At 56.9% G+C, this 49357-nt stretch carries 46 protein-coding genes and 1 pseudogene (1 of these 47 only partly in view); 18 read left to right on the forward strand and 29 right to left on the reverse strand.

Annotation, left to right across the window (positions count from 1 at the left end; genetic code table 11):
* The 3 genes in view from ACR0AA_RS05440 to ACR0AA_RS05450 are tightly spaced (at most 23 nt apart) and all read right to left on the reverse strand, a layout consistent with a single transcriptional unit that may run on beyond the window.
* Window positions 1-492, reverse strand: the start of a protein-coding gene (locus tag ACR0AA_RS05440; RefSeq protein WP_480662017.1) for an ACP S-malonyltransferase. The gene continues 543 nt to the left of window position 1, outside the view; only the first 492 of its 1035 coding nucleotides appear in the window; its start codon is at window positions 490-492; the stop codon falls past the left edge of the window.
* Window positions 489-2681 carry a dehydrogenase E1 component subunit alpha/beta gene (locus ACR0AA_RS05445; protein ID WP_480662015.1) on the reverse strand — a complete coding sequence of 731 codons (2193 nt, stop codon included), beginning with the start codon at window positions 2679-2681 and terminating at the stop codon, window positions 489-491. Before ACR0AA_RS05445 ends, ACR0AA_RS05440 begins: the two co-directional genes overlap by 4 nt.
* Window positions 2682-2704: 23 nt before the next feature.
* Entirely contained in the window at window positions 2705-3871 is a 1167-nt protein-coding gene (locus tag ACR0AA_RS05450) for a pyridoxal phosphate-dependent aminotransferase (RefSeq protein ID WP_480662013.1), read from the reverse strand.
* Between the two features lie 96 nt (window positions 3872-3967).
* Here ACR0AA_RS05450 and ACR0AA_RS05455 point away from each other — a divergent pair, with 96 nt between their 5' ends.
* The gene (locus ACR0AA_RS05455) at window positions 3968-4858 is read left to right on the forward strand and encodes a LysR substrate-binding domain-containing protein (RefSeq protein ID WP_480662011.1); all 891 of its coding nucleotides are present in this window, start codon (window positions 3968-3970) and stop codon (window positions 4856-4858) included.
* Between the two features lie 166 nt (window positions 4859-5024).
* On the opposite strand, the gene ACR0AA_RS05460 is transcribed toward ACR0AA_RS05455, so the two are convergent.
* Both ACR0AA_RS05460 and ACR0AA_RS05465 read right to left on the reverse strand, forming a co-directional pair.
* A complete protein-coding gene (locus ACR0AA_RS05460) occupies window positions 5025-6182 on the reverse strand; it encodes an acyl-CoA dehydrogenase family protein (protein ID WP_480662009.1) in 1158 nt (385 codons plus the stop codon).
* Between the two features lie 123 nt (window positions 6183-6305).
* Window positions 6306-6872 carry a TetR/AcrR family transcriptional regulator gene (locus ACR0AA_RS05465; RefSeq protein WP_480662007.1) on the reverse strand — a complete coding sequence of 189 codons (567 nt, stop codon included), beginning with the start codon at window positions 6870-6872 and terminating at the stop codon, window positions 6306-6308.
* 302 nt (window positions 6873-7174) lie between these two features.
* Here ACR0AA_RS05465 and ACR0AA_RS05470 point away from each other — a divergent pair, with 302 nt between their 5' ends.
* The 6 genes from ACR0AA_RS05470 to ACR0AA_RS05495 all read left to right on the forward strand — a co-directional run bounded on the left by ACR0AA_RS05470 (window position 7175) and on the right by ACR0AA_RS05495 (window position 15494).
* Window positions 7175-7639 (forward strand): nuclear transport factor 2 family protein, encoded by a 465-nt coding sequence (locus ACR0AA_RS05470; protein WP_480662005.1) that lies wholly within the window; start codon window positions 7175-7177, stop codon window positions 7637-7639.
* A gap of 11 nt (window positions 7640-7650) precedes the next feature.
* The gene (locus ACR0AA_RS05475; protein ID WP_480755608.1) at window positions 7651-8271 is read left to right on the forward strand and encodes a pyridoxamine 5'-phosphate oxidase family protein; all 621 of its coding nucleotides are present in this window, start codon (window positions 7651-7653) and stop codon (window positions 8269-8271) included.
* Window positions 8272-8580: 309 nt separating this feature from the next.
* Window positions 8581-11061, forward strand: coding sequence for a heavy metal translocating P-type ATPase (locus tag ACR0AA_RS05480; protein ID WP_480755609.1), 2481 nt, complete (start codon window positions 8581-8583; stop codon window positions 11059-11061).
* Window positions 11058-11447 (forward strand): Cu(I)-responsive transcriptional regulator, encoded by a 390-nt coding sequence (gene cueR / locus ACR0AA_RS05485; RefSeq protein WP_480661999.1) that lies wholly within the window; start codon window positions 11058-11060, stop codon window positions 11445-11447. Before ACR0AA_RS05480 ends, cueR begins: the two co-directional genes overlap by 4 nt.
* Window positions 11448-11544: 97 nt before the next feature.
* Window positions 11545-12417: an NAD(P)-dependent oxidoreductase gene (locus tag ACR0AA_RS05490; protein WP_480661997.1), complete on the forward strand. Its 873-nt coding sequence runs from the start codon at window positions 11545-11547 to the stop codon at window positions 12415-12417.
* 11 nt (window positions 12418-12428) lie between these two features.
* Window positions 12429-15494 (forward strand): aminotransferase class III-fold pyridoxal phosphate-dependent enzyme, encoded by a 3066-nt coding sequence (locus tag ACR0AA_RS05495; RefSeq protein WP_480661995.1) that lies wholly within the window; start codon window positions 12429-12431, stop codon window positions 15492-15494.
* A gap of 52 nt (window positions 15495-15546) precedes the next feature.
* On the opposite strand, the gene ACR0AA_RS05500 is transcribed toward ACR0AA_RS05495, so the two are convergent.
* On the reverse strand, window positions 15547-16023 hold the full coding sequence (locus ACR0AA_RS05500) for a hypothetical protein (protein ID WP_480661993.1): 477 nt from the start codon (window positions 16021-16023) through the stop codon (window positions 15547-15549).
* Complete coding sequence (gene hemP, locus ACR0AA_RS05505; protein WP_239342994.1) at window positions 16020-16187, reverse strand: hemin uptake protein HemP; 168 nt, start codon at window positions 16185-16187, stop codon at window positions 16020-16022. The genes ACR0AA_RS05500 and hemP overlap by 4 nt, the downstream gene beginning before the upstream one ends.
* 225 nt (window positions 16188-16412) lie before the next feature.
* Between hemP and gph the strand changes: the two genes are divergently transcribed.
* Complete coding sequence (gene gph / locus ACR0AA_RS05510) at window positions 16413-17087, forward strand: phosphoglycolate phosphatase (protein ID WP_480755610.1); 675 nt, start codon at window positions 16413-16415, stop codon at window positions 17085-17087.
* Window positions 17088-17445: 358 nt separating this feature from the next.
* Here gph and ACR0AA_RS05515 read toward each other — a convergent pair whose 3' ends face one another.
* The 9 genes from ACR0AA_RS05515 to ACR0AA_RS05555 all read right to left on the reverse strand — a co-directional run bounded on the left by ACR0AA_RS05515 (window position 17446) and on the right by ACR0AA_RS05555 (window position 26499).
* Entirely contained in the window at window positions 17446-18201 is a 756-nt protein-coding gene (locus ACR0AA_RS05515; RefSeq protein WP_480755611.1) for an ABC transporter ATP-binding protein, read from the reverse strand.
* Window positions 18202-18210: 9 nt separating this feature from the next.
* The gene (locus ACR0AA_RS05520) at window positions 18211-18966 is read right to left on the reverse strand and encodes an ABC transporter ATP-binding protein (RefSeq protein ID WP_480661987.1); all 756 of its coding nucleotides are present in this window, start codon (window positions 18964-18966) and stop codon (window positions 18211-18213) included.
* 11 nt (window positions 18967-18977) lie between these two features.
* The gene (locus ACR0AA_RS05525; protein ID WP_480661985.1) at window positions 18978-20183 is read right to left on the reverse strand and encodes a branched-chain amino acid ABC transporter permease; all 1206 of its coding nucleotides are present in this window, start codon (window positions 20181-20183) and stop codon (window positions 18978-18980) included.
* A gap of 3 nt (window positions 20184-20186) precedes the next feature.
* Window positions 20187-21218, reverse strand: a complete 1032-nt coding sequence (locus ACR0AA_RS05530) for a branched-chain amino acid ABC transporter permease (RefSeq protein ID WP_480755612.1) — start codon at window positions 21216-21218, stop codon at window positions 20187-20189.
* Window positions 21219-21331: 113 nt separating this feature from the next.
* Window positions 21332-22678, reverse strand: a complete 1347-nt coding sequence (locus ACR0AA_RS05535) for a substrate-binding protein (protein ID WP_239343006.1) — start codon at window positions 22676-22678, stop codon at window positions 21332-21334.
* Between the two features lie 439 nt (window positions 22679-23117).
* Window positions 23118-24296: a carbohydrate porin gene (locus ACR0AA_RS05540; protein ID WP_480755613.1), complete on the reverse strand. Its 1179-nt coding sequence runs from the start codon at window positions 24294-24296 to the stop codon at window positions 23118-23120.
* Window positions 24293-25057 carry a DUF3299 domain-containing protein gene (locus ACR0AA_RS05545; RefSeq protein WP_480755614.1) on the reverse strand — a complete coding sequence of 255 codons (765 nt, stop codon included), beginning with the start codon at window positions 25055-25057 and terminating at the stop codon, window positions 24293-24295. Before ACR0AA_RS05545 ends, ACR0AA_RS05540 begins: the two co-directional genes overlap by 4 nt.
* Window positions 25058-25102: 45 nt before the next feature.
* Window positions 25103-25732: an amidohydrolase family protein gene (locus ACR0AA_RS05550; protein ID WP_480755615.1), complete on the reverse strand. Its 630-nt coding sequence runs from the start codon at window positions 25730-25732 to the stop codon at window positions 25103-25105.
* Window positions 25732-26499: an amidohydrolase family protein gene (locus ACR0AA_RS05555; RefSeq protein ID WP_480755616.1), complete on the reverse strand. Its 768-nt coding sequence runs from the start codon at window positions 26497-26499 to the stop codon at window positions 25732-25734. Before ACR0AA_RS05555 ends, ACR0AA_RS05550 begins: the two co-directional genes overlap by 1 nt.
* 143 nt (window positions 26500-26642) lie before the next feature.
* Between ACR0AA_RS05555 and ACR0AA_RS05560 the strand changes: the two genes are divergently transcribed.
* Window positions 26643-27665 carry an AraC family transcriptional regulator gene (locus tag ACR0AA_RS05560; RefSeq protein WP_480755617.1) on the forward strand — a complete coding sequence of 341 codons (1023 nt, stop codon included), beginning with the start codon at window positions 26643-26645 and terminating at the stop codon, window positions 27663-27665.
* Window positions 27666-28179: 514 nt separating this feature from the next.
* On the opposite strand, the gene ACR0AA_RS05565 is transcribed toward ACR0AA_RS05560, so the two are convergent.
* From ACR0AA_RS05565 to ACR0AA_RS05620, 12 genes and pseudogenes are all read right to left on the reverse strand, one after another.
* Entirely contained in the window at window positions 28180-28746 is a 567-nt protein-coding gene (locus ACR0AA_RS05565) for a hypothetical protein (protein ID WP_480661974.1), read from the reverse strand.
* Between the two features lie 128 nt (window positions 28747-28874).
* Window positions 28875-29882, reverse strand: coding sequence for a DUF2955 domain-containing protein (locus tag ACR0AA_RS05570; protein ID WP_480661972.1), 1008 nt, complete (start codon window positions 29880-29882; stop codon window positions 28875-28877).
* On the reverse strand, window positions 29872-30936 hold the full coding sequence (locus ACR0AA_RS05575; protein WP_480661970.1) for an HlyD family secretion protein: 1065 nt from the start codon (window positions 30934-30936) through the stop codon (window positions 29872-29874). Before ACR0AA_RS05575 ends, ACR0AA_RS05570 begins: the two co-directional genes overlap by 11 nt.
* Window positions 30933-32012 carry an AI-2E family transporter gene (locus ACR0AA_RS05580; RefSeq protein WP_480755618.1) on the reverse strand — a complete coding sequence of 360 codons (1080 nt, stop codon included), beginning with the start codon at window positions 32010-32012 and terminating at the stop codon, window positions 30933-30935. Before ACR0AA_RS05580 ends, ACR0AA_RS05575 begins: the two co-directional genes overlap by 4 nt.
* Window positions 32013-32191: 179 nt before the next feature.
* Window positions 32192-32461 carry a potassium channel family protein gene (locus ACR0AA_RS05585; RefSeq protein ID WP_480661966.1) on the reverse strand — a complete coding sequence of 90 codons (270 nt, stop codon included), beginning with the start codon at window positions 32459-32461 and terminating at the stop codon, window positions 32192-32194.
* 283 nt (window positions 32462-32744) lie between these two features.
* Entirely contained in the window at window positions 32745-33158 is a 414-nt protein-coding gene (locus tag ACR0AA_RS05590; RefSeq protein ID WP_480661964.1) for a hypothetical protein, read from the reverse strand.
* Between the two features lie 18 nt (window positions 33159-33176).
* A pseudogene (locus ACR0AA_RS05595) lies at window positions 33177-33308 on the reverse strand (phytanoyl-CoA dioxygenase family protein); the annotation flags it as partial.
* A gap of 12 nt (window positions 33309-33320) precedes the next feature.
* Window positions 33321-33671, reverse strand: coding sequence for a phytanoyl-CoA dioxygenase family protein (locus tag ACR0AA_RS05600; protein ID WP_480661962.1), 351 nt, complete (start codon window positions 33669-33671; stop codon window positions 33321-33323).
* A gap of 229 nt (window positions 33672-33900) precedes the next feature.
* Window positions 33901-34680: an IclR family transcriptional regulator gene (locus ACR0AA_RS05605; RefSeq protein WP_480661960.1), complete on the reverse strand. Its 780-nt coding sequence runs from the start codon at window positions 34678-34680 to the stop codon at window positions 33901-33903.
* Window positions 34681-34691: 11 nt separating this feature from the next.
* Window positions 34692-36050, reverse strand: a complete 1359-nt coding sequence (locus ACR0AA_RS05610; RefSeq protein WP_480661958.1) for a TRAP transporter large permease — start codon at window positions 36048-36050, stop codon at window positions 34692-34694.
* Window positions 36050-36715: a TRAP transporter small permease gene (locus tag ACR0AA_RS05615; protein ID WP_170467697.1), complete on the reverse strand. Its 666-nt coding sequence runs from the start codon at window positions 36713-36715 to the stop codon at window positions 36050-36052. Before ACR0AA_RS05615 ends, ACR0AA_RS05610 begins: the two co-directional genes overlap by 1 nt.
* 66 nt (window positions 36716-36781) lie before the next feature.
* Window positions 36782-38020, reverse strand: coding sequence for a TRAP transporter substrate-binding protein (locus ACR0AA_RS05620; RefSeq protein WP_480661956.1), 1239 nt, complete (start codon window positions 38018-38020; stop codon window positions 36782-36784).
* Between the two features lie 109 nt (window positions 38021-38129).
* On the opposite strand from ACR0AA_RS05620, the gene ACR0AA_RS05625 reads away from it, so the two are divergent.
* A complete protein-coding gene (locus ACR0AA_RS05625) occupies window positions 38130-39725 on the forward strand; it encodes a GMC family oxidoreductase (RefSeq protein ID WP_480661954.1) in 1596 nt (531 codons plus the stop codon).
* A 287-nt stretch (window positions 39726-40012) separates the two neighbouring features.
* Here the strand turns inward: ACR0AA_RS05625 and xylB are convergent, their stop codons facing one another.
* Window positions 40013-41449 carry a xylulokinase gene (xylB, locus tag ACR0AA_RS05630; protein ID WP_480755619.1) on the reverse strand — a complete coding sequence of 479 codons (1437 nt, stop codon included), beginning with the start codon at window positions 41447-41449 and terminating at the stop codon, window positions 40013-40015.
* Window positions 41450-41568: 119 nt separating this feature from the next.
* Between xylB and ACR0AA_RS05635 the strand changes: the two genes are divergently transcribed.
* The 8 genes from ACR0AA_RS05635 to ACR0AA_RS05670 all read left to right on the forward strand — a co-directional run.
* Window positions 41569-42594 (forward strand): LacI family DNA-binding transcriptional regulator, encoded by a 1026-nt coding sequence (locus tag ACR0AA_RS05635; protein ID WP_480661950.1) that lies wholly within the window; start codon window positions 41569-41571, stop codon window positions 42592-42594.
* A gap of 94 nt (window positions 42595-42688) precedes the next feature.
* Entirely contained in the window at window positions 42689-43993 is a 1305-nt protein-coding gene (locus ACR0AA_RS05640) for an ABC transporter substrate-binding protein (RefSeq protein WP_480661948.1), read from the forward strand.
* Between the two features lie 106 nt (window positions 43994-44099).
* Window positions 44100-44966 (forward strand): carbohydrate ABC transporter permease, encoded by an 867-nt coding sequence (locus ACR0AA_RS05645; RefSeq protein WP_480431073.1) that lies wholly within the window; start codon window positions 44100-44102, stop codon window positions 44964-44966.
* A gap of 12 nt (window positions 44967-44978) precedes the next feature.
* Window positions 44979-45809: a carbohydrate ABC transporter permease gene (locus ACR0AA_RS05650; protein WP_480661946.1), complete on the forward strand. Its 831-nt coding sequence runs from the start codon at window positions 44979-44981 to the stop codon at window positions 45807-45809.
* Window positions 45810-45821: 12 nt separating this feature from the next.
* Window positions 45822-46826, forward strand: a complete 1005-nt coding sequence (locus ACR0AA_RS05655) for an ABC transporter ATP-binding protein (protein ID WP_480661944.1) — start codon at window positions 45822-45824, stop codon at window positions 46824-46826.
* The gene (locus ACR0AA_RS05660; RefSeq protein ID WP_480755620.1) at window positions 46823-47596 is read left to right on the forward strand and encodes an L-iditol 2-dehydrogenase; all 774 of its coding nucleotides are present in this window, start codon (window positions 46823-46825) and stop codon (window positions 47594-47596) included. The genes ACR0AA_RS05655 and ACR0AA_RS05660 overlap by 4 nt, the downstream gene beginning before the upstream one ends.
* Window positions 47596-49107, forward strand: coding sequence for a mannitol dehydrogenase family protein (locus ACR0AA_RS05665; RefSeq protein WP_480755621.1), 1512 nt, complete (start codon window positions 47596-47598; stop codon window positions 49105-49107). The genes ACR0AA_RS05660 and ACR0AA_RS05665 overlap by 1 nt, the downstream gene beginning before the upstream one ends.
* Window positions 49108-49257: 150 nt before the next feature.
* Window positions 49258-49357, forward strand: a 100-nt coding sequence (locus ACR0AA_RS05670; RefSeq protein WP_480755624.1) for a transposase, incomplete at its 3' end; no start/stop codon positions are given.

Below are 49357 nucleotides of genomic sequence, written 5' to 3' on the forward strand. Positions count from 1 at the left end.
CATCGCATTGATCCCCCGTACATCCGACAGCAGGTCAGCTTTGCGGGCAGCGTCGTCAGCCCAGTCGTCACCAACAAAGGGGTAAACCAACTGACCACCGATCAGGTGATCCTGCATCAGCGTGCCCATCGTGTTTACAACTCGGAATCCGTCCTTTGGAGACAGTGCTCCGGCAGCGGCCAGCGCAATATACCAACCCATCGAGTTTCCGGTGACCGCGACCACCTCGATATCGTCCGCAAGCGCCTGCGCGTCCGCCAGCGAGGCGGCATAGATCAAGGGTGAGGCGACATCTCCGCGGGAATACTTGGAGACTGTGTAACGTGCCGCGCCGTCCAGCGCGGTCACTGCATCCTGCCCGACCTCGGCGCGGATTGCATCAAAGTCTCGGAACAACTCCATCCGATCCGCATGGTGGCGGTGCAGATATCCCAGTTCCGGTTTGTTGTAAGTGCCCCGACCAGGGCATATGACGACTGCAGTGCGGGTCATGCGCGGCCTCCGGTCAGTTTGAGCGCAGCTGTGACAATTCCATCCTTTGACGGCAACGGTGCGGCATAGGCGGGGCCAGTGGCGATAAAGCAGTCTTCGGCCACAACGCGCGCCGTCGGGATATCCCCGTTGTCTTCGTTGAAGAAGGTCATCAAAGCCTCGGACTGGCTTCCTGTGCGGCGGCATTCGTCAACGATCAGGATGTGCTTGCAACCCTTGGTGGCTTCGCGCAACGCAACTACGGGCAGCGGGGAAAGCCAGCGCATATCGATGATCCGGGGCTTTAGACCGGCGGCCGCCAGTTCAGGCAAAGCCTGTTTGGACAGGTAGTGCCCGTTGCCATAGGTAACGATGGCCAGATCTGTGCCGTTGCCGTGCACGCCGACTTCACCTAGCGCGATGCGCTGATCTGGCGATGGATAAGTGGTCATCCACCCGGCGTCCTGCGCTTCATGCAGATCGCGCATCGGGTAAAGCGCGATGGGTTCGAGGAAGACTACCACCCGCTGCTCTTCGCGCGCTAGGCGCACGCATTCGCGCAGCATCTGCGCCGCGTCAGCACCTGTGGACGGGCAGGCTATGATCACACCGGGAATATCCCGCAGAACAGCCAGCGAATTGTCGTTGTGGAAGTGGCCACCAAAGCCTTTCTGGTATCCAAGCCCGGCTATCCGCAGGACCATCGGGTTGGTGAACTGCCCGTTCGAGAAAAACGGCAAAGTCGCAGCTTCGCCCCTGATCTGGTCCTCGGCATTGTGCAGATAGGCAAGGAATTGGATTTCGGGGATCGGAATAAACCCGTTGTGCCCCATGCCGATAGCCAGCCCCAGAATGGACTGCTCGTCCAGCAGAGTGTCAATCACCCGATCCGGGCCAAAACGTTGCTGCAGCTTCTGGGTCACGCCGTAAACGCCGCCTTTGCGACCGACATCTTCGCCCATGCAGACGATCTCTCCATGTTCCAGCATCAGATCGGTCAGCGCCCAATTGATCAGGCGGCTCATGGGTTGTGGATCATCCATCGCACGCATGTCTCCGCCAAAGGCCTTGGCGCGCGTTTCGGCGCTGGGACCGTTGGTGGGTTTGCAGGTTCGTTTTGGCGGGATCAGGCTGGCCATCACTTCGGATGCATTGGCCAGATGCGGCCGGGCTGCGGCCTCGGCAGCGATCCGGTCGGTCCGATCACACGTGTCCTGATAGATTTTCAGCGCCTGATCCGGAGTCAGCGCCTCCGCCTGATCCAACAGGCGCACGGTGTGCAGCAGCGGATCGTTGGCCTCATCCGCCTCAACCTCGGACTTGGAAAGGTAGGTGGTCGGCACATCTGCCCCAGCATGGCCATAAAGGCGAACGGTTTTCAGGTGCAGGAACGCCGGTTTGCGGCGGGTCCGGGCATATTCGGCTGCCTCCTTTGCCACTGCGTAGGTGTCATAGATGTCCAGACCATTGGCCTGAAAGTACCTGATCCCCGGTCGATGCTCCATCGACGCTTGTATCCAGCCTTTCGGTGTCTTGACCGAGATGCCAATTCCGTTGTCCTCACACACGAACAACAGCGGCAAGGGTGTCGATTGCACGCTAGTCCAGCCTGCCGTGTTGATCGCGCCCTGCGCAGTAGAATGGTTGGCCGAGGCATCGCCGAAGGAACACATTGCGATCCCATCCTCGGGCAGCTCGCGGTGTTCCGGGGCATGCCGTCGCGCCGCACCCAGTGAATAGGCCGCGCCTACCGCCTTGGGCAAGTGACTGGCGATGGTCGAGGTCTGGGGCGGAATCGTCAGTGCCTTGGACCCCAGCACCTTATGCCGGCCGCCCGACGTCGGGTCTTCTTTCGAGCAGGCAAAGCTGAGCAACATATCCCACGCAATCTGCTGGCCCGGCACCTGTTCTGCCCGTGCTATCTGAAATGCCGCGTCCCGGTAGTGAAGAAAGGCGATATCTGTCGGACGCAGGGCGTGGGCGATGGCCGCCATCCCCTCGTGCCCCGAAGAGCCGATGGTGTAGAACCCCTGCCCGGCTTTCTGCATCGCGCGGCTGGTCCGGTCCAACGCACGGCTGAGAACCTGCGACCGAAACAGCGACACGGCGTCCGTATTGCTCAGTCCAGATTGAGGGTTAGCCCCTTCGGGAAAGTCGCGCTTGGCGACCCGTGTCAGGAAATTCTCGTGAACGATCTGGGCGCGGTCCATTGGATAATCCCGGTCTCCTTTGATTACAGTTTGGCGGTGGCGTCCGCGATACGGCGCACCCCTTCTTGCAGGCTTTCAGTGGCATAGGCAAAAGAAAGGCGCAGATGTCCAGGCATCCCGAACGCGCGCCCGGGCACAAGCGCCACACCCGCCTCATCAAGCAGATAGCGGCAGAATTCGTGATCTACGGGCATTTTCTCAGGCGTTTTGGGAAAGACATAGAACGCACCGTCTGGAACAGCACATTCCAGCCCCGCGGCATTCAGCCCCTCGGCAACAAGATCCCGACGCGCCTGCATCGCGTGGCGACGTTCCTTCAGAACCTCCTGCGGACCGGTTATCGCCTCCAAAGCAGCCGCTTGCGCGATTGAACACGCACCAGAGGTGATTTGTCCCTGCACCGCGATCATCGCCTTGATCAATGCGGCGGGCCCGATGCCCCACCCAATACGCCAGCCCGTCATGGAATAGGCCTTGGATACGCCGTTCACGATCAAGGTTCGGTCCGCCAACTCGGGGACGGCCTGCACAAACGGTGTGAACGGGACGTAAGAAAGGTGCCGGTAAATCTCGTCTGAAATCACCCAAACCTTCGGGTGCTTTTGCAAGACCGCACCCAGCGTCCGCAGTTCCGCCTGCGTGTAGACTGCCCCGGTGGGATTCGACGGCGTATTCAGCAGCAGCCACCGCGTGCGCGGGGTAATCGCGGCCTCCAGTTGTTCCGGCGTCAGTTTAAAACCCTGCGAGGCCGGGCAGCTCAGCACAACAGGAACTCCACCTGCCAGCCTGACCATATCCGCATAGCTTGTCCAGAACGGCGCGGCCGTAATCACCTCATCGCCGGGGTTCAGAGTCGCCACCATCGCGCCTGACAGAACCTGCTTGGCACCTGTCGACACGATCACGTTTTCTGACTGCACGTGAGCCTGGGATGCAATAGCCGCGCGGAGCGTCTGCGTTCCAGCCGTTGCAGGGTAACGCGTCTGGCCCTCAATCGCCGCGCGGTGGGCAGCCTCAACTACATGCGGTGGCGTCGGAAAATCGGGTTCCCCCGTGCTGAGCGCAATCACATCCACGCCTTGCGCGCGAAGACGAGCTGCCTGTTCCGATATCCTGACGATTTCCGATAGCTCAATCCCTTTCAGCCGTTCCGAAGGCTGAAACTCTTCAATGCTGCTCACAAGTGTCATCGGTCACATCCGAACTGTTGGGGTCTATGTCTGTATCGGGCTGGCAGGCGGCAATTGCCAGTGATATTCCGTGTGAAAGGTATGAGGATTAGTCATATGATAGCGCCACGTCGGTTCCTGCCCTCAATCCCCTCACTGCTGGCCCTTGAAGCAGTTGACCGCCTCGGTAGTGCCTCGGCGGCAGCGGAAGAATTGTCGCTAACCCAAAGTGCGATCAGCCGGCAGCTCAAGTCCATGGAGGAACAGCTGGGTGTCGCGCTTATTCAACGCAACCAAATGAGATTGCACCTGACACCGGCAGCAAAAGACTATGTTCAGGTCGCCCGCACGGCGTTGAACCAACTGGCGCAGGCATCCCTAAAGTTAAAGGCCAACCCAACCGGCGGATCGCTGAACCTGTCGATCCTGCCCGCATTTGGAATGCACTGGCTGGCCCCGCGACTGCAAGACTTTGCGCGCCGCCATCCGGAAGTGACCGTGAACCTGAGCACGTGCCTCAAGCCGTTCGATTTCGAGGCTGAGCACTTTGACGCCGCCATTCACTTTGGTCAGAAGGATTGGGCGGGGGTGAACTACCTTTCGATCATGCGCGAAGGCGTACTACCGGTATGCGCGCCGGACCTTCTGCCCGCTGAGCGGCAGGATTTGAGCTGGCTGATGAAAGCGCCCCTCCTGCACCTGGAAACCAGACCAGATGCGTGGGAACGATGGTTTGCCGCTCAGGGGCACGACGCATCGGGGATGCGCGGAATGCTTTTTGACCAATTCTCGACCATGGTACAGGCTACTATCCACGGCTTGGGCGTGGCGCTTCTGCCCAGCTATCTCATCGAAGAAGACCTGAAAACCGGCAGGCTGGTTCCGGCCTGGGAAGGGCCACGCGTTAGCCTTGGAGAGTTCTTTTTGGTCTGGCCAACCGCGCGACCGGAATCCGAGCCGCTGAAATCATTTCGATTGTGGCTCCAAGACCAAGTCGGGCAAACCTGACGGCAATCCCAATACCAGCCCCTCACCCTGCGCGGCCTTCGGCCGTGCGTCCTGCGGACGGCGGGAAGTGCCAGGCAGGCGCGGGCTGCGCCCGCGTCTGCCTGGCCCAACGGAAGGAGACGTTTTGCAAAAAACGTTGACGACGGGCGGGAGATCCGTCGGTGCCTTATTTGTCCAGAGAACGGGCGATCAGTTCCTTCATGATTTCGTTGGTGCCCCCATAGATCATTTGGACGCGCGCATCCGCATAGAGGCGGGCGATCGGGTATTCCATCATGAACCCGTAGCCACCGAACAGCTGAAGACACTCGTGCATGATCTCGTTCTGCACTTCGGATCCCCAGTATTTCACCATCGAGGCTTTCGCCGCATCCAAAGTACCCGCCTGTAGCTGAGCGATGCAATCGTTGACGAAGCTGCGCAGAACTTCGGCCTTGGTCTTGCACTCGGCCAGTTTGAAACGCGTGTTCTGGAAATCCATCACACGTTGACCAAAGGCCTTGCGTTCCTGCGTGTAACGCACGGTCTCGGATATCGCGAAATCGATCGCACCCAGAGCCATGATGCCGATTGTCAGACGCTCCCACGGCAACTGCTTCATCATCTGATAGAAGCCTTGGCCTTCCTCCGGGCCGAGCAGGTTGGTCATGGGTACTTTGACATCTTCAAAGAACAGTTCGGCCGTGTCATTGGCTTTCATGCCGAGTTTCTTGAGGTTGCGCCCGCGGCGGAATCCTTCCGCTCCCTCGGTTTCGACGGCGATCAGGGACACGCCCTTGGACCCCATCGTTTTGTCGGTCTTGGCAGCCACCAGAATTAGGTCTGCAGACTGCCCGTTGGTGATGAAGATCTTGGACCCGTTCAGACGATAGGAATTCCCATCTTTGTCTGCCGTCGTGCGAATGGACTGCACGTCAGATCCGGTCCCCGGTTCGGTCATGGCCAACGCGCCAACCAGTTCTCCTGATGCCAGACGGGGTAACCACTTCTGTTTCTGGTCCTCGCTACCATAGGCGGTCAAGTAGTGGACAACGATCGATTGAATCCCAAAACCCCAGCCCGAGTCCCCACGCGCGGATTGCTCGTACAGCGTGACCGCGTCGAAACCGATCCCACCGCCTACGCCGCCATATTCCTCAGGGATTGCGCCAGCCATCAGCCCCATGTCGCCGGCCTTGTTCCAGAACTCGCGGTCGACCACGCCATTCTCGTTCCAACGCTCGATATTGGGCACAAGCTCGTCGTCCATGAACCGGTTCGCCATTTCGGCGAACATCTGGTGTTCCTCGGTGACCCAATTGGCTGTGGAGGTGAAAAGCGACATGTAGGTTTCTCCCGACTCAGATTTCGGTCAGGGTAACTTTGGACACCCCGCAAACCAACCCATCCAACGGATTGCAACGCAACGTCTTTTCCGCCCGGATTCCAGATTTTGCAGGCTGTAACCTTACCGAGCCAAGGCGTTTTCCACCAAAATCCGCGCCGCTGCCTTGGCGTCTTGCGCTGGATCACAACTTTTGACCAGAACCGCGGTGACGATCGCGCCCTCTTGCAACAACAACAACTGGCACCCCAGTGTATTGGGGTCACGCGCGCCCGCCTTACGAGCCAAATCGGTGAAAAACTCCAGCAGCACTCGCTTGTGTTCAGCCGCCTGCGCATGGATCGGGTGATCCTTGTCCTGGTATTCGGCTCCGGCCTTAATGAACATGCAACCGCGAAAGCCGTCCTCCTCAAACCATTCGCCAAGCGCATCAAAACTGGCAATCAGCTGCTCGGCCGGGGAATCCGCAAGCTCTTCGACCCGGCGAAGAAACCAGTTGCGGAAATTCTCATCTCGCAGACGCAAGGCGGCCAAGATTAGTTCTTCCTTGGTACGAAAGTGCTTGTACATCGACGTTTTGGACACGCCTGTCTCAGCCACCAGCTTGTCCATACCGGTGGCGTGAAACCCGTCACGATAAAAGACCTGCAGAGCCTTTCGGACCAGCTCGTCACGTTTGTTTGGGCGCATTTTCTGGCTCCTACGCGTACTGATCGGTACATAATGTGCTTTAGCGGCTTCTGCAACACTGTCGGCTCAACCTTTTGTTTTTGCTGTACCATCCGAAGATCCATCAACTGAGAGGCCAAATATCTTCAGTTTGGCACTTGAAAAAGTTTACCGTTCAGTACACATATGTGCAAAGATGTACCGATCAGTAAACCCCGGAGCAATCATATGCGACGCCGCGCCAGACCCTTTCCATCTCAGTACGTCCCCTTGCTTTTGACCATCGCCCTGATTGCAGCCTCATTGACGTGAAAGACCCGCAAATGAACCGCCCTCCTCTGCCCCCATTCACGCTGGAAACCGCAACACAGAAAGTGCGCATGGCGGAAAACGCCTGGAATAGCCGCAACGCGGATGTCGTGACCCCGGCCTATACCGACGACAGTCAGTGGCGAAATCGGGCCGAATTTCTGAGCGGGCACGAAGACATCCACGCATTTCTGACACGCAAATGGCGCAAGGAACTGGACTATCGGCTCATCAAGGAGTTGTGGGCCCATTCAGGTGACCGCATCGCGGTACGTTATGCCTATGAATGGCGCGACGACAGCGGTCAGTGGTTCCGATCCTATGGCAACGAAAACTGGAAGTTTGCCGAAGACGGCCGAATGGCTGAACGGCACGCGTCATTGAACGACTTGCCGATATCCGAAGACGAACGCCTGTTTTTCTGGCCCCAAGGCCCCCGCCCCGACGACCACCCCGGCTTGTCCGAACTGGGACTTTGAAAGGACATCTCATGCCCCGCGCCTTTTCCGAACTGACATTCACCCCCACCGTTCGCGCGCATCAGGAACGGATGGGATCGGCCAATACCTACGCCAAATTCATTGAGGGAGGCCCGCAGCAGGGTCATGAAATCGGTGAAGCCGAAAAGGCGTTTATCCAAGCGCGGGACGGGTTTTACCAATCTACCGTTTCTGAGACCGGCTGGCCCTATGTTCAGTATCGCGGTGGCCCGGTAGGCTTTCTCAAGGTTCTGGGGCCGAAAACAATCGGGTACGCCGATTTTTCAGGCAACAAACAATACATCTCGCGCGGGAATTTGGACGGAAATGACCGGATCGCGATGATCCTGATGGATTACGCCAATCAGCGTCGTCTGAAAATTCTGGGCCGGGTCGAGTTCACAGAAGGTGAGACCGCCGCGGCCAGTCTTTACCCTGAAGGCGCCGAAGCCCCAGCCGAACGCGCCGTCATCATCCGGGTCGAGGGGTTGGACTGGAATTGCCCGCGCCACATCACACCTCGCTTTACCGAAGCGGAACTGCGCCCCCATCTCAACACGCTGGGACAGCAATTGGCCCAACTTCAGGCTGAAAACGAAAAGTTAAAGCAAGAGCTGGCAAGACTGTCCTGATCCCACCCGGCCGGTGACGGATGAACAGTTGTGAACAAGGATATTCTCAATGAAGCGTTCCACTTTGAGTGTCGCCAGCTATATCCTCATCGGCTTTGCGCTTACGATAACTGCCTTTACGCTTGGTTTTTTCGCCTCACCCCAAGCGGTTAGAACTTCACCCACTGTCCACAACGTACTGTTGCTGGAAAAACTTGCGAACAGATGACAGCCTCTAAGGGTACTTTAAAGAAAACTCACGATGCCCCTTGACCTTCCCGTGACTGGAACCCCCATTTGAAGGGCAGAAGACACATTAGGGTGAGTCGAATGACTGGGCCGATCACAACTCAATTGAAAATTTCGGGCATGTCCTGTGCGTCCTGTGTGGGACGGGTGGAAACTGCGTTGCGCTCCGTTCCCGGAGTGGCCGATGCATCGGTCAATTTCGCGACGGAAACTGCGCAGGTTACGCATGCGGGGTCGGTTAACGCGCTGACCGACGCCCTGATCAACGCGGGGTATCCGGCAGCAAGCAAGCAGACGACCCTGAAAATCGGTGGGATGAACTGCGCTTCGTGTGTGGCGAAGATCGAAAAGGCGCTGACCGCGGACCCCGCTGTCATCGATGCCAAGGTCAACCTTGCCACCGAAAGCGCAGTTGTTACGTTTATCGACGGTGCGACGGATCCCCAGAAGCTGGCGGAATTGTCCAATCAGGCTGGATACCCGGCGCGTGTGGCAAGCGGCGTTGCCGAAGATCAAGCGGATCATGCCAAAACCGAAGAGGCGCATGCCCTGACACGCGCGACGATCTTTGCTGCAGTTCTTGCCCTGCCTGTATTCATTCTGGAAATGGGCGGGCACATGATCCCGGCCTTCCACCACTGGGTTCATGCCACGATCGGCACGCAAACCAGCTATCTGATCCAATTCGCGCTGACCTCGGTCATTCTGTTTGGCCCTGGGCGCGTGTTTTACCTCAAGGGCATTCCTTCTCTGTTGCGTGGTTCGCCGGACATGAACGCTCTGGTCGCGCTGGGGACCGGAGCGGCTTACTTATTTTCGCTGATCGCAACTTTTGCGCCGCAGGTCCTGCCGCAAGGAAGCGCCAATGTGTATTACGAGGCTGCATCGGTCATTGTCGTCCTCATCCTTTTGGGCCGCGTCATGGAGGCGCGCGCCAAAGGCCGGACCGGAGCCGCAATTCGCAAACTGGTCGGACTACAGCCGAAAACGGCGCGGGTCGAGCAGGACGGCACATTCATTGACCGCCCGATCGCCGACATTGTTGTGGGAGATGTTCTGCAAATCCGCCCGGGTGAGCGCGTTCCGGTAGATGCCGAGGTGCTGGATGGTACGTCTTATGTAGATGAAAGCATGATCACCGGGGAGCCTGTGCCGGTTGGCAAGTCGCCCTCGGATCAGGTTGTTGGCGGCACCGTGAACGGCACTGGCGCGTTGCGTATCCGTGCGACACGCGTTGGGGCAGACACGGTTCTGGCCCAGGTCATTCATATGGTCGAACAGGCGCAAGGAGCAAAGCTGCCGATCCAGGGACTGGTCGACCGGATAACCGCAAAGTTCGTCCCAACTGTGATTTTCGTGGCCTTGCTGACTATCGCTATATGGCTGATCTTTGGCCCGGATCCGGCTTTGCCGCTGGCACTGGTCACCGGCGTCTCGGTCCTGATTATTGCCTGCCCCTGTGCCATGGGTTTGGCCACGCCGACTTCGATCATGGTGGGGACCGGCCGCGCAGCAGAGTTGGGAGTGCTGTTCCGCAAAGGCGATGCCTTGCAGCAATTGCAGCAGGCTCAGGTTGTTGCGCTGGACAAGACCGGAACGCTGACTCTGGGACGACCAGAATTGGAGCACGTGACTACGACAAACGGGTTTGACCACAACGATGTTCTACGTCTGGCTGCGGCGGTTGAGTCTCGCTCGGAGCATCCAATTGCCACGGCAATCACTCGCGCGGGGCCGACAGAGCTGCCAGAGTTATCGGATTTTGAATCCCTGACCGGATTGGGCGTTCGCGCCGTTGTCGAGGGACGCAAAGTCCTGATCGGGTCGCCCCGCTTGATGGAACAAAAAGGCGTCGACCTGACAGATCTGTCTGCCGATGCCGACCAACGCGCAGCCGAAGGCGCAACCCCATTGTTCGTCGCAATCGATGGACAAGCCGCAGCGATGCTAGCAGTCTCCGATCCGATCAAACCCGGCACGGAACAGGCGCTGGAACGCTTGCACGCAATGGGACTGGCGCTGGCAATGGTAACTGGTGACAATGCCCGCACGGCGCAGGCTCTGGCCGACAAGCTGGGCATCGACCATGTCACGGCAGAGGTGCTGCCGGATGGCAAGCTGGCTGCGATCAATGATTTGCGCGAACAGTTTGGTACGCTTGCCTTTGTCGGGGATGGCATAAACGACGCCCCGGCGTTGGCGGCAGCGGATGTCGGTATCGCAATCGGGACCGGAACCGACGTGGCAATTGAGACCGCTGATGTGGTGCTGATGTCCGGCGATTTGCGCGGTGTGGCCAATGCCGTCGAAATCAGCCGCAGGACCATGCGCAACATCAAGCAGAACCTCGGCTGGGCCTTTGGCTATAACATTCTGCTGATCCCTGTTGCCGCCGGTGTTCTCTACCCCTTCAGTGGACATCTTCTGTCCCCGGCCCTCGCCGCCGGTGCAATGGCCCTGTCCAGCGTCTTTGTCGTCTCGAATGCGCTGCGCCTGCGCCGCGTTCGGGCCACCTTGCCGGAGGGCACGGACGGCCACTCAACCCAAATGGTGACGTCATGAATATCGGAGATGTGGCAATTCAGACCGGCCTGCCGGCTAAGACGATCCGGTATTATGAAGATATCGGATTGGTCAAACCCCTGCGCGATGACAATGGGTACCGCAGGTTCCGCAGCCAGGATGTGCACAAGCTGAACTTTCTGGGTCGGGCACGCGCGCTGGGGTTTACCATCGAAGATTGCCGCACCCTGATGGCGCTTTACGAGGATGAAACCCGCGCCAGCGCCGATGTCAAAAAGGTGGCACGCGCGCATATGGCCCAAATCGAAGCCAAGATTGCCGATCTCAATGCGATGCGAGACACGCTTGGCCACCTTATTGACGCCTGTGCGGGAGATGACCGGCCCGATTGCCCGATCCTGCAGGATTTAGGCGGCAAGGCGTGACGCGGGGTTGCCCTTTGGGCGCAGCTTTGCTTTGTCTCTGCTAAACATTCCGGCCTGCTGAACCAGACGGGCGCCGGACAGCAGAGAGGATCACCAAATGGCAAATATTGCTTTCCTGGGCCTGGGCGTCATGGGCTATCCCATGGCTGGCCATCTAAAAGCCGCGGGTCACGACGTCACTGTCTACAACCGCACCGCGGCCAAGGCCGAAGCCTGGGTTGCCGAACACGGTGGCGCAATGGCGACCACGCCGCGCGAGGCTGCCAAGGGGGCAGAGTTCGTCATGGCATGTGTTGGGAATGACGACGACCTGCGCATGGTCTGCACCGGCGAAGATGGCGCTTTCCACGGCATGTCCGACGGCGCGATTTTTGTCGATCACACGACTGTTTCCGCCAAAGTGACCAGTGAGCTTTATGAGGCTGGCAAGGCTGCAGGTACCGCGTTTGTGGATGCACCGATTTCGGGTGGACAGGCAGGGGCAGAGAACGGCGTTTTGTCGATCATGTGCGGCGGAGATCAGGCGGCCTATGACGCAGCTGAACCGGTGATGCAGGTCTACTCAAAAATCTGCCGCCGTATCGGTGACAGCGGCGCCGGTCAGATGACCAAGATGTGCAACCAGATTGCTATTGCCGGTCTGGTTCAGGGCCTCAGTGAAGCGCTGCACTTTGCCGAGAAAGCGGGGCTGGACGGGCGTTCCGTCGTCGAAGTGATCAGTCAGGGCGCGGCAGGCAGCTGGCAGATGGCGAACCGGTACGAAACCATGCTGGACGACCATTTCGACCACGGGTTTGCGGTAGACTGGATGCGCAAGGATCTGGGCATCTGTCTGGATACGGCCAATGAAACCGGCGCCTCGCTTCCGGTCACTGCGCTGGTCGACCAGTTCTACAAGGACGTTCAGAAACTGGGCGGCGGGCGCTGGGATACATCTGCACTGTTCAAACGTCTTCGCGCACAGGACTAAGGTTCGCACACATGGCTGAATTGACGGATTTCTGGGCTCGTTCCCTGCGCACCCACTGGGGGCTTGAGGCCAAATTGACCCGGCTGGACGGCGAATATGACCTCAACTTTCTGGTCAAGGCCACCAATGGTCAGGACTATGTGCTCAAGGTGATGCGCGCAGGCTGCGAAGCCGAGTTCATCGACCTGCAGGTCAAGGCGCTGGAACACATCGCCGCCGAAGCACCCGGGCTGCCCTTTCCCGGTGTAATCGCGGATATCAGTGGCGCGCTTCTGCCCGAAATCGCGGATCAGGACGGCCAACTCCGGCTGGCTTGGCTGCTCGAATGCCTGCCGGGCCAATGCTATGCCAAGGCCGCGCCAAAATCCGAAGAACTAATCATGAAGCTGGGCCGCGTTCTGGGCGCAACCGACCGGGCATTGGAGCGGTTTGCCCACAATGGATTGCACCGCCCGGATTTCAAATGGGACCTCACGCAGGCGGACTGGATCGCGGACAAGCTGGACGCCATCGTCGATCCAGCGCGGCAGTCCCTGTTGACAGAGATCTGCACGGATTTCGATGCGATCTCGGACCGTCTGGCTGGCCTGCCAAAACAGGCAATCCACAATGACGCCAACGACTATAACATCCTGGTCGAGGGCGAGTTGGGGCAGCGCCAGACTGTCTCGGGTCTGATTGACTTGGGCGATATGTGCGCTGCTCCGCGCATCTGTGATCTGGCGATTGCCGCCGCATACATCGTTCTGGACCATCCAAAACCCGAACGCGCGCTGACGGCGCTGGTCCGCGGTTATCATGCCGCCAACCGGTTGCGTGCTGACGAGGTTGATCTGATCTGGCCGCTGCTGCGGATGCGTCTCGCGGTGTCCGTGGTGAACTCGACCCTGATGGCCGCCGAAAATCCGGATGATTCTTACGTGACAATCAGCCAGGCACCCGCATGGCGGTTCCTTGAGGGCGATGCGGTCAATGGCGGCCTGATGTCCGCTCGGTTGCGCGCGGCCTGCGGACTACCGGTGACGGACGGAGCGGAACGCATCCACGCCTATCTGTCCGAACATCGCGGTCAGTTCGCCGAGATGTTTGGTCAGGACCTGAGCGACGTTCCGATGGGATCACTGTCAGTCGAGAACTCGACCTGGCCTCAGAACCCGTTCCACATGCCGCTGGACGAAGCCGCGCGCGTCGGTGGGGAGTTTGGGGAAGGCTTCTGGCTGGGCTATTACAACGAACCCCGCCTGATCTATGCCGAGCCTGCGTTCCGCAAGGGGCCGTGGAAGGCCTCTGACCGGCGGACGGTGCATTTGGCTGTGGATGTATTCGCACCGGCGGGGAGCATCCTGCATGCGCCAATGAGCGGCCGGGTCGAGGCGGTCGAAAACCGGGACGCGCATCTGGACTATGGCGGCGTGGTAATCCTGCACCACGAAACACCCGAAGGCGATCCGTTTTATACGCTGTACGGCCATCTGGACCCCGAAGTCTGCGACAGGCTTAAACCCGGCGATCCTGTAGCGCAGGGCGCAGCCTTCGCGCGGCTGGGGGATGCCACGCAAAACGGCGGCTGGGCCCCGCATGTGCACTTCCAACTGGCTCTGACAACTGACGGCATGCAGAACGACTGGCCCGGTGTCGGTGGCCCGGATGAGATGGAGTTGTGGCACGCCGTCTGCCCGAACCCTGCGGCCCTTCTGAACCTGCCGGACGACAAGGTGTTCTATCGCCCGACCGACAAGCAGGCGATCCTGCAAGGGCGGCACGACCATTTCGGCGGGAACCTGAGTCTGACTTATGACGACCCGGTCATGTTGGTCCGCGGCTGGAAACATCACCTGTTCGACGAATGGGGTCGCCCTTACCTGGACGCCTATAACAACGTCCCGCATGTAGGCCATGCGCATCCGCGCATACAAGCCGTGGCAGCGGATCAGTTGAAGCGGATGAACTCGAACACCCGCTACCTTCATCCGGCGCAAACAGCGTTTGCCGACAAGATCCTGTCCAAGCTGCCCGATCGTTTCGAGGTCTGCTTCTTTGTAAACTCGGGCACCGAGGCAAACGAACTGGCGCTGCGGCTGGCCCGGGCTCATACCGGAGCCAAGGGCATTGTGACGCCGGATCATGGCTATCACGGAAATACGAACGCAGCCGTGGCGATCTCGGCTTACAAGTTCAACAAGCCGGGCGGGATCGGTCAGGCCGATTGGGTTGAACTGGTTGAAGTCGCCGACGACTATCGCGGTTCGTTCCAGCGCGACGATCCTGATCGGGCGCAGAAGTTCGCCGATCTGGTTGATCCGGCTATTGCCGCGCTACAGGACAAGGGCCAAGGGCTGGCCGGGTTCATTGCCGAAACCTTCCCATCCGTGGGCGGCCAGATCATTCCGCCCAAAGGATATCTGCCTGCCGTCTATGAGAAAATCCGCGCCGCAGGCGGTGTTTGCATTGCGGATGAAGTGCAGACCGGCCTCGGTCGCCTAGGTGATTACTATTTCGGCTTTGAGCATCAGGGCGCGCTGCCGGATATCGTGGTCATGGGCAAGCCAATCGGCAACGGCCATCCGCTGGGCGTGCTGGTCACAACCAAAGCCATCGCGGAGAGCTTCAACAACGGGATCGAGTTCTTCTCGACCTTCGGCGGCTCGACCCTGTCCTGTCGGATCGGCAAAGAGGTCCTGGACATCGTCGATGATGAGGGTTTGCAGGACAATGCCCGCATCATGGGTGCGCGGTTGATGGATGGGTTGCGTCAGATCGAAGCCGACTTTGCATGCGTCGGAGACGTGCGCGGCATGGGCCTTTTCCTGGGCGTGGAACTGATCAACCCGGATGAGTCCGAGGGCACCGAGATCTGCAAATACGTCAAGAACCGGATGCGGGACCACCGCATATTGATCGGCAGTGAAGGTCCAAAGGACAACATCCTGAAAATTCGCCCGCCTTTGACTATCGAAGCCGAAGATGTCGACATGATCCTATGGGCCCTGCGGGATGTGCTTTCCGAGGTCGGCGACTTTACCCCTGCCCCGATTTGCGATCACGATCATCACCACGCAGGCTGCGGGTGCTGCTGAAATGACAAAACCCCGGTTCGAAGGAACCGGGGTTTTGAAGCCTGCTGGCTGCCTAGTGCAGCACGGCAGAGGGGGATTGATGCCCGGTCGTTGGCAAAGGCACCGAAGCGGTCATGCGGCGCAACACCATGCCAAGCTCTTCTGACAACGACGCCAGAGCGGGGGCGTAATCAGGCCGCACGATCAGCGATGCCATCATCATGGCGTCTTCGCGCGCGCCTTCTGAGGCTGCAGCGATCATTTGCGCAAAGCAATTCTCATCCGCGCCAAGGCAGGAACAGCCCAGTCCGTGCCGGATCAAAGGGCGGCGGCCATGATTGGCGCAAAGCCCGCACAGACGATCCAGCGTCAGCATCGCTGCACATCCCTGCTCTAGGCCCAACGCGATTTCAAAGTCGCTGGCCGCGTCCGACCGGGCCTGAGTGCTTTCGTTCCACAAACGCAGGTACATCACAGCGCCGGCTTCGATCGGGCTGAGGTCGGACAATCGCCCGACAGTCGCCCCGCCGCGTGAGGGTCGCGTGCTCATTTCGTCAGGATGAGCTTACCTGCGCGCGTGATACGCAGGGTGTAGAGTTGGTCGCCCAATTCGATATGAGCCAGGTTGCCGCCTTTGGTCAGGTCTTCAGCCTTGTGGGACGGTAGCATGGACACCGCGTAGGATTGGCTGGGATTCGGGTTCTGCACGTTCATCAGGACAACTCCAGTGGGTTCTCGGGCGAAAGGCCTTAATCTGCTTGCGTTTTCGACGATCTGGCTAGCCCGAATTGGGTTGGCTGAGGGGGCCTTGGCGTTAATCTGATTAAATTACTCAGGTATGTCAAGCCCTCTTCCTGCAACACCCCCGAACCGCGTGATTGCGCCGGGAAATCAAGCGCGTTAGGTCTGGCTCATGATCACCTACCTACGAGGAACGCAATGACGGCAACCATCATGTTCGATCTGGACGGAACCCTTGTAGACAGCCTTCCGGATATCGCTGCAGCCGCGAACAGGACACTGCTGGATATCGGCATCGCCCCCTTGCCGGAAAGCACGATCAAACAGTTTGTCGGCAATGGCCTACCAAAGCTTGTCGAACGCGTGATCCGTCATCATGACCTGCCGATTGAGCGCCACGGGGAACTGACCAAGCTGACCCTGGCCCATTACTCAGCCGCGTCCAGCGACAAAACGATTCCCTACCCCGGCGTTCCGCAGGCGCTGACTCAGCTGCGCGAAATGGGCTGCGTTCTTGGCATTTGCACAAACAAACCCGAGGCCCCGGCACGGCACGTTTTGGAGGCGCTGGACCTGTCGCACTACTTCGATGCGGTGATTGGCGGTGATACGCTGGCCAAACGCAAGCCCGACCCGGCGCATCTGGAGGCCAGTTTCCAAGCGGTCACGCCTTCCGGACCACGCCTGTTTGTTGGAGACAGCGAAGTGGATGCCGAAACAGCACAGCGAGCAAATGTTCCTTTCCTGCTGTTTTCCGAGGGCTATCGAAAAACACCGATCAAAGAAATTCCGCACATGTTCACCTATTATGACACGCGAAATCTGCCTGCACTTGTCATCCAGGCCGTGCAGAGATTGGTATCGGAACCCTGAGGGCCTTCGGGACGATCAAACTGTTAAGAGGGGGCCGGTTATTGAGGGGCCGGCCGAGGGGGTAAGTAGCCAGCCCCTCATCGGGGAAAAGTGGTATTGTCCGCGGTAATTCCTTGGATGATTCAAAGTTAACGAACCGCCTCGATTTTAGGAATTGGGGGTTTCCCGTAGACCTAGCGAACCAATTGAAATTGGGTTCATTTTTTTTACTTTTTTTGAAATTTCAGCGGAAAATCTGCCAACCGGATCGGATAGCCGAGGAACTTCGGGAGCCTACAGATGAAAAAACGGGGTGGAAAATCCACCCCGCATATCTGCATTCCAGAACTGCGCCTTCGATCGACCTCCCGATCGGGTATCAGATCGCCAGATACTCTTCGCGCAGCTGCGCGTTATCCAGCACTTCGCTGGCCGAGCCGTCGAATACGATACTCCCGGTATCAAGGATGATCGCGCGATCGGCCAGTTCAAGCGCGCGAACGGCGTTCTGCTCGACGATAATGGTTGTCATGCCCTGCTGCTTGACGTGAATCAGCGTCTTTTCGATCTCGTCCACAATCACCGGCGCCAAGCCCTCATAAGGTTCATCCAGCAACAGCACCTTGATATCCCGCGCCAGCGCACGGGCAATCGACAGCATCTGCTGTTCGCCGCCTGAAAGCGTCACGCCCTCCTGCTTGCGGCGATCGCCCAGTCTTGGGAACAACTCATATATCCGCTCAAGCGACCAGCCGACCGGCGGCGCTATCTGAGCGAGCTGCAGGTTTTCCTCGACGGTCAGACCGGGAATGATCCGCCGGTCCTCGGGCACCAGCCCCAACCCTGCGGCAGCGGCCTCATAGCTCGTCATTTTGTGCAGCGGCTGGTGATCCAACCAAATCTCGCCATGGCGCACCTCGGGCTCCGCGACGCGGGCAATGGACCGCAGAGTCGATGTTTTGCCCGCCCCGTTGCGGCCTAGCAGGGCAAGAATTTCGCCTTCGTGCACGTTAAAGCTGACGCCCTGCACGATGTAGCTTTCGCCGTAGTAGGAATGCATATCCCACACTGACAGAAACGCGGGCGCGGTGCTGGCCATGTTGGCGTTTTTTGAAAAGTCAGGTTTCTCGTTCATAGCTTTTCCTTACGCAGCCTCGCCCAGATAGGCCTCACGGACCTTGGGGTTTCCACGGATGTTTTCCGGAGTGTCTTCGACCAGCGGCGTCCCCTGCGCCAGAACGGTGATCCGCTCGGCCAGGCTGAACACCACATGCATGTCGTGCTCGATGATGGCGATGGTGATGTCACGCTCTTCCTTGATCTGTTTCAACAGATCAATCGTGTTGTTTGTATCGGCTCGCGCCATCCCGGCGGTGGGTTCGTCCAGCAGCAACAGACGCGGATTCTGGCTAAGGCACATTCCGATCTCTAACCGCCGCTTGTCACCACGCGACAGCGAGGCGGACTGCATCTCGCGCTTGTCAGCCATGTTCATCTCTTCCAGCATCGCCTCGGCCTGTTCGACCACGGCCTTTTCGTTGGCAATGGTCTCATAGGCGTGCATCCGAAACGCACCGTCCCGCATCGCGAAGATGGGAATCAACATGTTCTCCATCACCGTCAGTTCGCCAAAAATCTCGGGCGTCTGGAACACGCGGCTGATGCCCATCTGGTTGATCTGATACGGCTCAAGCCCCAAAACCGAGTTATTGTCGAACAACACCGACCCGGTATCTGGCATAAGTTTGCCCACCAGACAGTTCAGCAGGGTCGACTTTCCTGCCCCGTTTGGCCCGATGATCGCGTGAACCGAGTTTTCCTCGACGCTCAGGTTCACATCGGTCAGAGCCTTGAGGCCCCCGAAGCGTTTGCTGACGTCTTTGACTCTCAGAATTGCCATGGTCGTGCCCCTTACTCCGCCGGTTCTGTTTTGCCCGACGGTGCGTCGTCGGTGCCTGTTTTTTTGCGTTTGAACCAGTTCAGCAACCGCTGACCGCCTTCGACAAGGCCACCCGGCAGATAGATGACGACCAGCATGAACAGGATGCCCAGCGTCAGGTGCCAACCTTTGCCGATGAAGGGGTGGATCAGGAACACGACCGCGTCCTCCAACCCGTCGGGCAGGAATGCAAACCAGCTATGCAGAACGTTGTCGTTGATTTTCGAGAAGATGTTCTCAAAATATTTGATGAAACCGGCACCCAGAACCGGACCGATCAATGTGCCGGTGCCGCCCAGGATGGTCATCAGAACAACTTCACCCGAAGCCGTCCATTGCATCCGTTCGGCCCCCGCCAGCGGGTCCATTGCCGCCATCAGACCTCCAGCCAGACCTGCGTACATGCCTGAGATCACGAAGGCCGCCAGTGTGTACGGCTTGGAGTTCAGGCCGGTATAGTTCATCCGCTGCTGGTTCGACTTCACTGCCCGCAGCATCATGCCAAAGGGCGAGCGGAAGATGCGAATGGCGAGGTAGAACACCGCCATCATGATCACCGCACACAAGTAGTAGCCTGCGTTAAAGTCAAAACTCCACGCGCCGACATCCATCGTGTAAGTCGCGCGCATGGGCAATCCAAACAGGTGCGGCAGGTCTGGCGAGTTCGCACCCTGCAGAATTTGCGGATCGTCGGCATAGACCTGCAGGCCGGTTTCGCCATTGGTCAGGTTGAACTTGGGGTTCGACAGCACCGAATAGGCCAGTGCAAAGCTCATCTGCGCGAAGGCCAGAGTCAGGATCGAGAAATAGATTCCCGAACGCCGCAGGCTGATGAACCCGATCAACAGTGAGAACAGGCCCGCCACCACAACGCTGAGCGCGATTGCGGGGATGACGTTGTAGCTGAGCAGCTTGAACATCCACACCGCGGAATAGGAACCTACACCCAGAAAGGCCGCGTGGCCAAAGGACAGGTATCCGGTCAAACCGAACAGTATGTTAAACCCGATGGCAAAGATGCCAAAAATCACAAAGCGTTGCATCAGATCCGGATAACCCGCGTTGAACTGCGCCATGGCGCTGCCCTCGGGGAATGGATTCAGGATGAAGGGGGCCAGCAAAGTCAGAAGCGCGACGATGATCAGCAGGCTGGTGTCTTTTTTGTTCAGTCCCAACATTGATTATTCCTCCATCACGCCTTTGCGTCCCATCAATCCGCGCGGACGCGTCAGCAGCACGATGATGGCGACTAGGTAGATGATGATCTGGTTGATGCCCGGGATCGTTGTCGTAGCCCAGGTCGTCGAGGCAAAGCTTTCGAGAATGCCTAGTAGGAAGCCGGCCAGCACAGCTCCGGGCAAAGAGCCCATACCGCCGACAACAACCACAACGAAGCTGAGGACCAGAAAGTCCATCCCCATGTGATAGTTGGGCGGATTGAGCGGCCCGTACATCACTCCGGCAAGTCCGGCGACTGCGGCTGCAATGCCGAACATGATTGTAAAGCGGCGGTCAATATTGATACCCAGCAGACCGACGGTTTCCCTATCCGCCATCCCGGCACGCACGACCATGCCGAATGTGGTGAATTGCAGGAATGAAAACACCGCTCCGATGATCGCCACAGCAAAGCCGAAGTAAACCAGTCGCCAGATCGGATAGATGATTGCGTTGGGATCAAAGCCGATCATCGTGCCCAGGTCGACAGATCCGCTCAGCGCATCCGGTGGCGGCGTCTGGATCGGGTTTGCACCGAAGAAATACTTGACCACTTCCTGCAAAACGATGGCCAAACCAAAGGTCACGAGAATCTGATCCGCGTGCGGGCGCTTGTAGAAATGCTTGATCAGCCCGCGCTCCATCACATAGCCGACCAACAGCATGATCGGGATCGCGAAGAGGATGGCCAGTGGTACCGACCAGTCGATGATGGTTGCGCCGACCTCGGGGCCGAACCAGGCCTCGACATAAGGGGTTTCGACCTTCAGCGGGTTGCCCAGAAAGTCCTTTTGGGATTCATCCAGAGTTTCGAAACTCAGGTTCAGCAGCTTTTGCAAAGTAACGGCGCAGAACGCACCGATCATGAACAATGCCCCGTGGGCAAAGTTCACGACGCCGAGCGTCCCGAAGATCAGCGTCAGGCCCAGTGCGATCAGCGCATAAGCCGAGCCCTTGTCCAGACCGTTGAGAATTTGCAGTAGGATGGCGTCCATTAGCCCCACCTCAGGGTTGGTCAGCGTGAATTGTGTGGATATGACCGGGACCGAGACCCCGGCCACAGGGTGTCTGGCCGCCGAGACCGGCGGTCAGACGTCAACCAATGGGCTTACGCACCCGGATTGCACTTGCCCAATTCGCCACCGGCGAACATAGGGTGCTCGGGATCGTACTCGACCTGCGCACGCGGCGTGATCTCGACGATTTCAAGCGTGTCATACTCGTTGGTGGGGTTCTCATTGCCGCGCACAACCAGCACGTCTTTGAAGCACTGATGGTCCGCGCCGCGATACCAGGTCGGACCATTGCCCAGTCCGTCGAACTCAAAATCTTCCAGAGCTTCGACAACACCACATGGATTGAAGGTGCCCGCACGCTCAACCGCGTCAGCATAGAGCAGTGTCTGCGCATAGCAGGTCTGGGCCGAGTTTGACGGCGGTTTGCCGTACTTCTCACCAAAGGATTTCACGAAGGCTTTGGTACCCTCATCCTGCAGTTGCCAGTTCCAGTTCATCGAACCCAGCACGCCCTTGATGTTCTCGCCGGCACCGGCGGCCATGAGCTCGGAATACAGCGGCACGACGATCTTGAAGTCCTTGCCGTTGGCAACCTTGTCGAGCAGCCCGAACTGGATCGCGTTGGTCAGCGAGTTCACCATGTTGCCGCCATAGTGGTTCAGAACCAGAACGTCCGCGCCCGAGTTCAGAACCGGCGCGATGTAAGACGAGAAGTCCGTTGACGCGAGCGGTGTCTTGACCGTGTTGACCGTTTCCCATCCCAAGGCTTCGGTCGAAGCGACGATCGACTCTTCCTGAGTCCAACCCCAGTTATAGTCGGCGGTCAGGTGATAGGCGCGGCGCTCGTTGCCCATCTCAGCTGCCAGCACCGGCGCCAGCGCGGCACCCGACATGTAAGCGTTGAAGAAATGGCGGAACCCATTGGCCTTCTTGTCCTTGCCCGTGGTGTCGTTGGCGTGGGTCAGACCGGCCATGAAAATCACACCCGCCTCCTGACACAGACCCTGAACCGCGACGGCCACGCCCGAGGACGAACCACCGTTGATCATGATCGCGCCGTCTTTCTCGATCATCGACTTGGCCGATGCGCGCGCCGCGTCAGATTTGGTCTGAGTGTCGCCGGTAACAAACTCGACCTTCTTGCCGAGGATACCGTTGCCCTGAAGCGCTTTGGACGAGAACGTGTTCAGGCAACCACCGTCGCCTTCGCCATTCAGATGCTCGACGGCCAGCTGTTGCGCCAGAAGCTCGTCATTCCCTTCTTCGGCATACGGTCCGGTCTGCGGGACGTTGAAGCCCAATACAACCGAGGACCCGGTGGGTTCATTGGTGAACGCGGCGGCCGACGAAGCCGTAAAGATCGTTGGCAGGGCCAGACCCGTGCCCGCGACGGCACCAGACTTCAACACGCCGCGGCGTGTGACAGATTTATTAGTCATTAATTCCTCCCATTTCCCAATTCTCGTCCATTGGCTCCTCTTCCGCTGGACGAAAAAAGCGCAGTTCTGCGCATCTTGAGTATGGAGGGGGTTCTGAAAAATTCTCAATAACCTGTTAAAAATGAAAGAATGTTGTGTAAACAAATGAACAAATATTCAAGTTTTTTGTAAATTTTTGGCTTGCCGCTCTCAAAATATGATTGCCGGCAAATGGTTAACCGTGAATTTCGCCCGACGTCAATTTGGGCAAAAACTGGAGCGGCACCGTATGCCCGGACACCTAGTCAAAAGCTGCCCAGCCGTAAAGCGTCAATGCGATACTTCCTGATTGCCCGTTTGAACCAGCTCACTAGTCAAATGGCACCGCAGCCCAGCGCGTCCCGCGAACAAGCGAACACAACGATCATCTGATTTGCGCACCCTTCGCGCGCCCGCAGCATCAAAACACGACACGCGTTCGCAAGCCGACTAAAGTGACGCTGGATTGCATCGGGTTCAACAATGGGTTCTCAATGAACTGCACAGACGGCGTGATCTGAAGGCCCGGTGAAATCGAGAACCGATAGAAAGCTTCCAAAGTGAACTGATCACCGTTGATGCCACGCGCTTCGGACCAGTTCAGACCCAATCCGGCAAGATCCGTGTTACGCCCATAATAGCCGATACCGGCCGAGACGGACCGGTCGTAAAGCGCAGCTGTTCCCTTCGCGGCTCCGGCTCGAAAGAACGGCATCCATGTGTTGTTCACAAACCAGGCGGCGGAAAAGGCCGCTCCGTAATCCTCGGCGCGGCTGCCATCATCGGCCGCATCTGCGTGCCAGAGAGTAAGGTGAACGTTGTCAAAATAGATGCGGTCAAAGCTGGATGTGTACCCAAGCTCCAACGATTTGAACAGTTTGCCATCGCTGAACACGTCAAAATTCGGGTCCGCTGGGTCCGCGTTTGCATCGGCCAAGCTGGCCACAGCATACAAGTTGCTGCTTAGCTTAAGCCCTCCGGCAATCCCTAGTCCCGGGTTTGGCGCATTGATCGTCGGGTTAGTATTGAAAGAAAGGTTCTGGAAGCCGCTATACGGGCTGACCAGACCATACACATCGACGAAATCGGTGACGTCGATCTGGCCAATTTGCAAAGTCCACGCGCCATCATCTGCCCTTTGCGTCCAGAACAGGTTGGTCAGCAGCAAGCCGCTGTCGTTGAAAGCCGTTCCCGTGATGGACAGCGCACCGCTATCGAGACCAAGGAATTGAGGGGCGACATCCGTATAGCTGTGACGATGCTCAACTTTGAAAGTCAGAGAGCCGCGTTCAGTCGCCTGCCAGTTGCCATAGAAACGGGCGATCCCACTGGCAGCTTCGCCGGGTCCCAGATCGGCATTTGTGGATTGGCCAAGTGCCAGATAATCGAAATTGAACCGAAACCCGTCTTCGGCCAATCGGTCCTTCCAGGCAAACCATCGGGGGGCGATGTTGCGCGGGAAGTCCGAGCGGTACTGCGGGTCGGTCAGGCCATCTCCGGGTTCGAGTTCAGCCTGAACAGATGAAGGCCCGGACAGGCCTTGCGCCGACGCAATGTCTGCACAGGCCAGCACAAGAACAGCAATCAGTAGACGTATCATTCTGACGCCTTGGCTCCACCCGTCTTGCGGTGGCCCGCGGCACGAATGCGGTCAGCCACGCTCTGCGTCCATTCCAACCGGTCTTCCCGAGTTTCCAATGTCTCGACACTGTCGGTGTCCAGCGTGAATGTTGCGCGCATGGGCATCAGGCCATCAACGACCATCATTCTTTGATCCGACGGATCAATGGTCAGTTTCCCGGTCAGGCGCACGGGCTCGTGGAAATAGCTGGGCACCCAGTCACCATTCAGCCGCACCCGGATCATCTGATTTGGCGGGGGCGGAGGCAGGTGGCTGCACATCCCCCTTTCCGGCACCAGATAAGCGACAGGACGACCATCCGCATCTGCCGGAGCCGGGATAGCAAAACCGGCCAACGTCACTGTCTGACCGTCGAACTGCGGATTGCCGGCTGTGCCAGCTTTCTTCCGTCGTTCGGTCACAACTTGCCGCTGGTCAAGCAGCCAGTCGATATCGATACCGCCTGCGGCCAGGGCGTCTTCAGTCTCGGTCAGAAGTTCCTGCCATTTCTGCCGTTCTTCAGCGCTGCCGCCGTCCTGTTGCAACCTTCCACGCAATCGCACGACAAAAAGCACATCATCAAACTGTTCGGGGCTAAGATCGCGATAGGGATCTTCAAAAACCTGCACGGAAGGGTCTGGCAGATCGGACCAGTCAACAGCCATGCCGGGGGCCGCATCCACAGAAGGCCCGGCCAAAGCCAGCGCAATAACAGCGACAATCCCGTACATGGTTCTCATCCGCGCCCTCCGTCGCATTGCCCGATGCGGTATAGCCACCTTAATTTAGTTCAGCGTATTTTTGTATATCACACCGTCTTTCATGATCAGTCGAATAGTTTCGGGACTATCGGGCCTTGGGTCTGCACCAAACCACTGATCTCCAGTACCCACGACTGAGAAATCCTCGAGCGGGTTGCCATCGATCAGCAGGATATCCGCATATGCCCCTTCTTCGATCACGCCGAGCTTGCCTGCGGTGTAGGGGTTCATGAAATCACCGGACAGCGCGACGACCTCACCACCTACTGAAGTCAGGGTCACCATGGACGTGTAGGGTCCAAAGAACTCATTATTGAGGTGCTTTTCATAAGCGATCTGTATGTTGCAGGCTTCGACCGATCCAACACAGTCTGTCTGGAACCCGCGCTTGACCGGGCATTCCTTCATGTTGTCGATATAACCCGCAAAAGTGGCCGAGGCCGACTTTGCCTTGGCCAGGCTAGCCGGCACATTTGCTACGGCAGGGATTTCAAGCAAGCCCGGGTCGAAAGCCGTTAGGTTCGTCGTGATATACGCCCCCTTTTCTTTCATCACCTCGGCGATTTCGCAGTCAAAAGAGAACCCGTGCTCAATCGACATCACACCGGCTTCCAACGCGTTCAGGATCGCTTCTTTGCGATAGGAATGTGCCATCACATAACTACCGTATTCGTTGGCGACCTGCACCGCAGCTTCAATTTCTTCCGTGAATCAGCCAGCAACTGCCACGGGTCAAATGCCGAAACAACACCGCCGGACTGCATGTATTTCAGTTGAGTAGCGCCCATCCGAAAGTTGTTGCGGCCGAATTTCTGAACGTCGGCGACACTGTCCACTTCCTGAGCCAGATTCAGACGACCCATATTCGTTTCGGAACCCGGCGGCGCGGTGAAATTGGCAAAGTCTGCATGACCGCCTCGGGTTCCAAGAAACGCTCCGGAAGCATAGTGCCGAGGTCCGGCAATTTGCCCCGCATCAATCGCTCTACGCAGTCCGCCGTTTGCGCCACCCGCGTCCCGGACCGTGGTGAAACCCTGCATAAGATACATCTCAGCCATCCGTGCGCCATGGATCGCAAAATCTTCCCAGGTCGTGTTGGCTTCCATGGCTGGAAGAGACGGCCCCATCAGCATCAGGTGCGCGTGAAGCTCGATAAAGCCCGGTGACAGCGTACGTCCCCCGCCGTCAATTATCGTGGCATCCGGCGCATCAATGGCTTCCGTTGAAACTGCCTTGATCAGGTTGCCTTCGACCAGCACATTTGCATTTTCAATGCGCTGCTCATTCACTCCGTCAAACACATGCACATTGGTAAACAAGGTTTGAGGCGGCTCCGCATCCTGAGCCAGCACAGGCGAGCCAAAGCAAAACACAACTGCGAAGAAGGCGGCCGAAAGCCGAGCATTGCGAAATCCGGTCATGGGTAACCTCATTGAATTCAGATGTTGTAATGCTAGTTCGAAATCTCCCAACCGGGTTGCCACATTTTTATTCGGATGTTCGAATGTGGAGCAAAAAGTGGCAACATCACCAGACAGATTGCCTGAACCGGAGGTATTTACCCGTGCCCCTCAACACGATCCCGCAAGGCCAAAGCGAAGGGTTCATTCGGCTCGCCCTGGCGGCACCGTTTTTGCGATACCTCACCGAGCGCCAAATTGACCCACGACCAGCTTTGGATCAAGTCGGTCTTCACGCCGAGCTTTTGTCCGACCCATCCGTTTACGTGCATTCCGAACTGGTCTTCGGGCTTATTAACGCCTTTTCGGATCTGGCCAGTGACCGCTTCCTTGGCCTTCATGTCGGAGAGACATTCGATCTGCAGGCATGGCCGCCATTTGCTCAGGCCCGGCAGTCCTCAAAGTCGCTCTTTGAGTTCTTTGCCCGCTTTGTGCAAATTGTCCCGCAAGAATCCAGCTCGGTTCGGCACCGGCTGATCGTCGACACGGACAAAGCGACCTACCAGATTGAACGACAGCAGGAACCGGCCGTGCCACCTGTGCAGGTTACTGGATTTGGGGCCGCGATTTACGTGAGGTTGCTGCAAACCGTTGTAGGACAGGCCTGGGACCCGTCGGTCGTGCGATGGGAAAGCCGCTATATCAACGGCGTTCCTGTTGGATACAAAGGGATTGAGGTTTGCCTCGGGACCTCACCCGGAATGCAGATCAGCTTTCCTGTGGACTGGTTGTTCAAGGCTCAGGCGCCCGGGGTGACAGCCAATCCCCCGACCACCGCCCAACCCGAAGAAGAGATCACTGTAGTCGCGGCCATACGATCCGTACTGCGCGACAAACTGGATGAAGCGGATCTGGGGCAACATATCGTTTCCGGCCTGCTGGGCATACAGACGGATCGGTTTTTGAAAGTGCTGCAGCAACAAGGAACGACACTGCCCCGTGAAATCAAACGCCTGAAGATAGATGTGGCCAAAGAACACCTGAAACAGAACCGAAAAACCATCGCCGAAATCGGCCTTCTGCTGGGATACTCAGACAAGTCCCACTTCACCCGGTTTTTTCGAGGTCAGACGGGCATGACACCGACTCAGTTTCGGGCAAGCACGAGTCTTGCAAAAGGGAGTTAACGTCGATCGGTTGGGTTCAAAATTCCGGCGGTTCATTCCGACAATTCAAACCCCGGCCTTGCTTGCGCCCAACTTAAAAACAATATGAATGAAAGCGCGGGCCATGCGATTCCTGCCGAGCAGTATGGTTGAACGCGCTGCAGCTTGTTACTTTGGCAGGGCAACCGAAAAACTCAGAGGTTTGGTCGCCGTAAGTCGTGACACTTGCAGCCCGCAATACCGTACCCCGAACCGTCAGGGTGCCATCGCTCATCGAGTGCGATATCCGCTTGCCCATGAGGCGGGAGGCGGCATTCAACATCATAGGTGTTTCGGATCATTTGACACAGGTTCGTTTTTCCGGCTGGCCCTTTGCCCGTATGGCCATGGGCCGAACCGGCAGGCGGCATACCTTTCCCATCGCGGTCATGGGTTGCAATCTGTCATACAGATGTCTCTGTGGTGTGGACCATCATGCCGCCGGGACGCGCCTCAAGCTCTTGGGAAGGTATGCTCAGGGTTTCCACACTGGTCCTCAAATCACCTTTGGCCCTGCCAGAACCGCTTTGTGCATCTGTCGACCTGTAAAGCGTGCGGAGTAAACTTCGGACACCGCCCATCCAATCGAGACCAACGCCGCCACGTAGCCTGCCATTAACGGGCTGAGCTCATGCAGTCTTTGCAGATAAAACGGCATGAAGAACTCGGCATTGATACAGAATATCAAAAGCGCCATGACCGATATGGCCAGAAACAGCGGCGACCCGGGAACGGTAGCTCCGCGGGGAAACAACCGCACCGCCTCAGTCTGTTCACGACGCATCAGCGTCAGAAGCAGAAAAACAGACGCAAGTACTGCAGCAGCTGCCAACGCAACAGACGGGGCGATACTGCCAAGGGAAACCGCCAATACCGACCCGGCAAGTAACGCCAACTGCCCGAAAGCAATGGGTGCGGTCGATTTGTGGTCTTGTTCGCTGCGGGGCAGCAACTTCAAGGTCAACGCAACAAACAAAACAGTGATAGGCAACATGACTCCAAATCCCATGCGCCACATACCAAACTCGGCAAAGATACCTCCGACGGCCGGTCCGAACAGCATCGTGATACCCCGAGGGGCGGTAGCCTCAATCGTCGATGCTTGCTTGGATTGCAGCAACGATTTCTAAGCGCAAACATGCCGCTTATTTGTTGCTGGTATGGACAACCAGGCACTTTACTTCAGGCACTTCAAGAAACCTGCTTTTTCCTTTCCGGCCAGAACTCGTCTACTATGACGTAAGCGACAATCACGAAGAAGGCGGCCCCGGCGACTTGCAATACGCGAGTGATACTTTTGACGTCAGCCTCGTCCGAAAAGGGCGCAATCGACCCTCCGTAAACGATCAGAACCGTTGTCAATGCTGAACCGGCTGCTGCTGCTAGCGGGACCTGAGATTTTCCAAGCGCTCCGAGTGCGAAGCAGAAGCCCAAACACAATAAAACAGGTGTCACAATAGTCGGTGCGATTACGTTTACCTCATAGCAAATGATCGACACCGCTGCCCCAAGCAGGTTTGCCGTAAGCATGGCTTTGGCGACGGCTTTGCCCATTGACGGCATTGCCGCCAGTTGTTGGCTCAGAAGGGCAACAAAGAACAGAACCAACAAAGCTGAGGCGCCGGACAAAAAAAACGCCATGGCAAATGGAACCGTCACTAGCGACATTCTGACGATCCGCCGGTAGCGGTCAAAGTCTGGTGGCGCGTCAGCTTTCTTCTGAGCGGTTGTCTGAGGTTCCGCTGGTATCAGCACAAACATCAGCGTCGCGACGAAACCGGCAAAGAGTAGGTTCATCGGTATCCAAAACACGAGCACCAACGCCAGATCCTGCGATTGCAAAACAAGGTTCGGGATCATCAACGCCCCCATAAGCGCTATGACACCGGGTAAAACACCGGCCCCTGAAACTGACCACATGAAGGACAGGATGATCCCGATGGCCACCAGAATAAGGAATACCACGGGGTAGGGCGCGAAGACTGAAGACAACAGGAATGAGATGGACATCAATCCTATTGAGAAAACAAACAGCTTGGCGAATGCCGCCAAAGGCAGCGCGGCTGGGGCCTGTAGGAACAAAGCGGTGAAAACTGCCCCCACAACCGCCAATGGCCACCCCAGAAACAAACCCAAGGCGAAAACGCCGGTTACACCCAGCGCGAGCCGAAGAACGGATTTTCGATCCTCAATAGGCATAAGACAGTATTGAGACCAAACGGATATAGGTTCGACCAACCACGTTCAACAGGGAATTGTCGCTCAGGTACATGATCACATCGGCCTGCCCGTTGAGTTGGAAGCGCAGATCGTCTTCGGCGCTTCCGGCCTCATATCCCGGTAGCACGATCCGAACTGGGAACCGTTCTGGTTCGCGCAGAAACCCTTTGGTGCTTGGCGGGCTCGCCAGTTGGCCTGGTTCATCTCCGCCACTCAGGGATACAGCCGAGCTGAAGCTTTCGATCACGCCCGGAACAATCTGGCCCGGATGCATATCCAGCACGACATCGACAGGAGATCCCACCACAGCCCTGCCGAGGTTGTTTTCGGTGAAATACGCTTCGATCCATACGTCGGTTGCATCCAGAAACGTCAAAAGATCCTGACCGGATCGCGCATAAGTTCCGGGAGCGATCAACAGATTGGAAATGACGCCCGTTGCCGGAGCACGCAGTTCGGTCCATTCAAGATTTAGCTCTGCATCCGCCAAGGCAGCCAGGGCGCGTTGGATTTTCGGATTTTCAATCCCGTCGTCTCCCAGCCGTTGCTTTGCTTTTTCCAGATCCGCCTTGGCGTTTTCATAATTTGCCTCAGACTCTGCCAATTGACCTCGGGCATCATCGGCCTTTGAGACAGCGATCAATCCCTTTTTTTCCAGTGTAAAAACACGCTCGGTCTGAATGCGCATCGTGTCCAGATCACTCTGGGCCCGTGCCAGTTTGGCTTGTGCGGCCCTCACCTCAGCCGAGGACGCGCCCACCTCCTGCGTGGCTGCTTCAAGATCAGCTTCCGCCTTGTCGCGTTCAATTTCGTAGGGTCTGGAATCGATCCGAACCAGAACATCGCCGGCCGAGACAACTTGACCGTTTTCAACAAGAACCTCGGTCACTGTTCCGGTGACCTGTGGAACGATCTGGGTAGCGATAGCTTTTACGCGGGCGTTCCCGGTAAACGGCGTTTTTCGGTCAGCGACAAGGTACCAGACCAGAAAGACAAGAATGACGGCCAGAGTGGTCCATATAGTCTTTCTCATTTCGCCGCTCCTTCAGCGGCGCTTTCGGATTCTGCCGGCGCGTCAATCCAAACTTTGAACAGCTCGTAAAAGACGGCGAATAGGACGGGACCCATGAAGATTCCGATCAATCCGTAGGCCATCATGCCGCCGAGAACGCCAATGAGGATGACCAGCATGGGTGTTTCGAGGCCTTTCGAGATGAATACAGGCCTTAGGAAACTGTCCATTATCGCGACAGGTATAGCCAGTATGGTGAAGATCAACGCGGTTCCACCGGACATCGTGCTCCAGGCATAGATGATTACCGGCAAAAGAACCAAGCCGGGCCCGATTTGGATAATCGAGAGGATCAGGCAAATAAACGCTAGTGTGGCGGCCGAGCCAATTCCGAACAGCGCCAACAATATCCAAACGACAACCGCCTGAATGGCAGCCACGCCGATCACACCCTTCGTCACATTGCGGATCGTAGCGCCGGCCAGGGTCACGAACTCGCCGCCTCGGGGTGCAAAGACTCGGTTGGCAAAGCGCTGAAGGCCTTGCACCAAACTTGGCCCGGGGCTGAACAAGGCGCCCATGATCAACACGGACAGAGCCAGCGCTAAAAGCCCAAGTCCGATGCTCAACACCCTTCCGAACAGTGACTTGGTGATCTCCAGAATCTGCGCGCCATATTTGGCGAGTGCGCCATCCAAGTTTCGTTCAAACAAGCCCCAGACTTCGGCAAACTTGTTTCCGACCAGCGGCAGTTCACTGAGGCCCTCGGGTGCTGGTGGGATTTTTAGCTCGCCCTTATCCGCTTGTTCCGCAAATTCAGATCCAAGTTCGGCAGCTCCGGATACTGCCGTTGCGACCGGCCCCAAGGTCAAAACAAGGCCCAACAAAACTAAGATTGTCGTGGCAAGTTTCTTCCGTCCACCCAACTTAGATTGCAGCCAATCGAAAACCGGATAGAGCGCGACGCACAGGATCGTCGCCCAAATAACCACGCTTGCCAGTGGAGCGACCATTACCAAAGCGCTGTAGAGGAATAGTCCAAGAAACAGCAATCTTATCGCGAGATCGACAATCTTCGCGTCCTGGGTCTTTTCCATACCATCCCTCCTTTATCAGTTTGCTGAACGATACACTCAAAAAACGTAATATGTATATTGTTTAAACTTTTGAGGATCCTACCGCTGCTTATAAACCACAGTAAAACCTGTTTGGGACAGCGCTGTTTGGTCAAACTAATGCCTGCGTATGAACTCGCATTGGCTCAAAGGGGCAAAACCTAATTGTCCTCTTTTTTGTCATCCTGAGACAAAATTGTATCCGCCACCGTGGTAGCCGCAGTCACAAAGATGCCAAGGCCCACGATGATGTAAAACATCGTAAAGATCTTCCCTGCCGCGGTTTCAGGAGAAAAGTCGCCAAACCCCACAGTCGAAATTGTCACGACAGAAAAGTAGATGGAATCGAGCCAACTCCACCCTTCGACATAATGGTAAAACGCCGACGCCCATAGGATCATACCAGCTGTGAAGGCAAGAAGGCCCTTCACCCTGCCATCTTTAAAGGCGACGCCTACACCTCGCGTAATTCTGGTTAGTGAGTTCATAAGGCCACCATACCAAGCAATTCATATATAAATAGCATTTAGTGAATTGATTTGAGTTTAACCAAAAAACTGTTGCACACCCAACTTGCGTATCAGGCGGGAGTTGCAACGATCTTCAGGCCCTACCGCTTCGGGATACTTCAAAATTATTCGGCTCTTGCTCACGCGGCCAACGTGAGAAGTGCATCCATCCGCAATAGATAAGATCAGCGAGCGAATTCACGTTTCAACGTACCAAACAGGCAAAGAAGCGTTGCCGGTTGGACATTTTCATTTTTCTATTAGCAATGGTGAAAGCGCGTTTTCCCATGGCCTTTTGGACTTCATAGATCGAGCCTTGGGTAGGAGCATCCGGCGCTGCTACGCTCAGTGAACTGGATTCCATGCGCGGCTCCAGCGTCGACTGACCGCACAGCAAACGCTGGTCAAACTCTTCAATTCCTTCCCAAGTTCCGCAACCGCCTACAATCGGAAAAGCATCCGCCGCCATCGTCTCATAAAAGATCACCCGCCAATCCTTGGGTGAGGTGTTAAGATCCAAGCTATAAATGATGCGTGCGTTATGGATTGAGATCGAACCGGCGGGGCCCATCAGCTGCACCGAGTTGCCGCTGTCCAGCCCAAAAGCTTCCAGATCCATTCTACCAGCAAAGACCCCTTAGTGATGGTGTGAATAGACCGGCCCTCTGTGGGAACCGGGGAACACCCGCAGCGGGCCGTATCCGTCCTGCATATCGTCGATCATGATGCCGACGGCCAGAACGTCGTCATCGGTGTAGGGGTAAAACGTCCAGTCCTGATGTCATTCATCCGCCGCACCGAAACCTGCAGACTTCATGTTCAGCTTGGTCGTCCGCAGCCGCAAGTCCGGACCGATCAAATCCCGAACCGGCGCCAGAATATGGTCCGAGCGCATCAGATCGTCGATCACCTTCGACTGAGTATGGGGCAGTTTCACCCGGCGGATGCGCGGGCTTTGTGGCGTATGGCAGTCTTCCAGATCCAGCCGCTCATCCGAGGCCGTCATCCCGCGGGCCATGTTCGTGAAACAGTCGGTCTCGGTATGAATGGAACTGATGATTGCGTCTGAGACCCTTCGCTCGAGGACAATGAACCCATCCCTGCGGTATCTCTCGATCTGACTTTCGGTCATACCTCTCGCTGCGACTACGGCACAAAAAGCGCTCAATGTGTCGAATGCTGCGTTACCCACCTAAGGCCTCGCTGCACAGAATTTCGACTTTGCAAAGTTTAGCAAACGCCCATACCGAACCTTGATCACGCTCTCGTCAGCTTTGGTCCAGAACTCGCCAAAACCAGTCGATGATTGACGTAGCAGCTGGTGGGAAAAGCTCACGTTTGACGGCAACCTCAGACGCAATTCACTCGTTCAAAAGAGACGAAAGTTCGTCCGCCGCTTTTTGCAGTATTCCCAGAAACGACATTAGGCTTTTGACGTCGTGACGTTGTGTCGGGGCGTGCACCGACAGCGTGGCCACCAACCTGCCCTGCCCATCCAAAACGGGCACAGCAAGGGCCGTCATTCCAGCCATGAATTCCTCATCGTCGGTGGAAAACCGGTTCTTGGCGATGTTTTGGATTTCCACCCGCAATACCTTGGGATCAGTCAGAGATCGTTCAGTCTGCGGTTTCAGGTTACCCGCTGCAAGAAATCCATCCAGCGTTTTTTGCCGCAGTGTCGAGAGATACATCTTACCACTGGCGGTACAATGAAAAGGTACCTGTGTACCCACCGGCAGTTGAATTCGCAGCGGCCACTTCGTTTCCACCCGGTCCAGATAGATCATTCCCTCTCGGTCCGGGACGGCGAGATTGCAAGTTTCACCAACCTCTTCTGCTACGCTGCGCAAGATTGCCAAACGCGCCGTACGCAGGTGCTCGGAAGACATCGTATTAACCGAAAGCAGCCGTAGCCGATGCCCAGGGCCATACGAGCGCCCATCAAGGTCGCGCTGCAGGAAACCTTCGGATTCTGCGGTCTGCAGCAGGCGGTGAACGGTTGGTTTGGCCAAACCCAGTGTTTCGACAAGGTCTGATGGTTTGACGGCAATTCCTCTTCGCGCCACCTCCTCAAGGATGAGAAGGAGGCGCAAATTGGTCGGAATCTGAGTTTCCTTGTCCTGTGTATCCGTCTCAACCATAACGTGACAGTCTAGTTATTTGGCAGCAGGATCAAGGCCAGATCGGGTACCAGCGATACTAAAATCCAGACAGACAACAGGGCCACCAGATAAGGCACCGTATAGCGTAGCAGCCGGAAATAGGGCACGCCGGTCACACCTGACGCCACATAGAGGTTCAACCCGTATGGCGGTGTGATGAACCCGATGGATGCGCCCACAAGGAAGATTACCGAGAAATGGATCGGATCGATCCCGACCGAGGCCGCAATCGGCGCCAGGATCGGGGCCAGAATGATCGTGACCGGAAGGCTTTCCAGCACCATGCCTGAGAAGAAGACGATAACCATCGAGGTAAACAGAACCGCGTGGTAACCGCCCATCGAGGTCACAAAGTTCCCAATGGTTTCTTGCGCCCCAAGCAGCGACAGGATTTGCTGCATCACCACAGAAATTGCAATCAGCGGCGCGAGGATGCCGGTGATCTGTGCCGAGCGGATCACGATTGACGGGATTTCAGGGATTGTGAAGCCTTCGACCACGAACATCTCGGCAAAGGTCTTCTCGGTGGGTGAAATGTCGTTCCTTGCGCCCATGATCCGGTTGATCGGATAGCTGACCAAACCTGCGATCACGCAGAAGCCGACCGTCACGCCCGCCGCCTCGGTCGGAGAAAACTTGCCTGTATAGATGCCCCAAAGCACCAGTCCGATGGCGAAGAAACCCAACCACGCTCCGAACGCGGTTTTTAGCACCCGATTCAGTTGCAGCGGAATCAGATGACCCCATCCGTTCATACGGCAGATGATCCAGCACGCAAATTGCATGCCAAACACCATCAGCGCGCCCGGAAGGATACCTGCTACGAACAGTTCGGAAATCGGCAGGTTCATCAGGAAGCCGTAGACGATGAAAATAATCGACGGAGGAATTATGATCCCCACTGTGCCGCCCGCCGCTGCGGTCGCAGCGCTGAACCGCTCGTCGTAGCCGCCTTTGACCATCTCAGGGTGCAGCATCGAACCGATGGTCGCGGTTGTCGCCGAGTTCGACCCCGAGATTGCGGCGAACAATCCGCAAGCGCCCAGCGACGCCATCGCCAGCCCGCCGCGTATCCAACCCAGACAGGCATACGCAAAATCGCTGAGCCGTCTCGCGATGCCTGATTTGTTGATCAGGTCTCCGGTCAGGATGAAAAGCGGCATCGCCAGCAGGGCGAACCCTTTGTTGAACACGTTCAAAAGTTCGGCCCCCATGTTGTCCAGCGTCAGGCCAAGGACAAAGGAACAACCGATGACCCAATAGCCGATGACCAGCAGGACGGGTACGCCCAACATGAATAGAAAAGTGACCCCAAGCGAGATCAGTGTGACCATGGTTCCGTCTGTCATTAGTCTGCTCCGATCACGGCCTGCTTGATCAGCGGCTCGCCTGTTTTCCAGTTGTGCAAATCATCGGCAAGGTTCTGAAATACCCGTCCGACCATCAGAAAGAAGGATAGAGGCGCAGCCAGAAGGAACCACCACTGCATGATATTGTCGGTGCCCAGAACGATCTGAAAGTTAGACGCCGACAGCGCCACCAACCGGGTCGTGGTCACAATGACGATCACCGCAAAGATGAACCACAGAACCGCGTCAAGGATAAGACAAGCCAATTGCCCGCCGCGCGGCATGGCCGTGCGAAACTCGCTGAAACTCAGATGTGTGCGCAGGCGTACGTTGTAGGACGCTCCGAACCACGCCATGACCATGAACAGAAGAGGCGGAATGGTGGTTGACCACGGCTCTTGGTCGTTGAACACAAATCGGTCGATCACGCCCCAAAAGATAATCAAAGCAATCGCGAGGTAGGAATACACCATCACCGAGCGTTCCAGATGCCGTTCGACGAAGGGCACCGCCCGATAGATCAGCATGATCACGAACCCGCCGAGGGCCGACACAATCGCGCCCCAAACCCACGTGGCATCGGATTCCAACGCGGATTGAATCTCGAACGAATCCTGGCTGAGAAAGGCGCTGAAGATCGCACCTGTGTCTGCCCAAAACGACATGAACCCCGTCCTCCCAGTCGGTAATTGGTTGACCTGGCCCGGTACCAGGCCAGGTCTGTGAGTTTATCAGGCCTGGCCCATCCACCAACGGCGCGGCTCGACATTCTCGGGCAGCGTGTCCGCTGGGATCTCACGCGCGATGTCGTAGATTTCCTGATAGGTATCGATGCCGCCGGCCCATTTGTTAAGGCGTTCGCGCCACTGCGCCCAAGGTTCAGGGTTGTAGTTCGGGGCGCACATTTCTTCCGCTAATTTGATCTGATCGTCCGCCAGGAAAGCCGGACGCACTCCGTTTTCGGCAAAGATCGTGTTGGGCAATTGCGGGTCCGAGAAGCCCACAGTGTTCAGCAGCGCCGCCTCGTTCGCGCCTTGGATCAAGGCTTGCGTGAAATATGAGGATTCCATCACAGCATCCTGCAACTCTCCGCCCAGACCGTCAAAGACCTTGGCCGACATGGATGTGTGTTCAGTGCCACAGAAGAATTTCAGGTTGACCGACTGCGAAACCACAGGTGCCATATTGGCGTAAGCCACGGCCGACGCCCAGGTTTCCGCCCCGTCGATCAGACCAGTCTTGAGCGCATCCAGCGTTTCTTCCCAAGCCACCGGCACCGGGTTCAAGTTCAACAGCTGCATTGCAATTCTGCCCAACTGCGTACCCGTCACACGGTTCTTGGTACCGAACAATTCTTCCAGCTTGGTGACAGTTGGTTTGTCCGCAAAAGTCGATCCCATTTGCAAACCGCGCAACTCACAATGGGTAAACAGGAACTTCAGCCCGTGCCGTTTCTCCAGCGGTTCGCGCAGGATACGCTGGCTCGCGGGGCTATAGAAGAAGTGATACTGCGCCGCACGGCTGGGGAACATATAGGCATAGTCCAGCACGTTCAGATAAGGCGCGCCACCGGCCGAGTTCTGCGTTGAGGCCGCATAAATATCGACAATCCCCTGCTGGGTTTTTTCAACACAGCTCAACTGGCCGCAGATCTGGTTGTCGCCAATGAATTCGATCCGAATCTCACCGTCCGTGCGTTCTTCCAAGTCCCGCGCAAATTCGATCGCGCCCGCGCGTTCGATCAGAAGATTGCGGGTGTTGAACCCCGATGCGCCAAATTTCAGCGTGTGCTTCGGTTCTTTCGAAAAGCGCTTTTCGTAGGTTGATTCGGCTGCCTGCGCCAGATTCGCCAGACTCATCGCGCCACCGAAGCCACCTGCGGCCAGCAGAGTCGAACTCATGCCATAGCGCCCTGCCACACGAAAAAAATCCCGCCGGGAAATGCCACTTAGTTTCTTACCGATCTCCATTGCTTACCTCCCTGATCGCAATTATTGAGACGTTTTGTATCAAAAAATGCTAGTATAATTCTTGCATCCTGCATAGAGTTTTTTTCAACGACGTTGGAAGGAGGCGATCATGGAGGTGGATTATGCAGTTGTTGGCGCGGGATCTTCGGGCTGTGTCATTGCCAACCGGCTGAGCACCGATCCCAATACAACCGTTGCTTTGCTTGAAGCGGGTGGCCGTGACACAAACCCCTGGATTCATATCCCGGTCGGCTATTTCAAAACCATGCATAACCCTTCTGTTGATTGGTGCTATCGCACCGAGCCCGATCCGGGGTTGAACGGGCGGTCAATCGACTGGCCACGGGGCAAGGTCCTGGGCGGCTCATCCTCGCTGAACGGGTTGTTGTATGTGCGCGGTCAGAAAGAGGATTATGACCGCTGGCGGCAAATGGGGAATGAAGGTTGGGGCTGGGATGATGTCCTTCCCCTGTTTAAGCGCTGTGAAGATCAGGAGCGGGGCGAAGACGAATATCACGGGGTCGGCGGGCCTTTGTCTGTGTCCAATATGCGCATTCAACGACCTATCTGCGATGCCTGGGTGGCCGCAGCGCAGACCGCCGGTTATCCATTCAACCCAGATTACAACGGCGCCGAACAAGAGGGCGTGGGTTACTTCCAACTAACCACCCGCAATGGTCGCCGGTGCAGCGCTGCCGTGGCTTATCTCAAGCCCATCCGGGGACGTCACAACCTGAACATCATCACCAACGCACTGGTGACACGCGTGGTTCTGGACGGGAAAAAAGCAACTGGTCTGGTTTACCGGGATCGCACCGGGGCCGAACAAACCCTGAAAGTTCGACGAGAGATCATCCTTTCAGGCGGGGCGATCAACTCGCCCCAAATCCTGATGCTGTCGGGAATCGGTGACCCGGATCATCTAAAGGAAAATGGCATCGAACCCCAACATGCCCTGCCCGGAGTTGGGAAGGGTTTGCAGGACCACTTGCAGGCGCGGCTGGTGTTCAAATGCAATGAGCCGACGCTGAATGATGAAGTGCGCAGCTATTTCAATCAGGCGCGCATCGCCCTAAAATACGCGTTGTTTCGTGCAGGTCCTATGACGATGGCCGCCAGCCTAGCCACCGGATTCATGAAAACCCGCCCGGATGTAGAGACGCCCGACATTCAGTTCCACGTCCAACCCTGGTCTGCCGACAGCCCCGGTGAAGGTGTACATCCCTTCTCGGCCTTTACGATGTCGGTCTGTCAGCTGCGCCCGGAAAGCCGAGGCGAATTGCGCCTGAATGGTCCGGATCCGTCCAAATATATCAAAATCATCCCGAACTACCTTTCCACGGAAACGGATTGCCGAACCATCGTCGACGGTGTGAACATCGCGCGCAAAATTGCTGAACAGAACCCTCTGGCCTCAAAGATTTCAGAGGAATTTCGACCGACAGCTGAGCTGAGCCACGACGATTATGAAGGCACGCTGGATTGGGCCAGATCCAACTCCACATCAATCTATCACCCAACCGGTACTTGCGCGATGGGAAGCAGTAAGATGTCCGTTGTCGACGCAAAACTAAAGGTACACGGCATATCTAACCTGCGAGTGGCAGATTGCTCGATCATGCCGGAGATCGTCAGTGGCAATACTAACGCCCCAGCGATCATGATCGGCGAAAAGGCCAGCGATTTGATAAAGGCGGATGCTTGACACATCGCACGACGGCCTGAATTTCAAACAGAACTGCGGCAACCCATACACCAGTGCGCACGTAACACAGGACTCGAATTCGTCCGTCTATGGAGACTGCTCCAAATTTTGGGGCGCATTCCGATTTCGGTTTTCACCTTTTTCTCGTTCCAACTATGGCGGTTAGGCAAGATGCACTTGACGTTCTACAGGAATGTCGAGCGACGCACAGTTTACCAATTGCTGCACAAAACTCCTCCATCACACTCAGGAAGCAGTTTGAGTTGCGAAGGGTTGGTTGGTGGCTGCTAGTTAACGTTCTTGATGGCAGCATAAAGCCGGCGAAACTGTGTCAACCGCTCGAAGAGCACTGTCATTTCAGCTGGCTCGAACCTATCTGCAGTTGGCAGCTGAAACGCGAGATCGGCTCCGGTGATCACATCGTCGCTATAAGCTGCCAGCCGCGCCGCACCAAAGGCCGGGCCAGTATCGGCTCCTTCCGAGCGCACTACGGGTTTCCCAATCACCGTCGCGATCAACTTCAGCAGAAAATCTGATTGGCTGCCTCCTCCGATGGCAGCCAATTCCGGCAATTTATCCATAGTGTCGCCGAAACTCTGCGCTGCATCGGCAAAGCTAAACGCAATGGCCTCCAATACGGAACGGCAAATGTCAGCACGTGTTGTCGAATCCTCAAGACCAAAGAAGCAGGCCCGGATATGCGGATCGCCGAGGGGGCTGCGTTCACCAGTCAAATACGGCAGAAAAATCGGCACGCGATCCCCGCTGACCGTTTCGGCAAGGGCAACAACTTCAGCTGCGGAAAGCCCAAGCTGTCCACCTATCCACGAAATCGGCCTTGCGCCATTCAGCATCGCCGCCATTTGATACCAACGACCCGGCACCGTGTGCGCAAAAGCATGTACATAACGTTCGGGGTTGGGTTTGTAAGCGCGATCCGCCACGAACAACTGGCCGGACGTCCCTAAAGAGATGAAGCCTCGACCCGGTTCGGTTGCACCCAAAGACACCGCCCCGGTTGCCGCGTCCCCTCCTCCGGCCACGACGGGCACATCAGGTCTCAATCCCGTCTCAGCTGCGGCCCGTGCCGTCACAGTGCCAACGACACTGTGGCCGTCGAAAATCTGCGGCAGCCAATCGCGTGCCACGTCAGAAGCCTCAGCAATTCCGGCATGCCAGTTGCGCGACGCCTGATCCAGCCACAGTGTCCCGGCGGCATCGGACGCGTCGGTTGCCAATTCTCCATGCAGGCACAACCCAATGTAGTCCTTGGGCAGGAGAATATGGGAAAGCTGTGCATAGTTGGCGGGCTCGTGTTTTTTCAACCAAGCAATCTTGGGCGCGGTAAAGCCCGGCAAGGGAAGGACGCCTGCAATATGGCCAATTTCCGGCTGGGCCGCGCGCAGGTCCTCACATTCCTGTACTGCCCTACTGTCATTCCACAGGATTGCTGAACGGATCGGGCGCAGACCGCGATCCAGCAAAACAGCGCCGTGCATTTGGCCGGACAACCCGATGGCTTTGATCTCCGAGAGCGTGATTTGCCCGGCAAGCTGGGTCAGCGCATCACGCGTCGCCTGCCACCAGAACTCGGGGTGTTGCTCTGACCAGCCAGGCTGTGGCGAGGAGGTCTGGATTCCGACGGAAGACGACGCAAGAATTCGATCGGTGTCCGCACAGACAAGCTTGACCGCTGACGTTCCGATATCGATCCCGAGATACATTCAAACCCCTTGCCTGCACAGATACGCGGAACTTGTCTGGCTATTGATTTTTAGCGCGCGCAAAGAATATGTAAAAATATGATAAGATCAAGGCCGCTAACATCCGCAGGCAGACTGGCATGACCAAAATTAAGAATATGGAAGAGTTCGCAGCCCTCAGCGGCATCTCGCGACCCACGGTGTCCAAATATTTCCACGATCCCGATAGCGTTCGTCCGACGACAAGGGCTCGCATCGAAGAGGCGCTCGAACGGTTCGACTATCGCCCGAATATCTATGCTGTGAACCAGAACCGGAAATTGACCAAGAATATCGGCATCGTCGTGCCCTATCTGGCCGATCCGTTCTTTGCCGAAATTGCGCGCTATCTGGAGCAAAGCTGTATCGCGGCCGGGTATCGCCCTTCCCTGTTTAGCTCTCACGGCGAACAAAAGCTGGAAAACGAAATTCTGGATGGCCTGCAATCCATGAAACCCGCCGGGGTTCTGTTGGCACCTTTGGGACGTGTTTCAGACAGATCCGCGATTGAGAAGTTCTGTGCAAATGTGCCGACTGTTCTGTTTGACAGTAATCTTGATGGTCTGGGTGCAGCCTTTGTTGGTTCAGACAATTTCAGCTTTGTGTCTCAGACCGTGGAGTACATGACCCGGACAGGCGAGCCGCCTTCTTTCTTCGAAATGCGCACGCCTGCGAACCCGAACGCCAACAAGCGAAGAACAGCCTATGTTGAAGTGATGGAGCGCCTCGGGTTCGAGCCGCATATCATCAAAGTCGATGGTAAAGGCTGGGCGTTTGAAGAGATCGGGCACAGGGGCGCGCTGAAAGTTCTGGAAGAGCGTGGATTGAGGACGGATTCGGTTTTGTGCAGCAATGATCGGCTTGCCATTGGTTTTCTTGCCGCTTGTTTCGAACAGGGGATTCGGGTTGGCCGAAAGGAGCGTTGCACGCTGCGCGTGGCCTCAAATGACGATCATCCATTCGCAAAGTTTACGTGCCCCTCGCTGACAACGGCTGCGCATGACTATGACAACGTGGCCGGGCGAAGTGTCGAAACCTTGTTTGAACTCATTGAAAACGGGGGAAGATTTACTTCTCGAACAGAGACACTTTTCCCCGCGCGACTTGTTTTGAGGGACTCTGCATAACCCCGCTTTTTAACGCGCGTAAAGTTTTTATTGACGCCGCGACAATTTTTGACCTACGCTCTCTGCACGACATCCAAGCTCAGGGAGGACAGGGATGTATCTGAAGCACGCACTTCGTGCGGCGACTGCACTGACATTCGTCGCCACGGCAGCAGCCCACGCGCAATCCATTACAATCGCCACTGTGAACAACGGTGACATGATCCGGATGCAGGGCTATACCGACAAATTCACCGAAGCGACTGGCATCGATGTCGAGTGGGTGACATTGGAAGAAAACGTGCTGCGTCAGCGCGTAACCACCGACATCACGACCAAAGGCGGTCAGTTCGACATCATGACCATCGGCATGTACGAAACGCCGATCTGGGGTGCAAATGGCTGGCTGGTGCCGCTGGAAGGCATGTCTGCAGAATATGATGTCGATGATATTTTGCCCGCCATGCGTAACGGGCTGAGCCATGAGGGCACACTTTTCGCAGCTCCGTTCTACGGCGAGAGCTCGATGGTGATGTACCGCACAGACCTGATGGAAAAAGCCGGGCTGGAAATGCCTGACGCACCTACCTGGCAATTCATCCGCGAAGCTGCGGCAGCGATGACGGACCGCGACAATGATATCAACGGTATCTGCCTGCGCGGCAAAGCTGGCTGGGGTGAAGGCGGAGCGTTCATCACCGTGACCGGGAACTCTTTTGGTGCGCGCTGGTTTGACGAGGAATGGAAGCCTCAGTTCGATCAGCCCGAATGGAATGAGGCGCTGACCTTCTTCGTCGACATGATGGCGGAATCCGGACCTGCGGGCTATGCGACAAACGGCTTTAACGAGAATCTCTCGCTATTCCAGCAGGGTAAATGTGGCATGTGGATCGACGCCACCGTTGCGGCGTCATTTGTAACAAATCCGGAAGATTCGACTGTCGCGGACAAGGTCGGTTTTGCTTTGGCGCCGAACTCGGACGGTGTCGACAAACGATCCAATTGGCTCTGGGCATGGGCGCTGGCCATCCCGGCGGGTACTCAGCAGGAAGATGCCGCGAAACAGTTCATCGAATGGGCGACATCCAAAGACTACATTGAGTTAGTAGCGGAAAACGAAGGCTGGGCCAACGTCCCGCCGGGCGCGCGCACCTCGCTATATGAGAACCCCGAGTATCAGAAAGTGCCGTTTGCCAAGATGACTCTGGACTCGATCCTGTCCGCGGATCCGAACAACCCTACCGTGAAACCGGTGCCCTATGTTGGCATCCAGTTTGCAGCGATCCCGGAGTTCGCAGGTATCGCCACACAGGTGAGCCAGGAGTTCTCGGCGGTCTATGCCGGACAGCAATCGGTTGAAGAGGCGCTTGAGAAAGCGCAGGCCTTCACCGCTGAAGAGATGGAAGCCGCAGGGTACTGAGGGCTTCTCCCCGCGGGTGGGCAATCTACTGCCCCCCGCCTTCCCCTTCCACAACCCGTTTTTTTCTCGCAGGCTGGCACACGCCTGAACAGAGAGGTCTTGCGTCATGGCAACCCAACATTCCCGATCCGTTGCTCGCCTGATGATGGCACCCGCAGTGGTCCTGCTGCTTGGCTGGATGCTCGTACCGCTGACGATGACGCTGTACTTTTCTTTCAAGAAATACCTGCCCCTGCGTGGCGGTGATCTGGGTTGGGTTGGGTTCGACAATTATGTCCGCTTCGTATCTTCCAGCTCTTTCTGGCCCGCTGTACAGGCGACACTGGTGATTGTCGGCGGCGTGCTGGTGATAACGGTGGTGCTGGGCATCCTTCTGGCGATGCTGCTGGATCAGCCGATGTGGGGACAAGGTGTTGTCCGCATTCTGGTGATCGCGCCATTCTTCGTCATGCCTACGGTCTCCGCGTTGGTCTGGAAGAACATGTTCATGGATCCGGTGAACGGTTTGCTGGCCCATCTATGGCGTTTCTTTGGAGCCGAACCGATTTCATGGCTATCCGAGGCGTCGATGACCTCAATCATCATGATCGTGTCGTGGCAGTGGCTGCCTTTCGCAACGCTGATCCTGCTCACCGCAATTCAATCGCTGGACAGTGAGCAGTTGGAAGCCGCCGAGATGGACGGTGCACCAGTCCTGAAACGCTTCTACCATATCATCCTGCCACACCTGAGCCGCGCAATCACGATCGTAATCCTGATCCAGACAATCTTTTTGCTGTCGATTTTCGCCGAAATCTTTGTAACCACCGGCGGCGCATTCGGCACCCGCACACTCACCTATCTGATCTTCCAGCGCGTGCTGGAAAGCCAGAATGTCGGCCTTGGATCCGCCGGAGGTGTCTACGCCATCATCCTTGCCAACATTGTTGCCATCTTCCTGATGCGCATCGTCGGCAAGAACCTGGACGCGTGAGGAGGAACAACCATGACCCGCGCCGTCACAACCCGCCGCAAATCGCTGAACACTGCCCTTGCCTGGGCAGTTGGATTACTGATCTTTTTCCCGATCCTCTGGACCATCCTGACCAGCTTCAAAACCGAAGCACAGGCAATTGCGAGCCCGCCCCTGTTCCTGAACTTCGACTGGACACTGGAAAACTACGCCATCGTGCAGGAGCGCTCTGACTACATGCGGTTCCTGTGGAATTCGGTTATCATCGCAGGCGGATCAACTATTCTGGGCGTAATCATTGCGGTGCCTGCCGCTTGGGCGATGGCCTTTGTGCCCTCAAAGCGCACCAAGGACATCCTGCTTTGGATGCTGTCCACCAAAATGCTGCCTGCAGTGGGCGTGCTGTACCCGATCTACCTGCTGTTCATTCGGCTTGGGCTACTCGACACTCGTGGGGGATTGGTCGTCGTGTTGATGCTAATCAACCTGCCGATCATCGTCTGGATGCTGTACACCTATTTCCGCGAAATTCCCGGTGAAATTCTGGAAGCTGCGCGGATGGACGGGGCGACGCTGAAAGAGGAAATCCTCTATGTCCTGACACCTATGGCCATTCCCGGCATCGCCTCGACCGTGCTGCTGAACTTCATCCTGGCGTGGAACGAGGCATTCTGGACCCTCAACCTGACAGCCGTCGACGCGGCCCCGCTCACTGCCTTCATCGCCAGCTATTCCAGCCCGGAAGGCTTGTTCTTTGCCAAACTCAGCGCAGCCTCGACCATGGCAATCGCACCAATCCTGATCCTTGGCTGGTTCAGCCAGAAACAACTTGTCCGCGGCCTGACCTTCGGCGCTGTGAAATAAGGAGCCCTCCGTATGGGACGCATTCAACTCAAATCCGTGACCAAAAGCTTCGGCGACGTACAGGTCATTCCTCCGCTGGACCTGACCATCGGGGATGGTGAGTTCACAGTTTTCGTTGGCCCCTCGGGTTGCGGTAAATCCACCCTTTTGCGTTTGATTGCGGGGTTGGAGGACATCACCTCCGGTTCCATCGACATTGACGGCGCGGATGCCACCGACGTGCCGCCCGCGAAACGGGGATTGGCGATGGTGTTCCAATCCTATGCGCTCTACCCACACATGACGGTGCGCAAGAACATCGCCTTTCCACTGCGTATGGCGAAGCTGGATCAAGCGGAGATCGACAAGCGCGTCGAAGGCGCGGCGAGCGTCCTGAACCTGACCGACTATCTGGACCGCCGCCCAGGTCAGTTGTCCGGGGGTCAACGTCAACGGGTCGCCATCGGGCGTGCGATTGTCCGTGAGCCAGCCGCTTTCCTGTTCGACGAACCGCTTTCAAACCTTGATGCAGCGTTGCGGGTCGGCATGCGGTTGGAGATCAGCGAGTTGCACGAACGCCTCGCCACAACGATGATCTACGTAACCCATGATCAGGTCGAGGCCATGACGATGGCCGACAAGATCGTCGTTCTTCAGGCCGGTGTTATAGAACAGGTCGGCAGCCCGTTGGAGCTTTACCGTACGCCGCGTAACCTGTTTGTTGCGGGGTTCATCGGCTCACCCAAGATGAACTTCATAGAAGGCGCAGAGGCAAAAAAACACGGCGCCCACACCATCGGAGTGCGACCTGAACATATCACGGTATCCGATAGCGATGGGGCATGGTCCGGTGTCGTCGGCGTGTCGGAACATCTGGGATCGGACACGTTTTTCCATATCCACGAAACCGGCTTGGCCGAAACCATTACCGTCCGTGCGGATGGAGAAGTAGGATTCCGCCACGGCGATCGTGTCCACCTAACCCCACGCGCCGATGTCATTCACCGGTTTGACGCACAAGGGCTGCGGGTCGAATGAACCGACTGGCTGGCAAAACCGCCCTCATCACCGGGGCCGCGCGTGGCATAGGGTTGGCCTTTGCCAAGGCGTATGTTGCTGAAGGCGCGCGTGTCGCGATAGCCGACATCGACGGCCTTCGGGCGCAAGTGGAAGCGACCGAAATCGGGGACGCCGCTATGGCCGTCGAAATGGACGTAACCAATCAGAGCAGCGTAGATGAAGCCGTCGCGCGAACGGCGGCCTATTTCGGTCCCATAGACATTCTGATCAACAATGCGGCCATCTTCACCGCCGCCCCAATTGTCGAGATCGAGCGCGCCGACTATACCCGCGTCTTCGACATCAACGTGGCGGGTACACTTTTCACGATGCAGGCCGTCGCGCGTCACATGATCCAACACGGGACCAATGGCCGGATCATCAACATGGCGTCTCAGGCCGGGCGCAGGGGTGAGCCTTTGGTCAGCGTGTACTGTGCCAGCAAAGCCGCAATTATCTCTCTAACTCAATCGGCGGGGCTGAACCTGATCTCTCATGGCATCAACGTGAACGCAATTGCTCCGGGTGTTGTCGACGGCGAACACTGGGACGGCGTTGATGCCTTCTTTGCAAAACATGAAGGCAAACCACTCGGTCAGAAGAAACGCGAAGTGGCTGCTGCCGTCCCCTACGGCCGGATGGGCCGTGCCGAAGATCTGACCGGGATGGCGGTTTTTCTGGCTTCCGATGAGGCCAAGTACATCGTCGCACAAACCTACAATGTTGACGGCGGAAACTGGATGAGCTGATGGATCCTGTCGTGAATGCAAACCCTCCGGTACGGTTACGGCTGAGTAACCTATCAAACCTACCAGCGACTATCAGAACTCCGGTGTACCAGCGTTCGGATCTGACGCCGGGCATCGTCCATATCGGACTTGGCAACTTTCACCGTGCGCATCAGGCTTGGTATCTTCACCAGCTGATGCAGCAGGGTCAGGCCCACGACTGGGCGATCATCGGAGCCGGTGTACGAAACTATGACGCCGCGATGCGAGAGAGGCTTCTTTCGCAGGACTGCCTGACTACGTTAGTCGAACTGGATCCGAAAGGGACATCCGCCGAGGTGATCGGCCCGATGATCGACTATCTGCCAATAGAAGCGGGCAACGCAGCGCTGATCCTCAAGATGGCCGACCCATCCATTCGGATTGTGTCGCTTACGGTCACTGAGGGAGGGTATTTTCTCGATGCCAACACCGGCGCCTTCAACATCGATCACGAAGATATCCGCCATGATGCGGAATTCCCCAACCAGCCTCGCACGGTTTTTGGCGCCATTGTTTCCGCGCTTAGCCAGCGCCGGGGGAATGGAGTAGAACCCTTTACTGTGCTGAGCTGCGACAACCTGCAGGGCAACGGGACAATCCTGCGAAACTGCGTTGTTGGCTTGGCGCGGCTGTCCGACCCTGATCTGGCCGACTGGATTGACGAGAACGGGGCATTCCCCAACTCGATGGTCGATTGCATCGTGCCCGCGACAACTGATCAATTACTCTCGCAATGCCGAACCCTTGGCATCGATGACCGAGCGCCCGTTTCGCATGAAAATTTTCGCCAATGGGTGATCGAGGATGATTTCTGCGCCGGGCGGCCGCCGCTCGACAAGGTCGGAGTAACCCTGACTCACGACGTGCATAGCTACGAGACAATGAAACTGCGCATTTTGAACGGCGGGCACCAACTGCTCGCAAATGTCGGGGAAATTCTGAACGTCCCGACGATTTCGGATTGTATGCAGGACCAGGACATCTTCGCTTTTTTCAGAAAAGTTCAGGCTGAAGAAATTCTCCCTCATGTCAAAGCCGTCCCCGGAACGACGGCCAAAGATTACCTTGAGTTGGTTGAGAGGCGATTTGCGAACACGTCAATCCATGATACGACGCGCAGGGTCGCTTTCGACGGGTCGGCTCGGCATCCTGGATTTCTGCTGCCGTCGCTGGGTGATGCACTTTCGTCTGGCTCTTCCGCAAACGGACTCGCGTTGGCAGAAGCGTTCTGGTGCCGGATGTGTGCGGGTGTTCGAGAGGATGGATCTGAAATCGCGCCCAATGACCCCCAATGGGAGAGCCTACGAAAAACAGCGTTGGCGTCCAAAGCAGAACCAGAGCTTTGGCTCGACCAACACCAGTACAACGGAGCATTTCGTAACGGCACAAACTTTTCCGCGACTTTCGCCTCATGGCTGACCGCGATCTGGCAGAATGGCAGCCGTGCCGTCATAGCCAAATTTATCACTGTTGGCTCAAAATCACGCTAATCCTATATGCAGTGAGCGATCAGTCGTGTTTTTATCTTGCCGTATTCGTCAGTCAGATCCGTAGCCTGGGATTTCCGTTTTGCGGCGTGATTCACGGTTCAAAAACGAGCGGTGAACAAGTCTGACCTCTTCTGGCTTACGGATGCGCAAATGGCGCGTCTGGAGCCCTTCTTCCCGAAGCCCCACGGCAAGCCGCGCGTCGATGACAGGCGTGTGGTGAGCGGGATTATCTTCATCAATCGCAATGGTT

The organism is Ruegeria sp. CE8, assembly GCF_056537465.1.

What these genes read in the sequence shown, in the direction of transcription:
- ACR0AA_RS05650 (WP_480661946.1), top strand. Translation starts at nt 44,979, where the DNA reads ATGACCCGCGCCGTCACAACCCGCCGCAAATCGCTGAACACTGCCCTT.
- ACR0AA_RS05530 (WP_480755612.1), bottom strand. Translation starts at nt 21,218, where the DNA reads ATGGACGCCATCCTACTGCAAATTCTCAACGGTCTGGACAAGGGCTCG.
- ACR0AA_RS05500 (WP_480661993.1), bottom strand. Translation starts at nt 16,023, where the DNA reads ATGAGCACGCGACCCTCACGCGGCGGGGCGACTGTCGGGCGATTGTCC.
- cueR (WP_480661999.1), top strand. Translation starts at nt 11,058, where the DNA reads ATGAATATCGGAGATGTGGCAATTCAGACCGGCCTGCCGGCTAAGACG.
- gph (WP_480755610.1), top strand. Translation starts at nt 16,413, where the DNA reads ATGACGGCAACCATCATGTTCGATCTGGACGGAACCCTTGTAGACAGC.
- ACR0AA_RS05490 (WP_480661997.1), top strand. Translation starts at nt 11,545, where the DNA reads ATGGCAAATATTGCTTTCCTGGGCCTGGGCGTCATGGGCTATCCCATG.
- ACR0AA_RS05660 (WP_480755620.1), top strand. Translation starts at nt 46,823, where the DNA reads ATGAACCGACTGGCTGGCAAAACCGCCCTCATCACCGGGGCCGCGCGT.
- ACR0AA_RS05495 (WP_480661995.1), top strand. Translation starts at nt 12,429, where the DNA reads ATGGCTGAATTGACGGATTTCTGGGCTCGTTCCCTGCGCACCCACTGG.
- ACR0AA_RS05480 (WP_480755609.1), top strand. Translation starts at nt 8,581, where the DNA reads ATGACTGGGCCGATCACAACTCAATTGAAAATTTCGGGCATGTCCTGT.
- ACR0AA_RS05545 (WP_480755614.1), bottom strand. Translation starts at nt 25,057, where the DNA reads ATGAGAACCATGTACGGGATTGTCGCTGTTATTGCGCTGGCTTTGGCC.
- ACR0AA_RS05570 (WP_480661972.1), bottom strand. Translation starts at nt 29,882, where the DNA reads ATGCCTATTGAGGATCGAAAATCCGTTCTTCGGCTCGCGCTGGGTGTA.
- ACR0AA_RS05635 (WP_480661950.1), top strand. Translation starts at nt 41,569, where the DNA reads ATGACCAAAATTAAGAATATGGAAGAGTTCGCAGCCCTCAGCGGCATC.
- ACR0AA_RS05515 (WP_480755611.1), bottom strand. Translation starts at nt 18,201, where the DNA reads ATGAACGAGAAACCTGACTTTTCAAAAAACGCCAACATGGCCAGCACC.
- ACR0AA_RS05535 (WP_239343006.1), bottom strand. Translation starts at nt 22,678, where the DNA reads ATGACTAATAAATCTGTCACACGCCGCGGCGTGTTGAAGTCTGGTGCC.
- ACR0AA_RS05450 (WP_480662013.1), bottom strand. Translation starts at nt 3,871, where the DNA reads ATGACACTTGTGAGCAGCATTGAAGAGTTTCAGCCTTCGGAACGGCTG.
- ACR0AA_RS05525 (WP_480661985.1), bottom strand. Translation starts at nt 20,183, where the DNA reads ATGTTGGGACTGAACAAAAAAGACACCAGCCTGCTGATCATCGTCGCG.
- ACR0AA_RS05600 (WP_480661962.1), bottom strand. Translation starts at nt 33,671, where the DNA reads ATGACCGAAAGTCAGATCGAGAGATACCGCAGGGATGGGTTCATTGTC.
- ACR0AA_RS05465 (WP_480662007.1), bottom strand. Translation starts at nt 6,872, where the DNA reads ATGCGCCCAAACAAACGTGACGAGCTGGTCCGAAAGGCTCTGCAGGTC.
- ACR0AA_RS05575 (WP_480661970.1), bottom strand. Translation starts at nt 30,936, where the DNA reads ATGAGAAAGACTATATGGACCACTCTGGCCGTCATTCTTGTCTTTCTG.
- ACR0AA_RS05590 (WP_480661964.1), bottom strand. Translation starts at nt 33,158, where the DNA reads ATGGATCTGGAAGCTTTTGGGCTGGACAGCGGCAACTCGGTGCAGCTG.
- ACR0AA_RS05445 (WP_480662015.1), bottom strand. Translation starts at nt 2,681, where the DNA reads ATGGACCGCGCCCAGATCGTTCACGAGAATTTCCTGACACGGGTCGCC.
- ACR0AA_RS05640 (WP_480661948.1), top strand. Translation starts at nt 42,689, where the DNA reads ATGTATCTGAAGCACGCACTTCGTGCGGCGACTGCACTGACATTCGTC.
- ACR0AA_RS05645 (WP_480431073.1), top strand. Translation starts at nt 44,100, where the DNA reads ATGGCAACCCAACATTCCCGATCCGTTGCTCGCCTGATGATGGCACCC.
- ACR0AA_RS05455 (WP_480662011.1), top strand. Translation starts at nt 3,968, where the DNA reads ATGATAGCGCCACGTCGGTTCCTGCCCTCAATCCCCTCACTGCTGGCC.
- ACR0AA_RS05580 (WP_480755618.1), bottom strand. Translation starts at nt 32,012, where the DNA reads ATGGAAAAGACCCAGGACGCGAAGATTGTCGATCTCGCGATAAGATTG.
- ACR0AA_RS05565 (WP_480661974.1), bottom strand. Translation starts at nt 28,746, where the DNA reads ATGCTGTTCGGACCGGCCGTCGGAGGTATCTTTGCCGAGTTTGGTATG.
- ACR0AA_RS05540 (WP_480755613.1), bottom strand. Translation starts at nt 24,296, where the DNA reads ATGATACGTCTACTGATTGCTGTTCTTGTGCTGGCCTGTGCAGACATT.
- ACR0AA_RS05610 (WP_480661958.1), bottom strand. Translation starts at nt 36,050, where the DNA reads ATGACAGACGGAACCATGGTCACACTGATCTCGCTTGGGGTCACTTTT.
- ACR0AA_RS05475 (WP_480755608.1), top strand. Translation starts at nt 7,651, where the DNA reads ATGCCCCGCGCCTTTTCCGAACTGACATTCACCCCCACCGTTCGCGCG.
- ACR0AA_RS05555 (WP_480755616.1), bottom strand. Translation starts at nt 26,499, where the DNA reads ATGACCGGATTTCGCAATGCTCGGCTTTCGGCCGCCTTCTTCGCAGTT.
- xylB (WP_480755619.1), bottom strand. Translation starts at nt 41,449, where the DNA reads ATGTATCTCGGGATCGATATCGGAACGTCAGCGGTCAAGCTTGTCTGT.
- ACR0AA_RS05665 (WP_480755621.1), top strand. Translation starts at nt 47,596, where the DNA reads ATGGATCCTGTCGTGAATGCAAACCCTCCGGTACGGTTACGGCTGAGT.
- ACR0AA_RS05625 (WP_480661954.1), top strand. Translation starts at nt 38,130, where the DNA reads ATGGAGGTGGATTATGCAGTTGTTGGCGCGGGATCTTCGGGCTGTGTC.
- ACR0AA_RS05520 (WP_480661987.1), bottom strand. Translation starts at nt 18,966, where the DNA reads ATGGCAATTCTGAGAGTCAAAGACGTCAGCAAACGCTTCGGGGGCCTC.
- ACR0AA_RS05620 (WP_480661956.1), bottom strand. Translation starts at nt 38,020, where the DNA reads ATGGAGATCGGTAAGAAACTAAGTGGCATTTCCCGGCGGGATTTTTTT.
- ACR0AA_RS05470 (WP_480662005.1), top strand. Translation starts at nt 7,175, where the DNA reads ATGAACCGCCCTCCTCTGCCCCCATTCACGCTGGAAACCGCAACACAG.
- ACR0AA_RS05615 (WP_170467697.1), bottom strand. Translation starts at nt 36,715, where the DNA reads ATGTCGTTTTGGGCAGACACAGGTGCGATCTTCAGCGCCTTTCTCAGC.
- hemP (WP_239342994.1), bottom strand. Translation starts at nt 16,187, where the DNA reads ATGAACGTGCAGAACCCGAATCCCAGCCAATCCTACGCGGTGTCCATG.
- ACR0AA_RS05655 (WP_480661944.1), top strand. Translation starts at nt 45,822, where the DNA reads ATGGGACGCATTCAACTCAAATCCGTGACCAAAAGCTTCGGCGACGTA.
- ACR0AA_RS05550 (WP_480755615.1), bottom strand. Translation starts at nt 25,732, where the DNA reads ATGGCACATTCCTATCGCAAAGAAGCGATCCTGAACGCGTTGGAAGCC.
- ACR0AA_RS05460 (WP_480662009.1), bottom strand. Translation starts at nt 6,182, where the DNA reads ATGTCGCTTTTCACCTCCACAGCCAATTGGGTCACCGAGGAACACCAG.
- ACR0AA_RS05605 (WP_480661960.1), bottom strand. Translation starts at nt 34,680, where the DNA reads ATGGTTGAGACGGATACACAGGACAAGGAAACTCAGATTCCGACCAAT.